This window comes from Streptomyces kronopolitis, from assembly GCF_014646275.1.
Lineage (GTDB): Bacteria > Actinomycetota > Actinomycetes > Streptomycetales > Streptomycetaceae > Streptomyces > Streptomyces kronopolitis.
In genome coordinates, this window is the sequence record NZ_BMND01000003.1 from 115,343 (window position 1) to 171,629 (window position 56,287).

A 56,287-nucleotide genomic window follows, 5' to 3' on the forward strand; every position below is an offset into this window, starting at 1 on the left:
CCAGATGCCGACGCGCTTGCATACAGTGACAGAACTTCCTCGCAAGCGGATCGAAGGGACGTACATGCCCATGGGTCACACGGCCACAGAACAAGCCGGGTCCGGCGGCCTGACAGCGACCGAGCACCGGCTGGCCAACGGCCTGCGCGTGGTGCTCTCCGAAGACCACCTGACGCCGGTCGCAGCGGTCTGCCTGTGGTACGACGTCGGCTCCCGCCACGAGGTCAAGGGCCGTACGGGCCTCGCTCACCTCTTCGAGCACCTGATGTTCCAGGGCTCCGCGCAGGTGTCGGGCAACGGCCACTTCGAGCTGGTGCAGGGCGCCGGCGGTTCGCTCAACGGCACCACCAGCTTCGAGCGCACCAACTACTTCGAGACCATGCCCGCCCATGAGCTGGAGCTCGCGCTCTGGCTGGAGGCGGACCGGATGGGCTCGCTGCTGACCGCGCTCGACGACGAGTGTCTGGAGAACCAGCGCGACGTCGTCAAGAACGAACGCCGCCAGCGCTACGACAACGTCCCCTACGGCACGGCCTTCGAGAAGCTGACGGCCATGGCGTACCCGGAGGGGCACCCGTACCACCACACGCCCATCGGGTCGATGGCCGATCTCGACGCGGCCTCACTGGAGGACGCCCGGGCGTTCTTCCGCACGTATTACGCACCCAACAACGCCGTGCTGTCGGTCGTCGGTGACATCGACCCCGAGCAGACGCTGGCCTGGGTGGAGAAGTACTTCGGCTCGATTCCCTCGCACGACGGCAAGCAGCCGCCGCGCGACGGCACGCTGCCCGACGTCATCGGCGGCCAGCTGCGGGAGGTCGTCGAGGAGGACGTGCCCTCCCGCGCCCTGATGGCGGCCTACCGGCTGCCGCACGACGGCACCCGTGAGGCGGACGCCGCGGATCTCGCGCTGACCGTATTGGGCGGCGGAGAGTCCTCCCGTCTGTACAACCGGCTGGTGCGCCGCGACCGCAGTGCGGTGGCCGCCGGCTTCGGTCTGCTGCGGCTGGCCGGAGCGCCCTCGCTGGGCTGGCTGGACGTGAAGACGTCCGGCGGGGTGGAGGTCCCCGGCATCGAGCGCGCGGTCGACGAGGAGCTGGCCCGCTTCGCCGCCGAGGGGCCGACCCCGGAGGAGATGGAACGCGCGCAGGCCCAGCTGGAGAGGGAATGGCTGGACCGGCTCGCCACGGTCAGCGGCCGCGCCGACGAACTGTGCCGCTTCGCCGTCCTGTTCGGCGACCCGCAGCTCGCGCTGAGCGCCGTGCGGCGCGTCCTGGACATCACCCCCGAGGAGGTGCAGGCGGTCGCCAAGGCCCGGCTGCGCCCCGACAACCGCGCGGTGCTGGTCTACGAGCCGACCGAGTCGAACGACGCCGCCGACACCGAGGAAGGGCAGGCGGACCAGTGAGCGACGCCACCACCCACGCCGACACCCCTGTGAGCACGATGGACTTCCACCCGCAGCCCCGGGGCGGCGCGCCCAAGCCGTGGGCCTTCCCGGCGCCGGACCGCGGCCAACTGCCCAACGGCCTCACCCTCCTGACCAGCCACCGCCCCGGCCAGCAGGTCGTCGCCGTCGAGATCAACCTCGTCGCGCCCCTGGACGCCGAGCCCGAGGGCCTGGACGGCGTCGCCACGATCATGGCGCGGGCGCTGTCCGAGGGCACCGACAAGCACGACGCGGAGGAGTTCGCCGCCGAGCTGGAGCGCTGCGGCGCCACCCTGGACGCGCACGCCGACCACCCCGGCGTACGGGTCTCCCTCGAGGTCCCGGCCTCCCGGTTGCACCGCGCGCTCGGCCTGCTCGCCGACGCGCTGCGCGCCCCCGCCTTCCCGGAGAGCGAGGTCGAGCGGCTGGTCCGCAACCGCCTCGACGAGATCCCGCACGAGCTCGCCAACCCGGCCCGGCGCGCCGCGATGGCCCTGTCCAAGGAGCTGTTCCCGGCCACGGCCCGGATGTCGCGTCCGCGCCAGGGCACCGAGGAGACCGTCGCCCGCATCGACGCCGCGGCCGTCCGCGGCTTCTACGACACCCATGTGCGGCCCGCCACGGCCACCGCCGTCATCGTCGGCGACTTCACCGGCGTCGACCTGGAAGCGGCGCTGGCCGACACCCTCGGGGCCTGGAGCGGCTCGACGGCCGAGCCGCTGAAGGCCTCGCCGATCACGGCCGACGACACCGGCCGCGTGGTGATCGTCGACCGCCCCGGTGCCGTCCAGACGCAGCTGCTCATCGGCCGGGTCGGCGCCGACCGGCACGACCGGGTGTGGCCCGCGCAGGTCCTCGGCACGTACTGCCTGGGCGGGACCCTCACCTCCCGATTGGACCGTGTGCTGCGCGAGGAGAAGGGCTACACCTACGGCGTGCGCGCCTTCGGCCAGGTCCTGCGCTCCACCGCGCCCGGGTCCCCCGAGGGGGCCACGGGGGCCGCGCTGCTCGCCATCAGCGGCTCGGTGGACACCGCCTCCACGGGCCCGGCGCTCGATGACCTGTGGAAGGTGCTGCGCACCCTCGCGGCGGAGGGGCTGACCGACGACGAGCGGGATGTCGCCGTGCAGAACCTCGTCGGGGTCGCGCCGCTGAAGTACGAGACCGCGGCGGCCGTCGCGGGCACGCTCGCCGACCAGGTGGAGCAGCAGCTGCCGGACGACTTCCAGGCGCAGTTGTACGCCCGCCTCGCGGAGACCGGCACGGTCGAGGCGACCGCGGCGGCGGTCAGCGCGTTCCCCGTGGACCGGCTGGTGACGGTCCTCGTGGGTGACGCCGCGCAGATCGCCGAGCCGGTCAAGGAGCTGGGCATCGGCGAGGTGACCGTCGTCGGCGGCTGACCCCGCCCGCATGACGAAAGGTCATATATCGACAAAGCGGCTCCCGTGGCACCCACTCGCCACGGGAGTCGCTGTATGTCCGTTTTCTTACCGCTGGTTGTCCAGGTTCTTGTGGCATCCCGCACAAAAAACGGCATCTGTTTGCCCAACGAAAGTGGCCCCGTTTAGCGTCGTTCCGGCTGTTCGTCACAAGTCCGCCACAACAGTGGCACCGGACAGTCATCGCCGAATCCCCGTACGGTGCGAGCCAGGGGAGCCGGGGACCCACACGTCCCTTGGGGTGAATCGGACTCCTCTCGCGAGGAGCCCGTAGGAGACCTTCCTGCTCCGAACCCGTCAGCTAACCCGGTAGGCGAGAAGGAGGGAAAGGACAAGCCCGTACATGGCGTTCATCCGTGCCACCGGGAAGCACCGCCGCGCCGACCGTCCTACCCGGACGACCCGCAACGTCGCCGGTATAGCCACCCTCGCGGCGGGCGGTGTGGTCGCCTCGGTGGCCTCGCCGGCGCTGGCCGCGACGGACGTGGCACCCGCCCATGACACCGGTCTGCAGCAGGCCGTCGTGATGGGCGACCAGCTCGCCGGCCATGTCGCGGCCCAGGCCGACGCGCAGCGCGCCGCCGCGGAGTCCGCCGCCGCACAGGCGAAGGCCGAGGCCGTCGCGAAGAAGCAGGCCGACGAGGCCAAGCGGCGTGCCGAGGCCGCGCACAAGGCCAAGGTGCGCGCCGCCCGCGATGCCGAGCGCAAGCGGCTGAACACCTTCATCGCGCCGGTCGCCGACTCCTACGTGTCCACCGGCTACAAGGCCTCCAGCAGCCTGTGGTCCTCGGGCAGCCACACCGGCATCGACTTCCACGCCGCCTCGGGCACCAGCGTTCACGCCGTCGGCGAGGGCACCGTCGTCGAGGCGGACTGGGGCGGCTCGTACGGCAACAACATCGTGATCAAGATGAACGACGGCACGTACACCCAGTACGGTCACCTGTCGTCGTTCGCCGTCTCGGTCGGCCAGAAGGTCACCCGCGGACAGCAGATCGCCCTCTCCGGCGCCACCGGCAATGTCACCGGCCCGCACCTGCACTTCGAGGCCCGCACCGGCCCCGACTACGGCTCGGACATCGACCCGATCAGCTACCTGCGCGCGCACGGCGTCAACGTCTGATCCGCCGCTCGCCCGTCCCCACGCCCGGGAGGGGTGCTGAGCACCGCGTCCTCCCGAAGCCCCGGTCCCGCGACCGGGGCTTCGGCGTATACGGCAGGACATTCCGGCGGCACCAACGCGGTACGCGGTGCACGCGCCGGAGGTGGAGCCCGCGTTCCCACGACTTCCGGCCAAAAATTTCCCTGAATATTCGGAGCCCATCGGAAAAGCCGTGCCGGTCCAATAGAGTCACGGAAAAGACGCCGACCGGCGGCGTTTCCAGGGGATTACGGCGGAGGCTCGGAAGATGCGAGGCCATATTTCCGCGCATGCGGTGTGCACGGCGATTCGCGACGACATTGTCTCCGGTGCGCTGGCGCCGGGGAGCCGGCTGATCGAGGAGATCCTCGCGGCGCGTTACGGGGTGTCCAGGGTGCCGGTCCGCGAGGCGCTGCGCACCCTGCAGTCCGAGGGCTTCGTCACCACCCGCCACCACGCCGGGGCCTGCGTCGCCGAGCCCACCGCGCAGGAAGCGGCCGATCTCCTGGACGTCCGTGCCCTGTTGGAGCCGCTGGGCGCCGCCCGCGCGGCCGCCCGCCGCAGCCCGGCCCACCTCAAGGTGCTCCGCGGCCTGGTGCGGCTGGGCCGCGAGCGGGCCCGGCACGGCGATCCGGGGGATCTGCGGCAGCTGGACGACTGGTTCCACGAGACGCTGGCCCAGGCGGTCGGCAGTCCCAGCCTGACGGCGCTGCTGACCCAGCTGCGGCGCAAGATCGAGTGGATGTACGCCGTGGAGCCGCCGGCGCGCACCGCCGAGGCGTGGGACGAGCACGGTGCCGTGCTGGACGCGGTGGCCCGGGGGGACGCGGAGCGGGCCCGCGCCCTGATGGCGGCGCATGTCGAGCACTCGCTCCCGGCGTACCGGCTGCGACGCCCGCTCAAGACCGGAGTGAGGGATACGAAACCGCCCGTCAACACGGTGCGCGTCCGCCCTTAACAACCGTCCCGTAGAAAAGAGGTCCCGCACACGAAGAAATGCGGGACACAGAGAATGGGCTTCGGTGAGCAGGAGTGTGATCCGTCCGCTGTAAATCAGCCCGATATTCGGATGTCATTCTGTCGTGCCGCGAAGGGTGAATGTTGGGCGCTGCATGATGCACGCTTTGCGCGGCTGGAACGCACGTCATCTCTGACTGGGTGCGCTATTTCTCGCCGCCGGATTTCCAGGCGGACGGGAAATTCCCGTGCACCGCGCGACAAAAGCCCGCGCGGCAACCGCGCACACCGTGGCCCCGCCCCGGACTCAGGGAGCAGCGAGAACGGCCCCGTCGCGGCAACCGGTCATAGGTCGCCGCGACGGGGCCGCCGCGTACAGCAGAGAGCCGGTGGGCTCAGACGGTCTCGGGGAGTTCGTCGAGGCCCTCGGCGACGAGCTTGGCCAGGCGGTCGAGCGCGGCCTCGGCGCCCTCGGCGTCGGAGGCCAGCACGATCTCCTCGCCGCCCTGGGCGCCGAGGCCCAGGACCGCGAGCATGGAAGCGGCGTTCACGGGGTTGCCATCGGCCTTGGCGATCGTTATCGGGACGCCGGAGGCGGTGGCGGCACGGACGAAGATCGACGCGGGGCGGGCGTGCAGGCCCTCGGCCCAACCGACATTGACGCGGCGCTCTGCCATGGTGTTGCCCTTCAAAGTCGTGACTGTTGTCTAGACCAGTCTCTCACGCTGCCGGACCTGCTCCAGCGGACGCGCCAGCTGGCCCGCGCCACCCCTGTCCCAAGGGAGGCCCGGCCGACCAGGCCCGCCGCACGGTCCACAGCATCACCGGCCGCCCTGCACCCGAGCGTACGCGCGCCGGGCCCGCTGTCGGTGCCCGGTCGTACGCTGTCCGCATGCAGAAACCGCAGGACCACGCGTACCCGACCCACTGGGAAGCAGACGTGGTGCTGCGTGACGGCGGGACGGCGCGGATCCGCCCCATCACCCCCAACGACGCCGAGCGGCTGGTCTCGTTCTACGAACAGGTCTCGGACGAGTCGAAGTACTACCGCTTCTTCGCGCCCTACCCGCGCCTGTCCGACCGCGATGTGCACCGTTTCACCCACCACGATTACGTCGACCGGGTCGGTCTCGCCGCGACGGTCGGCGGCGAGTTCATCGCCACCGTCCGCTACGACCGGATCAACGACCAGGGGCTGCCCGCCAAGGATCCCGAGGACGACCAGGCGGAGGTCGCCTTCCTCGTCCAGGACGCCCACCAGGGCCGCGGCGTCGCCTCCGCCCTCCTGGAGCACATCGCGGCCGTCGCCCGTGAGCGCGGCATCCGCCGGTTCGCCGCCGAGGTGCTTCCGGCGAACTCCAAGATGATCAAGGTGTTCACCGACGCCGGCTACACCCAGAAGCGCACCTTCGAAGACGGCGTGGTCCGGCTGGAGTTCGATCTGGAGCCGACCGAGCAGTCCATGGCCGTGATGCGCGGCCGCGAGCAGCGGGCCGAGGCCCGCTCCGTCCAGCGGCTGCTCACCCCGCGCTCGGTCGCCGTCATCGGCACCGGCCGCGCCACCGGCGGTGTCGGCCGCACCGCCCTGCGCAGCCTCCTGGACTCCGGCTTCACGGGCCGGGTGCACGCCGTCAACCACGCCTTCCCCGACGGGATGCGGCGGCTGGACCCCGAAGGCGTGCCGGCCGTCCGCGCGCTGCGCGAGATCTCCGAGCCGGTCGATCTCGCCGTCGTCGCCGTGCCCGCGGACCGCGTGCCCGACGTCGTCCGCGACTGCGGCGAACACGGCGTCCAAGGGGTGCTGATCCTGTCCTCCGGTTATGCCGAGGCGGGCCCGGACGGCAGGGAGCGGCAGCGCGCCCTGCTCGGCCAGGCCCGCTCGTACGGCATGCGGCTCATAGGGCCCAACGCCTTCGGCCTGATCAACACCGCCCCCGGTGTCCGGCTGAACGCCTCCCTCGCGCCCCGGATGCCCGGTGCCGGCCACATCGGCCTGTTCACCCAATCCGGTGCCATCGGTATCGCCCTGCTCAGCGGACTGCACGCGCGCGGCCCCGGCGACGGCGGCATCGCCGGCATCTCCGCCTTCGTCTCGGCCGGCAACCGCGCCGACGTCTCCGGGAACGACCTGCTCCAGTACTGGTACGAGGACCCGGACACCGATGTCGTGATCCTGTATCTGGAGTCCATCGGAAACCCCCGCAAGTTCGCCCGGCTCGCCCGCCGCACCGCCGCCGTCAAACCGGTCGTGGTCGCCAAGGGGGCCCGGCACAACGGCACCGCCCCGCCGGGCCACGCCGTGCCCACCGTCCGCGTCCCCGACAGCACCGTCGCCGCCCTGATGCGCCAGGCGGGCGTGATCCGCGTCGACACGGTCACCGAGCTGATCGACGCCGGGCTGCTGCTGGGCTCCCAGCCGCTGCCGGCCGGCTCGCGCATCGCCATCCTGGGCAACTCCGAGTCGCTGGCGCTGCTGGCCTACGACGCCTGCCTGACCGAACGGCTGCGCCCGCAGCGCCCCCATGTCCTCTCCTCGGCCGCGACACCCGACGACTTCCGGGCCGCGCTGGACGAGGCGCTGGCCGGCGATGGCTGCGACGCCGTGGTCGTCACGGCCATCCCCTGGGTGGGGGAGGGGTCCGCGGTCTCCCCGGAGGGCGGTGAGGGCGCCGCGCTCGCCGCCGCCCTGCGTACCGCCGCCGAGGCCCACCCGGAGAAGCCGGTCACCGTCGTCCACCTCGCCATGGACGAACTGGCGGAGACACTCGCGGCCCCGGCACCGGCCCCGGAGCAGACGCAGGAGTCCCGGCCCGACGCCCCTGCCGCCGACCGGGAGGCCCGCCCCGAGGACGCGGCTCCGGCACCCGCCCCGTCGGCCCCGGAGACCCCACCGCCCCCGCGCCACCCGTCGTACCCCGCACGCCCCCTGACCCCTCCGGGACCGCCCCCCGCCCTCACCGCACCGCAGGCCCGCGCCAACGAGGTCACCGCCCCGTCCCCGCGCCGCGCCGCACCCCTGCGCATCCCCGCCTACCCCGCCGCGGAGCGCGCCGTCCGCGCGCTCGCCGAGGCCGTCCGCTATGCCGCGTGGCGCCGGGAGGCCGCCGATCCGGGCCGGGTGCCCGAGTACGACGACATCCAGGAGGCGGCGGCCGGCGCCGACATCGAGCGCCTCCTCGACCGCCTCACCCGCGACGTCCCCACCGGCCGCTCCGTACCCGTGCCGCCCGAGGATGCCGAGGCCCTGCTCGCCCGCTACGGCATCCACACCCGCCCCGTCCTCCCCGCGCCCGACCCGGACACGGCCGTCCGCGCCGCCGCCCGCCTCGGCTACCCGGTGGCCCTCAAGACCACCGCACCCCATCTGCGGCACCGCGCCGACCTCGGCGGCGTGCGCCTCGACCTCGCCGGCGAGCGGGAACTCCGCCGCACCTACGCCGAATTGACCGATTTCCTCGGCTCCCCGGAAGAGCTGCGTCCGGTCGTCCAGTCCATGGTGCCGCGCGGCGTCGACACGGTCATCCGGGCCGCCATCGACCCGGCCGCCGGCGCCGTCCTGTCCTTCGGCCTGGCCGGTGCGCCCTCCCAGCTGCTGGGCGACATCGCTCACCGCCTCATCCCGGCCACCGACCGCGAGGTCGCCGAGCAGATCCGCTCGATCCGCGCCGCCCCGCTGCTCTTCGGCTGGCGCGGGTCCCAGCCCGTGGACACCGCCGCGCTGGCCGAGCTGCTGCTGCGGGTCTCCCGGCTGGTCGACGACCACCCCGAGGTCGTCGGCGTGGACCTCGAACCGGTGGTCGTCGCCGCCCACGGACTCTCCGTTCTGGGCGCCTCCGTCCGCCTGGCCAGGCCCCCTGCCACCACTGACCTCGGCCCCCGCCGGCTGCCCGTCTACTGAGGCTCTCGCGCCCCGGTACGCCCCGTAAGATGGACCCCATGGCTAAGACCGGTACGACGACACAGGGACTGCGTGCGGCGATCGAGCGCAGTGGCTATTACCCGACGCTCGTGGCCGAGGCGGTGCAGGCCGCGGTCGGTGGTGAGCCGGTGGTGTCGTACCTCGTCCACCAGGAGACGACCTTCGACGCCAACGAGGTCCGCCGGCATGTCACGGTCCTCGTCCTGACCGGCACCCGCTTCATCGTCAGCCACACCGACGAGCAGGCCGCCGACGCCACCTCCCCGTCGCCGTACGCGACCACCTCCACCGAGTCCGTCAAGCTCGGCCGGATCTCGTCCGTGGTGCTCAGCCGCGTGGTCGCCAACCCCGAGTCGTACACCCCCGGCCAGCTGCCCCGCGAGGTCGTGCTGACCATCGGCTGGGGCGCGGTCGCCCGCCTGGACCTGGAGCCCGCCGCCTGCGGCGACCCCAACTGCGAGGCGGACCACGGCTACACGGGCTCCTCCACCGCCGACGACCTCTCGCTGCGGGTCAGCGAGGCCGGTGACGGCCCGGACTCGGTGCGCGAGACGCTCACCTTCGCCCAGGCGCTCTCCGAGGCCACCGCGGCCACCACCGCCCGCTGATGGCCCACACCGTCCCCGCCTGGCCGGAGCCCGAACCGCTCGACCCGCTGGCCGCCCCCGCGCCGCGGTACGGCACCGGCTCGCTCGCCGATCTGCTGCCGGCCGTCGCCGCGGGGCTGGGGATACCCGGCGAGCAGACCTCGCTGGAGCTGGCCCCCGCCGACCGCGCCTGCGTCTTCCTGATCGACGGCCTCGGCTGGGAGCTGCTGCGTGCCCACCCGGAGGAGGCGCCGTTCCTGACCTCCCTCCTGGACACGTCGTGCAACGGCACCGGCCGCCCGCTCACCGCGGGCTTCCCCTCCACCACCGCCACCTCCCTCGCCTCGGTCGGGACCGGCCTGCCGCCGGGCGCCCACGGCCTGCCCGGCTACACCTGCGAGGACCCGGCGACCGGCGCCCTGATGAACCAGCTGCGCTGGTACCCGTGGACCGACCCCCATGTCTGGCAGCCGTACCCGACGGTCTTCCAGCGCGCGGCCGCCGCCGGCATCCACACCTGCCAGGTCTCCGCACCGAACTTCCAGCACACCCCGCTCACCAAGGTCGCGCTCAGCGGCGGCACCTTCCACGGCCGGCTCTCCGGCGAGGAACGGATGGACCTCGCCGCCGAGCAGCTCGCCGCCGGTGACCGCTCGCTGGTCTACACGTACTACTCCGAGGTCGACGGCAAGGGGCACCGCTACGGCGTCAACTCCGATGCCTGGCGCGGCCAGGTGATGTACGTCGACCGGCTCGCCCAGCGGCTGGCCGAGCAGCTCCCGCCGCGCAGCGCCCTGTACGTCACCGCCGACCACGGCATGATCGACATCCCCTTCGACCCGGAGTCCCGCATCGACTTCGACGAGGACTGGGAACTGCGCGCCGGCGTACGCCTGTTGGGTGGCGAGGGCCGCGCCCGGCACGTCTACGCCCATCCGGGCGCGGCCGCCGATGTGCTCGCCGTGTGGCGCGAGGTGGTCGGTGAGCAGATGTGGGTCGCGAGCCGCGACGAGGCCATCGCGGCCGGGTGGTTCGGGCCGACGGTCGACGACCGGGTGCGCGCCCGGATCGGCGATGTCGTGGCGGCTGCCCATGCCGACATGGTGATCATCGCCACCGAACGGGAGCCCCGGGAGTCGGAGATGGTGGGGATGCACGGTTCGATGACCCCGGTGGAGCAGCTGGTGCCCCTCCTGGAAGTCCGTACCTGATCCGCACGCCCCCCACGCACACGTCGCCCCCCACGAGCCCGAAAGGCCCGCAACTTCCCATGCCCGAGCTGGTGTTCTTCTCCGGAACCATGGACTGCGGAAAGAGCACCCTCGCTCTGCAGATCGAGCACAACCGCTCCTCCCGCGGTCTGCAAGGAATGATCTACAGCCGCAACGACCGGGCCGGCCGCGGCAAGCTGTCCTCCCGCCTCGGCCTGGTCACCGAGGCCGTCGAGGCGGCCGATGACCTGGACTTCTACGCCCATCTCATCGGACATCTCTCCTCCGGCGGCCGGGTCGACTACGTCATCGTCGACGAGGCGCAGTTCCTGGCCCCCGAACAGATCGACCAGCTCGCCCGCGTCGTCGACGACCTGGAACTGGACGTCTTCGCCTTCGGCATCACCACCGACTTCCGCAGCAAGCTCTTCCCCGGCTCCCAGCGCCTGGTCGAACTGGCCGACCGGATAGAGGTGTTGCAGGTCGAGGCGCTGTGCTGGTGCGGCGCCCGCGCCACCCACAACGCCCGTACCGTCGACGGCCGGATGGTCGTCGAGGGCGCGCAGGTCGTCGTCGGCGACGTCGTGGGAGACGTGGACAGCCCCCAGGCCGAGGTCGGTTACGAGGTGCTGTGCCGACGCCATCACCGCCGCCGCCAGACCTCGGCCACGGCCCGCGCGGCCGCCCTCTCCCCGGACGTCCTGCCCGTCGACGGCGCGAAGTAGCAACGCCCCGCTTGCTTCCGCGCCTTGCACGCCTCACGCACGGTGGGCGCCCGCGCCTTGCGCGCCTGCGTACGGGACGCCCGCACCGGAGCCCCGGTGGACACTCACCGCTCCGCGGGAAGGGAACCACCGGCCCGGAACCGACCACCCCGCCCGGCGCGTCCCCGCGGGCATGACGCACCCTCCGGTCCTGCTGCGCCCCGCCGTCCCCGCCGATCTCGACGCGCTCGTGGAATTGCACACCCGGGCCCGCACCGCGTACTACCGGGCGGGCGGGCTCCCCGCGGCACGGATCGACACCCCCGACGGGCCGTCCCGGCGACGGGAGGGGTGGGAACGCTCGATCCGCTCGGCCACCAGGACGGTGCGGTGCGCGCTGCGGAACGACACCGTGGTGGGCGTGGTGGCCATGGGCCCGCCGCTCGGCGCCGGGAGCGAGCCGCGCGACCCCGGGACCGAGGCCGAGGCCGTGGGCGAGCTGTACCAGATCCATGTGCTGCCCGGGCAGTGGGGACGGGGCATCGGCGGCCAACTGCACGCGGCCTTCGTACGGTTCCTGCGCGAGGCGGCGCTGGCAGCGGGCCGCGTCGAGGCGTGGGAGCGCAACGAGCGTGCGCGGGCCTTCTACGCGCGGCACGGCTGGCGGCCGGACGGACACCGGCGCCCGGGACCGGCGGGCGCGTGCTACCTCCGGATGTGCCTGGACGTGGCCGCCGCCTGAGCCTCACCGCCCCTGGTGCGGCGAGCGGTTCAGCCCTGCTGGATGATCGTGAAGACCGCGCCCTCGCTGTCGGCGACGGTCGCCAGCCGGCCGTGCGCGGAATCCCGGGCGGCGTGCAGCACCTGCCCGCCCAGTTCGGTGACCCGGCGGGCCGCCGCGTCCGTATGGGGAACGGCGAAATACGTCATCCAGTGGGAGCCCCGGTCGCGGGGCAGGCCGGTGCCCACCCCGTGGACACCGGCCACCGGGCGGCCCTTGAGCCGCAGCGTCAGATGGTCGAGGCCCGCCACGCCCGCCGGCTCCGCCTCGAAGCCGAAAACGTGCTCGTAGAACGGACTGACCGAGCCGGTGTCGCGGGTGACCAGCTCGTTCCACACGGGCGTGCCCGGCTCGCCGGTGTGGGCGGTGCCCATCAGCGTCCTGCCCTGCCAGATACCGAAGATCGCGCCCTGCGGGTCGGAGGCGATCGCCATCCGCCCCGTGTCGTCCTCCGCGTCCAGCGGCCCGACGCCCACCGTCCCCCCGCAGGAACGGATCTGCTCGGCCGTCACATCCGCGTCGTCGCTGGCGAGATAGGTGGTCCAGGAGACCGGGAGGTGGCGGTCGGGTGCCAGCTCACCGACCCCGGCGACCTCCCGGCCGTCGAGGAAGGCTCGGGCGTACGGACCGAAGTGCTGCGGCCCCGGGCGGAACTCCCAGCCGAACAGCGCGCCGTAGAACTCCTGCGTCGCGGACATGCTGTGGGCCAGGAGGCTCACCCAGCAGGGCGCGCCGGACATCCGCCGGGTCGCTGCCTCGGTCGTCATGGTCGCTTTCTCCTCGGACTGTCGGGGGTGCCGACCCTGTGCGGTACGGGCACGGGTCCCGAGCAGATGCTCGCACCCGGTGACCTGGAGTGCGCCCCGGCCGCGCCGTCCACGGCGCGTTCGCGGGGGAGAATGCCCGGATTGAGGCCCCCGGCCCGTTTCGGTGACGTGACAACCCGGCGCGACTGCGTCATACGGAGGGTGGGCTACCGCCTTCTGTACGTAGCTGTTGCTACGCAAGGATGAGTCCCATGAACGTCATCATCACCGCTACCGAACTCGCGAGCGAGCTGGCGCAGCCCGCCGCCCCCGTCCTGCTGGACATCCGCTACCAGCTCGGCGGCCCGCCCGGGCGCCCGGAGTACGAGGCCGGCCACGTGCCCGGCGCGGTCTACGTCGACCTCGACGGCGAGCTGGCCGCACCCCCCGGCCCGGCCGGCCGGCACCCGCTGCCCGACCTGGACGTGTTCGCCCAGGCCATGCGCGCCGCGGGCGTGTGCGCGGACCGCCCTGTGGTCGCCTACGACGGAGGCCAGAGCTGGGCGGCCGCCCGCGCCTGGTGGCTGCTGCGCTGGACCGGCCACCCCGACGTGCGCGTCCTGGACGGCGGCCTGGCCGCCTGGCAGGCCGCCGGGGGCGCCCTGAGCACCGATCAGCCGACGCCGCCCGCCGGTGACTTCACGCCGCTGCCCGGCGCGCTCCCGCTGCTGACGGCGGACGACGCGGCCGCGCTGGCCCGCCGCGGAGTCCTGCTGGACGCCCGCGCCGCCGAGCGCTACCGCGGCGAGGTCGAGCCCATCGACCCGGTCGCCGGCCACATCCCGGGCGCCGTGTCCGCGCCGACGACCGAGAACGTCGCCGAGGGCGGCACCGTCTTCCGCGACGCCGCGGAACTCGCCCGGCGGTTCGCCGCGCTGGGCGCCACGGCGGACACCGAGGTCGGTGTCTACTGCGGCTCCGGGGTCTCCGCCGCCCACCAGGTCCTGGCGCTCGCGGTCGCGGGCGTCCCCGCCGCCCTGTACGTCGGCTCCTGGAGCGAGTGGACGGCCGACCCCGCCCGCCCGGTCGCCACCGGCCCGCAGCCCGGCTGAGCCCCGTCACACGCCCGTCCGCCCGCCCCCTGGAAGCAGGGGACGGGCGGACGGGCAACACCGCTCGGGAAGCGCCGCCGCGCTACTCCGGCTTCTTCCGCCGGGTGCCGAAGACGATCTCGTCCCAGCTGGGCACCGCGGCGCGGCGACCGGGCCGGACGCCGTCCGCCTCGGCCTGCCGGTCCGTGGTCCCGGTCAGCCGGTCGCGGTGGCCGGCCACCGCACGCGGCATCAGCACATCGGCGTACGCGGAACCCGCGCCCGCGCTGGCCGCTGGGGCGGGCGGCTCCTCGACCTCGGCCTCGGACTCCTCGTCGCCCGGCGGCGCCTTCGCGCTCTCCGGCACGATCATGTCGCCGCGGAAGCTCGGCACCGCCTCCAGCAGGCTGGTCAGCGAATCCCGCTCGCGCTCCCGCTCGCCGACGGCCTCCTCGGCGCCCCGCGACTCGTCCTCCTCGCCGCCGGACTGCCCCGCACGCTCGGACGACTGCCGGTCCAGGGTGCGGTCCAGCGGCCGGTCGCGCGGCAGCCGCGCGATCCGCGGGACGAACGGGAAGCTCGGCTCGGGCGTGTCGTCGCTCTCGCCGATCAGCGCCCTGGCCTCGTCGTCCACGGCCTGGACGAGCCGCCTGGGCGGGTCGTACGTCCAGCTCGCCGCGTGCGGTTCGGTGGCGACGCGGTAGACGAGCAGTACCTCCCAGGTGCCGTCGTCGCGGCGCCAGGAGTCCCACTGGACGCTCTCCTTGTCGGCGCCGCGCAGCAGCAGCCGCTCCGCGACCGCCTCACCGAGCTGCGGACCGGTGTTCTCGCCGGGGCGCCGGACCGGTGTCTTACGGGCCCGCTCGGCCATGAAGGCACGCTCGGCGAGCACCGGGCCCTCGAAGCGGCGCACCCGGTCGACGGGGATGCCGGCGAGCTGGGCGACCTCCTCGGCGGAGGCACCGGCTCTTATACGGGCCTGGATGTCCCGCGGCCGCAGATGGCTCTCGACCTCGATCTCGATCTGGCCCAGCCGTGCGCGGTCATTGCGGACGGCGGCGCGCAGCCGTTCGTCGATCGGAAGCGTGTACTCGGTGCTGTCCGCAGCTTTGAGCACCAGCCGTGTGCCGTCGTTGGAGACGGCCACGACACGCAGTTCGGGCATGGGGACCTCCCGGGTGGTGCCTGCCGACGTCACGTGCGTCGCTGCTTCCGCTAGTCGAGTGTGGCCTGCCCGGGTGCAGCCTGCCACAACATTGCCGAGTTGCCCGGCGTGTCGAGGCTTGGCCCTGAAACGCCGTTATGACACGGTTACCTGTTCGCAACGCTCAGTGACCGTGCCGCTTGCCCTGTCGCCGTTCACCCGTGCCGGTCGGCGGCGCCCCGGGGCGAGTGCCGCCTTCACAGCCCCTCCCGTGGGTTCCGGGCAGCCGGACGGGAACCGGGGCCAGGGCTCGCCACAGTACTCCATTCGGACCACTGACGTGGACCGCCGCGCCGCCGAACTTCTGGGCGGGCAACGGAGTTGAGTCGCCTTGTCGATCTCTCTACCTGGCACGTAGGTGGCAAGTTTCACAGATTCCCCAAAATCGGAACTATTGGGTACTCCGAATGGTCACTTCTCCATGCAAGGTGGATCGAAGGGGCTACCAAAGGTCGGAGATGGACGTAGAAACCGAAAGCGACACGAAGAAGAAGGAGAAGCGGATAGACCTGAGCGTGGCTCAGGTGTCCGGCAGCGCGCTCGCCGCGGCTGCCGCGGCGTATCTCGCAGGCCAGCTCGGCGTCTACGGAACCATCATCGGCGCGGGCGTGGTCAGTGTCGTGGCCACCACCGGGGGCTCGATCTTCCAGCATCTGTTCCGGCGTACCGGCGAACAGATCAAGGAAGCATCGGTCATCACCCGGCCGAAGCCGCGCCGCTTCTCCGCCGCCCGCGGTCGATCCGGCACCCCCGACGCACCGCCCCCCGCCTCCACGATGGTGCTGCCGACCTTCGACCGGCAGGGGACGGAGGACGAGGTCACCTCCGTCGCCGCCCGGACGCCCGGGCCCGACGCGGCCCGTACCCAGCTGTTCCCGAGGGCGGACGCGTCCGGAACCCGCGACCCGGAGGGCGCCGACGACGCGACGCGGATGCTGCGCGCCGTCGATTCCTCCTCCCCCGGGGAGCACGCGTCGGACCGGGCCGCTCCGGAGCGGCCGGCCGACCGCACGCAGCTGGTGCCGCGCCTCGACGAGCGGACCGCGATGCTCGGTGCGGCCGCCCGCCGGCCCGTACGGCATCCGGCCGGAGCGCCCGAGACGCTCAGCACCGCGACGTACGGCACCCGGCTGCGCGGCTGGAAGCGGCCGGCGCTCGGTGCGCTGGCCGTCTTCGCGCTCGCCATGGGCACGGTCACCGTCACTGAGATGATCACGGGGCAGACGGCGAACGGCGAGCAGGGCACCTCGCTGGGCAACATCGTCCAGACCGGGGGGTCAGGACGGCATCAGCCCAGTACTCCGCAGTCGCCTGAACCCGGCAACTCCCCGGACGACGGCAAGCGGCACGGCAACAGCGGCGAGCCGTCCCCGGACCCGAGCCCCTCGGACAGCACCGGAACCGGCAAGGACAAGGGCAACAACAGCCCGTCCCCGGACCCGAGCCCCTCCGGCGGCGGCCAGCCCTCGTCCGACCCGGGCACCCCCTCGCCGGCCCCGTCCACGAGCGGTTCCTCCGACGGCGGAGCCACCGGAAAGGGTGACGGCTCGACCGGGGGTGACACCTCGGGGGGCTCGCAGCAGCAGCGGGGGTCCGACGGGCGCGACCCCGCCCCTAAGGCGCCCTGACCCCGGACGGCCCCTTGGGGGCGACGGTCCGCAGAGCGGAACCGGAACGGCCGCGGCCCGGTGACCTGTGAAGGCACCGGGCCGCGGCCGTCGTCGTGGCTCAGTCCCCCAGGACCCGCCGCAGGTACGCGTTGGTGAACCGGCGGTCGGGGTCCAGCCGGTCGCGGACCGCGGTGAACTCACCGAACCGCGGATAGGCCTCGGCCAGGTAGGCGGCGTCACGGGTGTGCAGCTTGCCCCAGTGCGGACGGCCCCCGTGCGCCGTCATGATCCGCTCGGCGGCGGCGAAGTACGCCTGGTGCGGTGTCCCCCGGAACATGTGCACGGCGATGTAGACGGTGTCCCGGCCCGAGGCGGTGGACAGCGCGATGTCGTCGGCCGGAGCGGTGCGGACCTCCACCGGGAAGCTGATCCGGAAGTCCGAGCGCTCCACCAGGGCCCGCAGCTCGCCGAGCGCCGCGACGGCGGCCGAGCGCGGCAGCGCGTACTCCATCTCCACGAACCGCACCCGCCGCGGGGAGGTGAACACCCGGTAGGGGATGTCGGTGTAGGTGCGGGCCGACAGGGCGCGGCTGGAGAGCTTGGCGATGCCCGGTATGGCGGCCGGCACCGCCCGCCCCACGCTGCAGACGAGCTGGAACACCCCGTTGGACAGCAGCTCGTCCTCGACCCAGCCGCTGACCCTCCCGTGGGGCGCGGCCGGGCCCTGGCTGCGGTTGTTGCGCTTGGTGTTGCAGCTGCCGGTGTGCGGGAACCAGTAGAACTCGAAGTGCTCGTTCTCGGCGACCAGCTCGTCGAAGCGGTCCGTCACCTCGTCGTAGGGCATCGGCTCCTCGCGGGCGGTCAGCAGGAACTCCGGCTCCACGGCGAAGGTCAGCTCGCTGATCACCCCCAGCGCGCCCAGGCCCAGCCGCGCCGCGGCGAAGACCTCCGGCCGCTCGTCGGCGGAACAGGTCAGGCGCGAGCCGTCGGCGGTGACCAGCTCCAGGGCGGTGACCTGGGCGGCGAGCGACGCCGAGTCGCGGCCGGTGCCGTGGGTGCCGGTGGCGGTCGCCCCGGAGGCGGTCTGCTCCATGATGTCGCCCATGTTGGCCAGCGACAGCCCGTGTGCGGCCAGCGTCTCGTTGAGGTGCCGCAGCGGGGTGCCGGCGGCCACGGTCACCGTGCCGGCCGCGCGGTCGATCCCGCGGATCCCGGTCAGCCGCTCGGGGCGGATCAGCAGCCCGTCGGTGGCGGCGGCCGGGGTGAAGGAGTGGCCGGTGCCGGCCGCCTTGACCGTGAGCCCGTCCGCGGCGGCCGCGCGGATCGCGTCGGCCAGCTCCTCGGTGCTCGCCGGGGCCACGCTCCGGGCGGGCCGGGCGGCGACGTTGCCCGCCCAGTTGCGCCACACACCGCCCGTCGCGCCGCGTCCTTTCGAGCCGCCGACGGCGTTGCTGACTGCCATGGTGACGTCCCCTCCCGCGTCCGGCCCACGTGGCGTGGGCGCATGATGCCGGTCGCCGACGCGCACTGCCACGGCCGGGTGACGCGCCTCACACACGCGGGATCCGGCCGCGGTCGCCCGGCTCCCGGACAAGTCGTACCGACGGTAACTCCCGAACGGGCGGCGCGTGTTCACTTCGCGCGCCCCGGTCGGACCGGCAGGCGGACGCGCGGGCGGGACCGGACCGTGCGGCACCCTCCGGGGCTACGCCACGCTCTCCTCGTCCTGCGGCCGCAGGACCGCGCCGCCGTGGGCGGACGGCGCCCCGGCGGCCGCCGGCTCCGTCACCGGGGAAGCCGTCTGGGGGCGGAGCCTGCGGTGGCCCGCCAGGGCCACCAGCGCGCCGAGCACGCCCGCGGCCGCCGGCACCAGATACCCGCGGCCCGCGCCGGCGGCGTCGACCACCCAGCCGGCCGCCGACGACCCCAGCGCGACGCCCACCGCCAGACCGGTGCCGGTCCAGCTCATGCCCTCGGTCAGCTGGGAGCGCGGCACATGCTCCTCGACCAGCGCCATCGTGGTCACCATCGTCGGGGCGATGGACAGCCCCGCGAGGAACAGCGCGACGGCCAGCAGCGGCAGCGAGTCCACCAGCTGCAGCGGCACCATGCTCACCGCGATCACGCAGACCCCCACCACGAACCGCCGGGACGCATGCCCCCGCAGGTGCAGCAGCCCGAAGACGGCACCGGCCGCACACGAGCCGAGCGCGTAGACCGCCAGCACCAGGCTGGCCGCGGCCTTGTGCCCGGTCTCCTCGGCGAAGGCCACCGTCACCACGTCGATCGCCCCGAAGATCGCACCGGTCGTCACGAACGTCACCACCAGCACCTGCAGCCCCCGCGAGCGCAGCGCCGATCCCTTGACGTGCAGCTCCCGCGGATGCGGCACCGGCTCCGTCGTGCGCTGCGCCGTCAGCCAGAAGACGCCGACGGCCAGGAAGACGGCGGCCAGCAGGGGTCCTGCCTCCGGGAACCACACGGTGGACAGGCCGATGGACAGGATCGGCCCGAAGATGAAGCACGTCTCGTCGACGATCGACTCCCACGCATAGGCGGTGTGCAGCTCGCGCGGGGAGCCCCGGTAGATCTCCGCCCAGCGGGCCCGGATCATCGAGCCGATGCTGGGCACGCACCCGGCCCCCGCCGCGAAGACGAACAGGGTCCAGTCCGGCCAGCCCTGCTGCGCGCTCAGCAGCAGACCGGCGACCGCGGCGATCGACACCAGGGTGGCCGGGCGCAGCACCCGGCTCTGGCCGTGCCGGTCCACCAGCCGGGAGATCTGCGGGCCGAGCACCGCGGCGGACAGCGCGAGGGTCGCGGACAGCGCGCCCGCCAGGCCGTAGCGGCCGGTCAGCTGGGAGACCATCGTGACCACGCCGATGCTCATCATCGACAGCGGCATCCGGCCCAGCAGTCCGGCGGCGGAGAACGACTTGGTACCGGGGCGGCCGAAGATGGCGCGGTAGGGACTGGGCAACGGGGGCGCTCCGCCGGTGAGGACCGAAGATCGGTAAGGAATGTCTGCAGCCGATACAGCTTACGGGCCCGGCGCCGCCGGCCGCCTCCGGATTTCGGGCACGGCTACGACTGGGCCCGCCGGGGCCAGCCCGCCGCCCCCGGAGGAAGGGTGGCAGGATCGACGGCATGCCCGAACAGTGCGATCCCCGTCCTTATGACGCCCTGCTGCTGCTGTCCTTCGGCGGCCCGGAGGGGCCCGATGACGTCGTCCCGTTCCTGGAGAACGTCACCCGCGGCCGCGGCATCCCCCGGGAGCGCCTCAAGGAGGTGGGGCAGCACTACTTCCTGTTCGGCGGCGTCAGCCCCATCAACGCCCAGAACCGCGAGCTGCTGGACGCGCTGCGCGAGGACTTCGCGGAGAACGGACTGGACCTGCCCGTCTACTGGGGTAACCGCAACTGGGCGCCCTACCTGACCGACACCCTGCGCACCATGGTCCACGACGGACACCGCCGGATCGCCGTCCTGGCGACCAGCGCCTACGCCTCGTATTCGGGCTGCCGGCAGTACCGCGAGAACCTCGCCGACGCGCTCACGGCCCTGAAGGCCGAGGGCCTGGAGCCGCCGCGGGTCGACAAGCTGCGGCACTACTTCAACCACCCCGGCCTCCTGCGCCCGATGATCGACGGGGTGCTGGCGTCGCTGGCCGCCCTGCCCGCCCCGGTGCGCGACGGCGCCCACCTCGCCTTCACCACGCACTCCATCCCCACCGCCGCCGCCGACACCTCCGGCACGCCCGCCGAGCACACCCAGGACGGTGCGGGCGGCGCCTACGTCGCCCAGCACCTCGACGCGGCGCGGGTGATCGCGGACGCGGTCCGCGACCGGACCGGTGTGGACCACCCCTGGCGGCTCGTCTACCAGTCCCGCAGCGGCGCCCCGCACATCCCCTGGCTGGAGCCGGACATCTGCGACCACCTGGAAGCGGCGCACGCCGACGGCGTCCCGGCCGTCGTCATGGTCCCCGTCGGGTTCGTCTCGGACCACATGGAGGTCAAGTACGACCTCGACACCGAGGCCGCCGCCAAGGCCGCCGAGCTGGGACTGCCGGTCACCAGGTCGGCCACCGTGGGTGCCGACCCGCGGTTCGCCGCGGCCGTCCGCGACCTCCTCCTGGAGCGCGCGGCCGCGGAACGGGGCGCGACCCCGCAGCGCTGCGCCCTGGGCGCCCTCGGCGCGGGGCACGACCTGTGCCCGGTCGGCTGCTGCCCGGCGCGCAGCCCCCGCCCGGCCGCCGCCGGCGCCGACTGGCCCGGCCCGGTCGCCGAGGCCCGCGCGTAAGCCGTACGCCCGCCCCACCCCCCGCCAAAGCGAGCAAGGAGCACCGTGCCCGACCCGCTGAACCCCGACGCCCCGCGCACCGCCGCCACACCGGCCGACGCACTCCACGACGAACTCCTGGAACTGGCCCTGGAGGCCGCCCGCCGTGCCGGGGACCTGCTGCGCGACGGCCGCCCCGCTGACCTCGGCGTCGCCGCCACCAAGTCCAGCCCCATCGACGTCGTCACCGAGATGGACCTCGCCTCCGAGAAGCTGATCACCGGCTTCCTGGCGGAGCACCGCCCCGGCGACGGCTTCCTGGGGGAGGAGGGCGCCAGCAGCGACGGCACCAGTGGCGTCCGCTGGGTCATCGACCCCATCGACGGCACGGTGAACTACCTCTACGGGCTGCCGTCCTGGTCGGTGTCCATCGCGGCGGAGAAGGACGGCGAGGCGGTCGTCGGCGTGGTGGCCGCCCCGATGCGCGGCGAGACCTACCAGGCTGTCCTGGGCCGCGGCGCGTTCAACAACGGCGAGCGCCTCCACCACCGGCCCGCCCCGCCGCTCTCCGAGGCCCTCCTGGGCACCGGCTTCGCCTACCTCGCCGAGCGCCGGGCCGCCCAGGCCGAGGTGCTGCGCACGCTGCTGCCTCAGGTCCGCGACATCCGGCGCGGCGGCTCGGCCGCGATCGACCTGTGCGACGTGGCCTGCGGACGGCTCGACGCCTACTACGAGCGCGGGCTGAACCCCTGGGACCTGGCGGCGGGCGCCCTGATCGCCCGCGAGGCCGGCGCGCTCACCGGCGGCCGCCCCGGCCGCGCGCCCTCCGACGAGCTGACCCTCGCCGCCTCCCCAGCCCTCTTCGCGCAGCTCCAGCCGCTGCTGGAGGACCTCGGCGCCTGGCACGACTGACCCCGCCCGCACGCGGGCACGACAGCGCCCCGGCACCATCCCCTGGATGCCGGGGCGCTGTCGTCGTGCGCCGGGAAGCGGTCAGGCGTTGCTGACCGCGCCGTAGCGCACGCCGTGCTCGGTCGCCAGTCGTTGCAGGTCCTCGAGCTCTGCCTGCTCGACCTCGGCGAGGAAGTCGTCGCCCGCAGCCCGGGCCCGGTCCAGATCAGCTTCCGTGTTCTGTATGCGCTGCAAAATGCCTGCGGTGAACGCGTCCATGTGCGCCCCCTCGTCGTGGGTCGGTGGCACGGGGTGTGCCGACGGGTGGGTGATCACTGCGTGGTCCCTGCGATGGAACAGTGCGTGGCAAAGGGTGCTTTAAGTTGCCTGATAAACAGGGTGTGATCGCGGGTGTGCAGTCGTCCTCCCCACCCGGTACCCCGGGGAAACCTCAACCCACGCGGGAATCATGGCCGTCGGGCGTCCCGGGCCGCTCTCCACCCCTCCGCACCCCTCTTACCGCCGGTTTATGGCTCTTCGGGGCAGGATGGAAGGGCTTTCGGACAAGTTGTGCCTGCCCGCGAGGGCCCTGAGGAAGGACTAGCGACGTGCGTGTTCTCGTCGTCGAGGACGAGCAGCTGCTCGCCGATGCGGTGGCCACCGGACTACGCCGGGAGGCCATGGCCGTCGACGTGGTCTACGACGGCGCTGCCGCCCTGGAGCGGATAGCGGTCAACGACTATGACGTGGTCGTGCTCGACCGTGACCTCCCGGTCGTCCACGGTGACGACGTCTGCCGCAAGATCGTCGAGCTGGGGATGCCCACCCGCGTGCTGATGCTCACCGCCTCCGGCGACGTCAGCGACCGCGTCGAGGGCCTGGAGATCGGCGCGGACGACTACCTCCCCAAGCCGTTCGCCTTCACCGAGCTGACCGCCCGGGTGCGCGCCCTGGGGCGCCGTACGACCGTCGCGCTGCCGCCCGTGCTGGAGCGGGCCGGCATCAAGCTCGACCCCAATCGCCGCGAGGTCTTCCGCGACGGCAAGGAGGTCCAGCTCGCCCCGAAGGAGTTCGCGGTGCTGGAGGTCCTGATGCGCAGCGAGGGCACGGTCGTCTCGGCCGAGCAGCTCCTGGAGAAGGCCTGGGACGAGAACACCGACCCGTTCACCAACGTCGTACGGGTCACGGTCATGACGCTGCGCCGCAAGCTCGGCGAGCCCGCGGTGATCGTCACCGTCCCCGGCTCGGGATACCGGATCTGACCGGCGATGCCCTCCCTGCCCTCGTTCTCCAAAGCGGCCGCACCGCCGCCGCCCCTGCCCCCCAAGCCCACCTGGGACCCCCGGCCGGTCAGCAGCATCCGGCCGTTCCCGTGGCTGCGCCCCACGATCCGGATCCGCCTGACGCTGCTGTACGGCGGCATGTTCCTGATGGCCGGCATCGTGCTGCTGACGATCATCTACATGCTGGCCGCGGACGCGCTGCACGACGGCAGCACGCTGCCCCTGAAGATCCTCGGCGGCAAGTTCCAGTCGACCAGTGACCAGTGCGACCTGCCGACCAAGACGTCGGGGCCGCTGCTCCAGGCCGCCGTCGACCAGTGCCTCCAGGCCCAGCGCGCGCTGGCCCTCAACGACCTCCTCAACCGCTCGCTGCTGGCCCTGCTGGGGCTGACGGTGGTGGCCTTCGCGTTCGGCTACGCCATGGCCGGCCGCGTGCTGGCGCCGCTGGGCCGGATCACCCGGACCGCGCAGCGGGTGGCGGGCTCGGACCTGCACCGCCGCATCGAGCTGGGCGGACCGGACGACGAGCTCAAGGAGCTCGCGGACACCTTCGACGAGATGCTGGACCGCCTGGACCGGGCCTTCGAGTCGCAGCGGCGCTTCGTGTCCAACGCCTCGCACGAGTTGCGCACCCCATTGGCGATCAACAGGACGCTGCTGGAGGTCCAGCTCGCCGATCCGGACGCGTCCCCCGAGCTGGCGCAGCTCGGCAAGACGCTGCTGGCCACCAACGAGCGCAGCGAGCAGCTCGTGGAGGGCCTGCTGCTGCTCGCCCGCAGCGAGAACAAGGTCGTCGACAAGAAGCCGGTCGATCTGGCCGAGGTCGCAGCCCAGGCCGTCGACCAGACCCGCGAGGAGGCCCACGGCAAGGGCGTGGAGCTGCGCGGGGTCCGCCAGCAGGCCTTCGTCCAGGGCAACGGCGTCCTGCTGGAGCGCATCGCGCTCAACCTCGTCCAGAACGCGGTGCGCTACAACGTGCCCGAGGACGGCTGGGTGGAGGTCACCACCGAGCCGCAGACGGGCTGCGCGGTACTGGTGGTCGCCAATACGGGCCCGGTGGTCCCCGCCTACGAGGTGGAGAACCTCTTCGAGCCGTTCCGGCGGCTGCGGACCGAGCGCACCGGCAGCGACAAGGGCGTGGGGCTGGGCCTGTCCATCGTGCGCTCGGTGGTCCGGGCGCACGACGGCACGATCACCGCCGCACCCCGCGAGGGCGGCGGACTCGTGATGCGGGTCGTCCTGCCGCTCTGACGCAGGCCACAGGGCGGTTGTACGCCTGCTGGAGGCGCTGCGCGCCCCGGTGCGCGGTGCTCGGACATCCGTGCGTACGATCGCCCGTCTCGCGGCCGTACACCGCCTCGCCTCCCGAGTTTGACGCGAAGGGGGGTCGGCGGGGATCCTTCGCCGAGTTCGCTTTGCGCGGAATTGAACCGGTCCGCCCACCGGTCCGTGCGTGTGTGATCCCTCACAGGCGCGAAATTCCAGCCATCTACGCTCCGTGAGCGAAAACGCCGTCGGAATGCCTGGGACGTCCGGGTTTCCGGGGGGTCGGATCACGGGAAGTACAGGTGATGGGCTGCGCGAGGTGCGACATTCGGACCGTGTACGGTCCTGATCGCCATCCAAACCGATCACCTCTTCAGGGGTGCGGTTGGGTGTCGATTGAGTAACAGACCTTGATGTGAGGCAAAATCTCCGCCTCAGGTCGGGCACAAGTCCGGCCTCTCACGCGTTACGAGCGCTGAGACACCGCAGACACCCAGAGGGGGAGAGCGAAAATGGCTACGGATTACGACACCCCACGCAAGACCGACGACGACCTCAACGAGGACAGCATTGAAGAGCTGAAGTCGCGGCGGAACGACAAGTCCGCCTCGGCGGTCGACGTCGACGAGTTCGAGCAGGCCGAGGGCCTGGAGCTGCCCGGCGCGGACCTGTCCAACGAAGAGCTGGCCGTGCGCGTGCTGCCCAAGCAGCAGGACGAGTTCACGTGCATGAGCTGCTTCCTGGTCCACCACCGCAGCCAGCTGGCCGCGGAGGACAAGAACGGACAGCCGATCTGCCGCGACTGCGCGGCCTGAGTTCGGTCTGCCCATGGCAGGCATGAACCCGTTCCGTAAGGGCCCCAAGGGCGGCCACGGTCCAGCGGCAGGCGCACGATCACACCAGGAAAACGCGCCCGTGCCCACGGACCCGACCGCCCTCCCCACGGAGCCGACGGGCAAAGCACCGCAGGAGCGGGGCCACGGGGCCTCGCTCGAGGCCCTGACCGGCCGCGGTGCCGCAGGACGCGGTGGCAGGGTGCGGGCAGCGATCGCCGTGATCGCCGACCGCATCATCGACACCGCCCCGCGGATCCCGGTCCGCGATCTGGCGACGCTGCGCGCCCAGTTCCCCGGACTGACCCCCGAGGAGCTGGCCGACAAGCTCGTCGCGGGCGCATGCGCGGCCACCGCGACCGTCGGAGCGGGCGTCGGCGCGGCGGCGATGCTGCCCGTACCGCCCGCCATGCCGGCCGAGCTGGCCGCCGAGGTCACCGGCGTCGCCTCGGTCGAGATCAAGCTGATCGCCGAGCTGCACGAGGTCTACGGCCTGCGGCCCGCGGGCAATTTCCGGCAGCGCGCGATGGCCTGCCTGACCTCGTGGACCGAGGAACGGGGCATCGACGTCACCAAGCCGGCCTCGCTGAACTTCGCCCTCGGCGGGCAGATGCGGCGGGAGCTGCGCCGGCAGATCATGAAGCGCACCCTGCGCAACCTCCCCAACCTCACCCCGTTCATGATCGGCGCCGCCGTCGGCGCGTTCATGAACCGCCGTGACACCGGAAAGCTCGCGGAACGCATCCGCAAGGACCTGCGCGCCCACCAGGTCCCCTGGGACGCCCTCCCCGGCTCCGCGCCGACCGCCCCGCCGCACGACTGACGCCGCACGGCCGCCGCAGCCGCCCGCCACCCCGCCGTACGGCGGAAGCGGGCCCCCGGCCTCCGGTCAGGTGCGTACCGCCGCCAGCGCCGCCACCAGGCGCTCCGGGTCCCGCGTCGACAGATAGGCGTAGGGCGTCGGGTCCCCGGGATCGGTGATCTCCACCCGCACCGCGGTGCGCACATAGCTGCGCAGCAGCATGAACGCGCGGGCATCGGCCTTGTACGTACGCCAGGCCACCGCCTCGTCCGCGTCCAGCGCCCGTGCCTCGCCCAGCGCCGACGCGGGGATCTTCGCCTCGCCGGCGATCAGCGCGCCGCCCACCACCCGGATCCGTGCCGAGCCGTACGTGCTCACCGCCACCGCGGACAGCGCCGTGCCGCCGATCAGCCCGCCGAGCATCGGGAGGGTCCCCACGGGGAGCAGCATCAGGGCGCAGGCGACGCCGATCAGCGCGGCGATCACCCACCAGGAGCGGGGCGCGGTGAGACGTTCTTCGTACGACTGCATGGCTCCAGCTTGGCACGGCGGCGCGGGCCCGTGACGTGCGCGGGTAGGGTCTGCACTCGTGAGTGGAACTGACGAACCCAGGGCGAGGCTGACGCCACCGAAGGACGCCGTCGCTCCGGTCCGGCACGCCGATGCGCCGGCCCCCGGGGAGCTCCTCGGCGCGCACTACGACCGGTGCTTCGGCTGCGGCACGGGACAGCCGCACGGCCTGCACCTGGAGGCGCGGGCCGGCGAGGGTGTGAGCGTGCGGGCGGAGTTCACCGTCAAGGAGGCCCACCAGGGTGCGCCCGGCCTGGCGCACGGCGGGGTGCTGGCCACCGCGCTGGACGAGACGCTCGGCTCGCTGAACTGGCTGCTGCGGGTGATCGCGGTGACCGGCCGGCTGGAGACCGACTTCGTGCGGCCGGTGCCGCTGGGCACGGTGCTGCATCTGGACGCGCGGGTCACCGCGGTGCACCGGCGGAAGATCTACTCGTCGGCCGTGGGCCGCATAGGCGGTCCGGACGGTCCGGTCGCGGTGCGTGCCGAGGCCGTCTTCATCGAGGTGAAGGTCGACCACTTCATCGACAACGGAAGGGCCGAGGAGATCCAGGCGGCGATGGCCGACCCGGACCAGGCCAAGCGTGCGCGTGCTTTCGAGGTGAACCCGTGAGTCAGGGACGTGATCCCGTGGAGGTGCTGCTGCGGCGGCTGGACCCGGAGGTGCCCGTGCCGTCGTACGGGCACCCCGGCGACGCCGGTGCGGACCTGGTGACCACCGAGGCCGCCGAGCTGGCGCCGGGGGAGCGCACCGTGCTGCCCACCGGGGTCTCGATCGCCCTTCCCGAGGGCTATGCGGCATTCGTGCATCCGCGGTCCGGGCTGGCCGCCCGGTGCGGACTGGCGCTGGTGAATGCCCCCGGGACGGTCGATGCCGGGTACCGTGGAGAGATCAAGGTGATCGTGGTCAATCTGGATCCGCGCGAGAGTGTGCGGTTCGAACGATTCGACCGGATCGCCCAATTGGTCGTCCAGCAGGTCGAGAAGGTGCGCTTCCACGAGGTGGCGGAACTTCCCGGCTCGGCGCGGGCCGAGGGGGGATTCGGTTCCACCGGCGGTCATGCGGCGGTGGACGGCTCCACGGGCGGGAATGAATACGCATCGGTCGGTGCCGACCGGGAAGGACAGTGACGTGTTCGGACGTCGCAAGAAGAACGAGGCTCCTGAGGAGTCGGCCAGGGACACCACGCTCCCCGACGAGCAAGCGGTGGGCGACGCCGACGAGGACGAGGCGGCACAGCAGCGGCTGAGCCTTCCGCCCGCGCCGCGGCCCGACGGCCCCTGGGACGCGGCGGAGGTCTCCGAGCCCGGTGAGGGCCGGGTGGACCTCGGCGGCCTGTTCGTGCCCGGTGTCGAGGGTATGGAGCTTCGGGTGGAGGTCGCCGGTGACGCCATCGTCGCCGCGACCGTGGTGCTGCAGGACAGCGCCGTGCAGCTGCAGGCCTTCGCCGCCCCCAAGAACGAGGGGATCTGGGGCGAGGTCCGCGAGGAGATCGCCTCCGGCATCACCCAGCAGGGCGGCGTCATCGACGAGGTCGAGGGCCCCCTGGGCTGGGAGCTGCGCGCCCAGGTACCCGTGCAGCTGCCGGACGGCACCAACGGTGTGCAGGTCGTGCGCTTCATCGGCGTCGACGGCCCCCGGTGGTTCCTGCGCGGTGTGATCTCCGGCCAGGGTGCGGTGCAGCCGCAGGCCGCGGGCGTGCTGGAGCACATCTTCCGGGACACCGTCGTCATCCGCGGTGAGTCCCCGATGGCGCCGCGTGACCCGATCGTCCTGAAGCTGCCGGACGACGCCCAGATGGTGCCGGACGGCGTGCAGCAGGAGCCGGTCGAGCAGTCGCGCTTCGGCGGCGGTGTGGAGCGTCTGGAACGCGGACCGGAGATCACCGAGATCCGCTGACACAGGCGGCGGCCGGGCGGCGCGTGGGCGCCCCGGCAACGGCTGGATCCTGACGGTCACAAGGGCCCGTACTCCCCGGCAGGGGGTGCGGGCCCTCGTCGTCCGCGCAGGTCAGGCCGCAAGGCGTAGAGATTGCGTCAACGGGGCGCCAATGGCCGTAAGGGAGGCGTCAACGGCGGTCGCGGGCGGCGGGAAGGGCGCTTTGCTCTAGAGGTCCGTACCTCCTCATTCCTCTAGGAGCACCCGATGGCCGACGTGGCCTTCGTCGTCGTCACCCTCGCGGTCTTCGCCCTGGTGGCCCTCGTCGCCAAGGGGGTGGCGAAGCTGTGACCGTCGAGAACATCGTCGGCCTGTTCGTGGCCGTCGCCCTGCTCGGCTACCTGGCCCTCGCCCTCGTCTTCCCGGAGAGGTTCTGAGGTGTCCACTGCTGCTGTTGCGGCGGGCCAGATGAGCCCCGCCCTCGCCGGCGTGCTCCAGCTGACCGCGCTCGCCGCGGCGCTGGTCCTGGCATACCGCCCCCTCGGCGACTACATGGCCGCCGTCTACGGCGCGCCCCGGCACCTGCGCGTCGAGAAGGTCCTCTACCGCTGCATCGGCGCCAACCCGGACGCCGAGATGCGCTGGCCGGCCTATCTGCGCGGCGTCCTGGCCTTCTCCGCGGCGGGCGTGCTCCTGCTGTACCTGCTCCAGCGGGTCCAGGGCGGGCTGCCGCTGTCCCTCGGCTTCGCGTCGATCAGCCCCGACCAGGCGTTCAACACCGCCGCGTCGTTCGTCACCAACACCAACTGGCAGTCCTACAGCGGCGAGCAGGCCATGGGCCACGTCGTGCAGACCGCGGGCCTGGCGGTGCAGAACTTCGTGTCCGCCGCCACCGGCATGGCCGTCGCCGTCGCGCTGGTCCGCGGCTTCGCCCGGTCCCGCACCGGCGAACTCGGCAACTTCTGGGCCGACCTGGTCCGCGGCACGGTGCGGGTCCTCGTCCCGATCGCGGTCCTCGGCGCCCTCGTCCTGGTCGCCTGCGGCGCCGTGCAGAACTTCTCCGGCATCCACGAGGTCGGCCAGTTCATGGGCGGCGTCCAGCAGACCAACGGCGGCGCGGTCGCCTCCCAGGAGGCCATCAAGGAACTGGGCACCAACGGGGGCGGCTACTTCAACGCCAACTCCGCCCACCCCTTCGAGAACCCGAACGCCTTCAGCAACCTCTTCGAGATCTTCCTGATCCTGGTCATCCCGTTCGCGCTGACCCGCACCTTCGGCAAGATGGTCGGGAACGTGAAGCAGGGGTACGCGATCCTCGCCACCATGGCCGCCGTCTGGCTCGGCTTCACCGCGCTGATGATGTGGAGCGAGTTCGCCCACGGCGGCCCGGCCCTGCAGGCCGCGGGCGCCGCCATGGAAGGCAAGGAAACCCGCTTCGGCGTCGGCTCCTCCGCGATCTTCTCGGTGGCCACCACCCTGACCTCCACCGGCGCGGTCGACGCCTTCCACTCCTCGTTCACCGCCTTCGGCGGCGGCCTCCAGCTGCTCGGCATGATGCTGGGCGAGATCGCCCCCGGCGGGGTGGGCTCCGGGCTCTACGGCATGCTCGTGATGGCGGTCATCGCGGTGTTCCTCGCCGGCCTGATGGTGGGCCGCACCCCCGAATACCTCGGCAAGAAGATCGGCACCCGCGAGATCAAGCTCGCCGCCTGCTACCTCCTCATCACCCCGACGCTGGTCCTCGGCTTCACCGCGGCGTCGATGGTGCTGCCCGACGCGCTGGGCTCGATGCTCAACACCAAGGCGCTGGGCGCCGGCCCGCACGGCTTCTCCGAGGTCCTCTACGCGTTCACCTCCGGCGCCAACAACAACGGCTCGGCCTTCGCCGGACTGAACGCCAACACGCCCTGGTACAACACCACGATCGGCCTGGCGATGCTGCTCGGCCGCTTCCTGCCCATGGTGTTCGTGCTCGCCCTCGCCGGCTCGCTCGCCGAACAGCAGCCGGTCCCCGAGACCGCGGGCACCCTGCGTACCGAAAAGCCGCTCTTCGCCGGGCTGCTCGTCGGCACGATCCTGATCGTCACCGGTCTGACCTACTTCCCGGCGCTGGCCCTCGGCCCGCTGGCGGAGGGGCTGTCATGACCGTCCCCGTGAAACCGGAGGAGCCCGGCACCATGGCCTCCCGCTCGACACTCACCCCGGCCCGCGCGCCGCACCAGGACGCCCCCGGCGGGCAGCAGCCCGGCGACGGCCGCGTCGGCGGCGGACTCTTCGACCCCGGGCAGCTGATCCGGTCCCTGCCGGACGCGCTGCGCAAACTCGACCCGCGGGTGATGGTCAAGTCCCCCGTGATGTTCGTGGTCGAGGTCGGCTCCGTGCTGACCACGGTCTTCGCCTGCACCACCCCGACGGACTGGTTCGGTTGGACGATCGCCGCCTGGCTGTGGCTGACCGTGCTCTTCGCCAACCTCGCCGAGGCGGTCGCCGAAGGCCGCGGCAAGGCGCAGGCCGACACCCTGCGCAAGGCCAAGACCGACACCGTGGCGCGCCGGCTCACCGACGGGGCCGCGGAGCGGATACCCGGCACCGAACTGCGCATCGGCGACCTGGTGGTCTGCGAGGCCGGCGACATCATCCCCGGTGACGGCGATGTCGTGGACGGCGTGGCCTCCGTCGACGAGTCGGCCATCACCGGCGAATCGGCCCCGGTCATCCGCGAGTCCGGCGGCGACCGCTGCGCGGTGACCGGCGGGACGAAGGTGCTCTCCGACCGCATCGTCATCAAGATCACGACGCGGCCCGGCGAGACCTTCATCGACCGGATGATCAACCTCGTCGAGGGCGCCGCACGGCAGAAGACCCCCAACGAGATCGCGCTGAACATCCTGCTCGCCTCGCTCACCATCATCTTCCTGCTGGCCGTCGTCACCCTCCAGCCGTTCGCGATCTACGCGGGCGCCGAGCAGCCCATGATCGTGCTGCTCGCCCTGCTGGTCTGCCTGATCCCGACGACGATCGGCGCGCTGCTCTCGGCCATCGGCATCGCCGGCATGGACCGGCTCGTGCAGCGCAACGTCCTGGCCATGTCCGGCCGGGCCGTCGAAGCCGCGGGCGATGTATCGACATTGCTGCTCGACAAGACCGGCACCATCACCCTCGGCAACCGCCAGGCAGCCGAGTTCGTCCCGGTACGCGGCACCACCGAGGCCGAGGTCGCCGACGCGGCCCAGCTGTCGTCACTGGCCGACGAGACCCCCGAGGGCCGCTCCATCGTCGTCCTCGCCAAGGAGAAGTACGGACTGCGCGAGCGCCACCAGGGTGAGTTGACGGGCGCCGAGTGGATCCCGTTCACCGCCCAGACCCGGATGTCGGGCGTGGACATCGACGGGCGCAAGGTCCGCAAGGGCGCGTCCGGTTCGGTCATCGCCTGGGTCCAGGAACGCGGCGGCCCCGTCGCCGAGGACGCCCGCACGCTCACCGACGCCATCTCCGAGGCCGGCGGCACCCCGCTGCTGGTCGCCCTGGAGGACGAGAGCGGTCCGCGGGTCCTGGGCGTCATCCACCTCAAGGACGTCGTCAAGGAGGGCATGCGCGAACGCTTCGTCGAACTGCGGCGGATGGGCATCAAGACCGTCATGATCACGGGCGACAACCCGCTGACGGCCAAGGCCATCGCCGAGGAGGCGGGCGTGGACGACTTCCTCGCGGAGGCCACCCCCGAGGACAAGATGGCGCTCATCAAGCGCGAACAGGCCGGCGGCAAGCTGGTCGCGATGACCGGCGACGGCACCAACGACGCGCCCGCGCTCGCGCAGGCGGATGTCGGCGTGGCCATGAACACCGGCACCTCGGCCGCCAAGGAGGCCGGGAACATGGTGGACCTGGACTCCAACCCGACCAAGCTCATCGAGATCGTCGAGATCGGCAAGCAACTGCTCATCACCCGGGGCGCGCTGACGACCTTCTCGATCGCCAACGACGTCGCGAAGTACTTCGCGATCATCCCGGCGATGTTCGCGGTGGCCTACCCGGGCCTGGACACCCTCAACATCATGCGGCTCTCCAGCCCCGACTCCGCGATCCTCTCGGCGATCATCTTCAACGCGCTGGTCATCGTCGCCCTGGTACCGCTCGCCCTCAAGGGGGTGCGGTACCGGCCGGTCAGCGCCGACCGGATGCTGCGGCGCAACCTCGCCGTCTACGGGCTCGGCGGCCTGATCGCCCCGTTCCTCGGCATCAAACTCATCGATCTGCTCCTCTCCCTCATCCCCGGAATCGGGTGACCGCCGTGAACAACTCCGTACGCAACACCGCCCGCTTGATGGGGGCGGGCCTGCGCGCCCTGCTCGTACTGACCGTGGTCTGCGGGGTCCTCTACCCGCTGGCGGTCACCGGCGTGGCCCAGGCGGCGTTCCCCGGCCGGGCGAACGGCTCCGAGGTGAGCTCCCACGGCAAGGTCGTCGGCTCCTCCCTGATCGGCCAGCGCTACGACAAGGGCAAGGACAAGCAGGGCAACCCCGTCCCGGACCTGAAGTACTTCCAGCCGCGCCCCTCGGCGGGACTGGGCAGCAACCGGGCCAACGGCGTCAACCCCCGGTACGACCTCCAGGTCTCCGGCGCGTCCAACCTGGGCGCGACCAACACCGACCTCGTGAAGGCGGTGAAGGAGCGCAAGCAGTGGGTCGCCGAGACCTACGGGGTGCCCGCGTCGAAGGTCCCGGCCGACGCCGTCACCTCGTCGGGCTCCGGCCTCGACCCGGACATCTCCCCGGCCTACGCCCGGCTCCAGGCCGACCGCGTCGCCAAGGAGAACCACCTCCCCGCCGACCGGGTCCGCCGGCTGGTCGAGGACCACACCGACGGGCGCACCCTGGGCTTCATGGGCGAACCCCGGGTGAATGTACTGGAGTTGAATGTCGCGCTGAGGGACTTGACACGGGGGCAGGGGGGCTGAGGGGGCGCCGGCTCGGTGGCTTGGCTGGGGCGGGGCTGGGGCTTGCGGGCCGGTGGGGCCCAGCGATTGCAGGTGGAGCCTCCCGCCGTTGCGGCTGTTGTGGCTGCGACGGCGGGAGGCCGAAGTGCGTCTGCGTCCCGGGTCGATGCGGGAGTTATCCACAGGCGTTGCCCGCCGCTCCGCGCCGTACGCATACTGACGCCACCGGCAGGCGAGAAGGACCCGGCGACCCGGATCCGGGGAGGAGCCTGAGAAGTGGGGGAGCGGACCATGCACGACGGGGGAAGCACGAACGGAGCCGACGAGGACGGGCGGGCAACAGCCGTCGCGGAGCGCGCACGAGCGATGGTCGTCGTCGAAGAGGTGCACCGGAGCTACGGGAGCGACGCCGGCGCCGTGCACGCGCTGCGCGGGGTGTCCTGCCGCATACCGCACGGCGAACTCGTCGCCCTGCGCGGCCGATCCGGATCCGGCAAGACGACACTCCTCAACCTCATAGGCGGCCTGGACAGTCCGGACTCCGGGCGGATAGTCGTCGACGGCACGCCGCTCGCCGACCTCGGTGAGAGCGGCCTGCTGGAGATGCGCCGGGACCGTATCGGCTTCGTCTTCCAGTCCTTCGGGCTGATACCGATCCTGAGCGCCGCCGAGAACGTGGGAGTGCCGCTGCGGCTGCGCAAGGCGGCGCCACGCGAACGCGAGGAGCGCGTCGCGCTCCTGCTGTCCCTCGTGGGGCTGTCCGGGCATGTCGCGCAGCGCCCCGGTGAGCTCTCCGGCGGTCAGCAGCAGCGCGTCGCGATAGCCCGCGCGCTCGCCAACCGTCCGGCGCTGCTCATCGCCGACGAGCCCACGGGGCAACTGGACGCCGAGACCGGCATGGAGGTGATGGAGCTGCTGCGCGCCGTGGTCCGCAGCGAGGGCGTCACGGCCCTGGTCGCCACGCACGACCCCAACCTCCTCGGCCTCGCCGACCGCGTCCTGCACCTGAACGACGGGCTGATCATGGAGGAGGGGTAGGGGGAAGGGGCAGAGGTGGGGGAGGGGAGGGCGGAGGGCGGGGGGGGGAGGGCCCCAAGAAGGTTGAGTTCGCGTGCAGAAGCTGGCCCTGGCCCACCCCCGCCCCTCGCCCCAGCCCTCCCCCCCGGGACCTACCAGACGTCGCCGTCGCGCCAGTCGCAGGTGAGGTCGGTGTCGAGGTCGAGTGGCGTGGCCGCGGTCGGCAGGACGTAGATGCAGCCGTCCTCGTCGGCGGTGCGCCGGATGCCGTAGGGGGTCAGCGCCCAGGAGTGGCCGCGCCACAGTCGCCAGCCGCGGGCCGCGTAGAAGGAGGCGGCCTCGTCGGAGGCGCCGAGTGCGCCGAGGTCGTAGCCGCTGCGGACCACCCGCTCCAGCGCGTCCATCATGGCCGCGCCGTGCCCGCGTCCGCGCCGGTCCGCACGGACGCCGACGCCCTCCACGTACCCGCAGCGCAGCGCCCGGCCGCCGTGCAGCAGACGCCGCTGGATCACGGAGGCGTGCCCGATCACCTCGCCGTCCTCCTGGACCAGGGCGTGCAGACCGCCGAGCGCGTGCTCCCAGTCCTCGGCGGTCATGTCGTCGAAGACGTCGTACAGGAGGGCGCGGACCGCCTTGAGGGTGGCGGCGTCCAGGTCTGAGGTGTGGGCGATCCGTACGTCGGGGATGCGGGGCGTCGTCAGCTCTGCCTCGGTCATGCCGGTCATCGTCGCAGCCGTCCGGTGGCCGGGCGACGGCTTTTCCCGTCCGTCAGCGGTTCGTCCGCTCCCGGTGCGGCGCGACTGCCCTCCGCCCACCTTCCACGCCCCGTCCCCGCCCGACCCCAGGACCGCCTGACCGGACACCCGTCCCCCACGCCTTCGGGACTGCCCGTCCCCCATCCCTTCCGGACCCCCGCCCCCGCCCCCGTTCCCTGACGGCGCCCGCTCCTCCCACCGCCCGCCCCCTCCAGAGCCTCCTCCATCAGAGTCCCGTCAAGACCGGTCGTGAAGTCGTCCGACGGGGCTTTTGTGGCCTTGTCGGGTCGTAGGGTCGCAGCAGGGTCAGCCCGGTGGGGGCGGCTTTCACGTAAGACAATGGGGCCATGGCACGCGGCAAGCTTCGGATATATCTCGGCGCGGCACCGGGCGTCGGCAAGACGTACGCGATGCTGTCCGAGGCGCACCGGCGCGTGGAGCGGGGCACGGACCTCGTGGTGGCGTTCGTCGAGCACCACGGCCGGCCCCGTACGGAGGTCATGCTCCACGGGCTGGAGCAGATCCGGCGCCGGGAGCTGGAGTACCGCGGCGCGGTTTTCACCGAAATGGACGTGGACGCGGTGCTGGACCGCGGGCCCGCCGTGGCGCTCGTCGACGAGCTGGCGCACACCAACGTCCCCGGGTCGCGCAACGGCAAGCGGTGGCAGGACATCGAGGAGCTGCTGGAGGCCGGGATCGATGTGGTCTCGACGGTGAACATCCAGCATCTGGAGTCGCTCGGGGACGTCGTCGAGGCGATAACGGGTGTGCGGCAGCGCGAGACCGTGCCGGACGAGGTGGTCCGCCGGGCCGACCAGATCGAGCTTGTCGACATGTCGCCCCAGGCAATCCGCCGGCGGATGGCGCACGGCAACATCTACCAGTCCGACAAGGTGGACGCCGCGCTGTCCAACTACTTCCGGCCGGGCAACCTCACGGCGCTGCGCGAGCTGGCGCTGCTGTGGGTCGCCGACCGGGTGGACGAGTATCTGCAGGAGTACCGCGCGGAGCACTCGATCCGCTCCACCTGGCAGGCGCGCGAGCGCATCGTCGTCGGACTCACCGGCGGGCCGGAGGGGCGGACGCTGATCCGCCGCGCGGCCCGGATGGCCGCCAAGGGGTCGGGCAGTGAGGTGCTCGCCGTCTACATCGCCCGCAGTGACGGGCTGACCTCGGCCTCGCCCAAGGAACTCGCCGTCCAGCGCACGCTGGTGGAGGACCTGGGAGGAACGTTCCACCACGTCATCGGCGACGACATCTCCGGTGCCCTGCTGGAGTTCGCGCGGGGGGTCAACGCCACCCAGATCGTGCTGGGGTCCAGTCGCCGTAAGGCCTGGCAGTACATCTTCGGGCCCGGGGTGGGCGCGAGCGTCGCCCGGGACTCCGGGCCCGACCTCGACGTGCACATCGTCACCCACGAGGAGGCCGCGAAGGGCCGGGGGCTCCCGGTGGTGCGCGGGGCGCGGCTGGGGCGGGCCCGGATCATCGCCGGGTGGCTCGTCGGCGTCGCCGGACCCGTGCTGCTCTCGCTGCTGCTGACCGGCATCGCCAACGGGCCCGGGCTGGCCAACGACGTGCTGCTGTTCCTCTTCCTGACCGTGGTGGCCGCGCTGCTCGGCGGGCAGCTGCCGGCGCTGGCGTCGGCCGCGGCCGGTTCGCTGCTGCTGAACTTCTACTTCACCCCGCCGACGCACACCCTCACGGTCAGCGACCCGGAGAACCTCGTCGCGATCGTGATCTTCTTCGCGGTCGCGGTGTCGGTCGCCTCCGTGGTCGATCTCGCCGCCCGGCGCACCCACCAGGCCGCCAGGCTGCGTGCCGAGTCGGAGATCCTGTCCTTCCTGGCGGGCAGCGTGCTGCGCGGTGAGACGACGCTGGACGCGCTGCTGGAGCGGGTGCGCGAGACCTTCGGCATGGAGACGGTGGCGCTGCTGGAGCGGGCCGGCGACGTCGAGCCGTGGACCTGCGCGGGCCGGGCCGGCACCGACCACGGCACGCCGCTGCTGCGCCCCGAGGACGCCGATGTCGACATGCCGGTGGGCGACCACATGGCGCTGGCGCTGCGGGGCCGGGTGCTGCCCGCGGAGGACCGCCGGGTGCTGGCCGCGTTCGCCGCCCAGGCCGCTGTCGTGCTGGACCGGCAGCGGCTGGTGGGCGAGGCGGAGCGGGCCCGGGAGCTGGCTGAGGGCAACCGCATCCGCACGGCGCTGCTGGCCGCGGTCAGCCACGATCTGCGTACCCCCCTGGCGAGCATCAAGGCCTCCGTCACCTCCTTGCGCTCCGACGATGTCGCCTGGTCCCGGGAGGACGAGGCGGAGCTGCTGGCCGGCATCGAGGCGGGCGCCGACCGGCTGGACCATCTCGTCGGCAACCTCCTGGACATGTCCCGGCTGCAGACCGGCACCGTCACCCCGCTGATCCGCGACATCGACCTCGACGAGGTGGTGCCGATGGCGCTGGGCGGCGTCCCGGAGGGCAGCGTCACCCTCGACATCCCCGAGGAGCTGCCGATCGTGGCGGTCGACCCGGGGCTGCTGGAGCGCTCGGTCGCCAACCTCGTCGAGAACGCCGTCAAATACAGCCCGGACGGCAGGGCGGTGCTGGTCTCGGCCAGCGCGCTCGGCGACCGGGTGGAGCTGCGGATCGCCGATCGCGGTCCGGGGGTGCCGGACGGCGCCAAGGACCGGATCTTCGAGCCCTTCCAGCGCTACGGTGACGCGCCGCGCGGCGCCGGCGTGGGGCTCGGGCTGGCCGTGGCGCGCGGCTTCGCGGAGGCGATGGGCGGCACCCTCGCCGCCGAGGACACCCCCGGCGGCGGGATGACCATGGTGCTCACCCTCCGGGCCGCCTCCGGCGGGCCACCCGCCAGGCCCGGTCTCCCGGCGCGGGCCACGACATGACCCGGGCCGCCGGGATCACCCCCACCCCACCTCCCGCGGGTCCGGCCCGCCGGGGGACGACACCGCGAGGAGAACGCCAGTGAACCGGGTGCTTGTGGTCGATGACGAGCCGCAGATCGTCCGCGCCCTCGTGATCAACCTGAAGGCGCGCAAGTACGAGGTCGACGCCGCCCCCGACGGGGCCACCGCGCTGAAGCTCGCGGCCGCCCGCCACCCCGATGTGATCGTCCTCGACCTCGGGCTGCCCGATATGGACGGCGTCGAGGTGATCAAGGGGCTGCGGGGCTGGACGCGGGTGCCGATCCTGGTGCTCTCCGCGCGGCAGACCTCCGACGAGAAGGTGGAGGCGCTGGACGCCGGCGCGGACGACTACGTCACCAAGCCCTTCGGCATGGACGAGCTGCTGGCCCGGCTGCGGGCGGCGGTGCGCCGGGCCGAGCCGACCGGTGCGGCCGACGACGCGGTGGTCGTCGAGACCGCGGGGTTCACCGTCGACCTCGCCGCGAAGAAGGTCAACCGCGGCGGCCGGGACATCCGGCTGACCCCCACCGAGTGGCACCTCCTGGAGGTCCTGGTCCGCAACGCGGGGCGGCTGGTCAGCCAGAAGCAGCTGCTCCAGGAGGTGTGGGGGCCCTCGTACGGCACCGAGACCAACTATCTGCGGGTGTACATGGCCCAGCTCCGCCGCAAGCTGGAGAGCGACCCCTCGCACCCGAAGCACTTCATCACCGAGCCGGGCATGGGATACCGCTTCGAGCAGTAGTGCCGTGGCGCGGGTGGCGGCCCGCCCCGGGCGGGCGCGGCTTTGTGAGGCGGGTACGAAGTCCCTGTGCGGACCGTGATCCGCCGCCCCGGCCACCGGTACGCTTGGGCGCATGAGTGCTGGGACCCGATCCGAGAAGCCGGCCGGTCGCTTCCGCCGGATGCTCGACCGGCTGTCCTCCTCCGAGGAGGAGCTGCAGTCCGCCGAGCTGCAACAGGATGCGCAGAACGCGGGGTGCACCCGTATCTGCGACTGCGACGACCGGCAGATAGTCAAGGTCACCGGCACCCTGCGGCATGTCACGCTGCGGCCGCGCGCCGGGGTGCCCGCGCTCGAGGCGGAGCTGTTCGACGGCTCCGCGGCGCTCGACGTGGTGTGGCTGGGACGCCGCTCCATCGTCGGGATCGAGCCGGGCCGCAAGCTCATCGCCTCGGGCCGGGTCTCGCTGAGCCACGGACGCCGGGTGCTCTTCAATCCGAAGTACGAACTCCGACCGCTCGGACAGGAGTAGCCGGTGACGTCTCACGACCGACCGACCACTGACGCGCATGCCCATCCCGATCCCTCCGCAGGCCCCTCGCCCGCCCCGTCCGGCCAGGGCGCCGAGGACGCCCCCGACGGCAGGCAGCTGACCGAGGCCGCGCTGTTCGAGGCGTTCGGCGGTGTGCGCGGCATGGTGGAGACCGTGGTCCCCGGCCTGCTGTTCGTCACGATCTTCACGATCAACAAGGACCTGCACGCCTCGGCGATCGCCGCGCTGGCCGTCTCGCTGGTGCTGGCGGCCGTGCGCCTGGTCCGCAAGGACACCGTCAAGCACGCGTTCAGCGGTGTCCTCGGGGTGGCCTTCGGCGTGGTCTTCGCGATGATGACCGGCAACGCCAAGGACTTCTACCTGCCGGGCATGCTCTACACCCTCGGGCTGGCCGTCGCCTACCTCGGCACCACGCTCGCCGGCGTCCCGCTGATCGGCCTGATGCTGGGTCCGGTGTTCAAGGAGAACCTCTCCTGGCGCACCCGCAACCCCGGCCGCAAGAAGGCCTACGCGAAGTCCAGCTGGGCCTGGGGGCTGATCCTGCTCGCCAAGTGCGCGATCCTCTTCCCGCTGTACTGGTGGGCCGACACCACCCAGCTCGGCTGGGTGCTGATCGCGCTGAAGATCCCGCCGTTCCTGCTCGCCGTCTACCTCACCTGGATCTTCCTGGCGAAGGCGCCGCCGCCGATCGACGTCTTCGCCGAGATGGAGGCGAAGGAGAAGGCCGAGGAGGAGGCCGCCGAGCGCCGCCGCGGCGAGCGCGCCGCCGCGGCCCCAGTGGCCGAGCCGTACGGGGACATCGCGGCGCCGGCCGCCCCCGAGCGCCCGCAGGGGCCGCGGCACCGCCGCTGACCCGCCGACGCACCGAACGCCGTGGCCCGGGAACCGTACGGTTCCCGGGCCACGGCGTTCATCGGGCCGGGGCGGCCGGTGCTACGCCCCCTCGTGCCGCACCGACAGCAGGTCCTCCAGCTGCTCCTCGCGCGACTGCGCCGCGACGAACAGCAGCTCGTCACCGGCCTCCAGCGCGTCCTCCTTGTTGGGCGTCAGCACCCGCGTGCCGCGGATGATCGTGACCAGGGAGGTGTCCTGGGGCCACTCCACGTCGCCGACCCGGGTGCCGGCCAGCGCGGCCTCCGGCGGCAGCGTCAGCTCGACGAGGTTGGCGTCGCCGTGGCTGAAGCGCAGCAGCCGCACCAGGTCGCCGACGCTGACGGCCTCCTCGACCAGGGCCGACATCAGACGCGGCGTGGAGACCGCGACATCGACGCCCCAGGACTCGTTGAACAGCCACTCGTTCTTGGGGTTGTTGACCCGCGCGACCACCCGCGGCACGCCGTACTCGGTCTTGGCGAGCAGCGAGACGACGAGGTTGACCTTGTCGTCACCGGTCGCCGCGATGACGACGTTGCACCGCTGCAGCGCCGCCTCGTCCAGCGAGGTGATCTCGCAGGCGTCGGCCAGCAGCCATTCGGCCAGCGGCACCCGCTCCACCGAGATGGCGGTCGGCGCCTTGTCGATGAGCAGGATCTCGTGACCGTTCTCCAGGAGCTCGCCGGCGATGGAACGGCCCACCGCGCCCGCGCCCGCAATCGCGACCCTCATGACTGCGCCCCCTCGGGACCCGTGGCGAATGCCGCCTCGACCTTCTCGACCTCGTCGGTGCGCATCATCACGTGCACCAGGTCGCCTTCCTGCAGCACCGTCTGCGAGGTGGGCAGCATCGCCTCACCCAGCCGGGTGAGGAAGGCGACGCGGACGCCGGTCTCCTCCTGCAGCGTGCTGATCTTGTGTCCGACCCAGGACGGGTCGGTGTGGACCTCGGCGAGCTGGACGCCGCCGCTCGGGTCCCGCCACAGCGGTTCGGCGCCCGAGGGCAGCAGCCGGCGCAGCATCTGGTCGGCCGTCCAGCGGACGGTGGCGACGGTGGGGATGCCCAGGCGCTGGTAGACCTCGGCGCGGCGCGGGTCGTAGATGCGGGCCGCGACGTTCTCGACGCCGAACATCTCGCGGGCCACCCGGGCGGCGATGATGTTGGAGTTGTCACCGCTGGAGACGGCGGCGAAGGCGCCCGCCTCCTCGATGCCGGCCTCGCGCAGGGTGTCCTGGTCGAAGCCGACGCCGGTCACCCGGCGGCCGCCGAAGGACGAGCCCAGGCGACGGAACGCGGTCGGGTCCTGGTCGACCACCGCGATGGTGTGACCCTTGCTCTCCAGGGTCTGTGCGAGCGCGGAGCCCACGCGCCCGCACCCCATGATGACGATGTGCATGCTGATTACCCCGTGCCCTGTACTAGCGCGATGACCTGCACAAACACCCTGCTCACTACTTCCTTCTCCCAGTACCGGCGACACGAGGCCACGGCTCGCGACACGGACCCGGCGGGGTCGGCGGGAGCGCCGCGCGCGCCGTGGTCCGGTACAACCGTAGCCGCAATGCCGACCCCGGTAGGGGGCGCGGTGGGCGGCATTCGGATGGGGCACCGCCCGGTGGCGCGCCCGCCTCCCGCACCGGGCTGCGCCGCGCCGCTCCCGTAGGGCACGCTGAGCGATGTGCCCAACCTGCCTCTCCAGCCCCAACAGGGCTCCTACACCTCGCACATGGTGGTCTGCGGCGACGATGCGCTCGCGCACCGGCTCGCCGCCGAGCTCCGGGATGTCTACGGCGAACGGGTGACGCTGGTCGTCCCCTCCGCCCGGGAGCCGCACCGCCCCCGCATCCCGCCGCCGGCCCGCGCGCTCGACCGGGCGACCGCGCTCCTGGGCCGGGTGTCCGCCGCGGTCGCCCGTACCCCGCCGGCGCCGTCCGAGGCGCTCGGGGACGGCACGGAACGCCCGGAGGAGGCCGTACGGATCCTGGAGGCGGCGCAGCCGGACGACCGGGCGCTGGCCGAGGCGGGCGTCGCCGAGGCGGGCGCGCTGGCCCTGGTATACGACGACGACGAGCTCAACATCCACGCCGCGCTGCGCGCCCGCCGGCTCAACCCCCGCCTGCGGCTGGTCATCCGGCTCTACAACCGCAAACTCGGCCAGCACCTGGAGGAGTTGCTCGACCAGGCAGCGGCGGTCGCCGCCCTGGACAGCGACGGCGGCGGGGACACCGGGGCCGCCGACGCCTCCGATGCCTCCACGACTGTGCTGTCCGACGCCGACACCGTGGCCCCCGCGCTGGTGGCCACCGCGGTCGCCGGGACCAGCAAGGTCATCGAGGCGGACGGGCTGCTGCTGCGGGCGGTGGAGCGGATGCCGGTGCCGCCCGGCCGGCCCGGCGGCCCCGGCCTGTGCACCCTGGCGCTGCTGCCCGCCGCCGCCAACGACCCCGGCCAGGAGCCGGGTTCGGGCCACGACGGCGACGAGCGGCCGCTGCTGCTGCCCGACGACGCCGCGGTCGCGGGGGCCGCCGGCTGCGGCACCGTCGTCCTGGAGACCGTCTCCTATACGGGGCGGCCGGTGCGCCCGGCACGGCTGCGCGGCCGGGGCGCCCCCCTCGCCTCGCTCTTCTCCCGGCGGCTGCGCTGGTCCCTGGCCGGCGTCGTCGGCGCGGTGCTGGCGCTGGCCGTCGCCTCCTGGCTCACCACCGGTCTGGCCCCGGTGCACGGCGCCTACCTCACGCTGCTGGACCTCTTCGCGATCAACGACCCGGCGCTCGGCCAGCCGCTGCCCCGCAAGATCCTGCAACTGCTGTCCGGGCTGACCGGGCTGTTGCTGCTGCCGGTGCTGGTCGCGGCGGCGTTCGAGGGGCTGGGCACCTTCCGCAGCGCCTCGGCGCTGCGCCGCCCGCCGCGCGGACTGTCGGGGCACGTGGTGCTGCTGGGCCTCGGCAAGGTCGGCACCCGCGTCCTGGCGCGGCTGCACGAAATGGGCATCCCCGTGGTGTGCATCGAGGCGGACCCCGAGGCGCGCGGCATCGCCCTGGCCCGCCGGCTGCGGGTGCCCACCGTCCTCGGGGACGTCACCCAGGAGGGGGTCCTGGAGGCCGCGATGATCGGCCGGGCGGCCTCCCTGCTCGCCCTCAGCAGCGCGGACACCACGAATCTGGAGGCCGCCCTCTACGCCCGCAGCGTCACCCCGGGACTGCGGGTCACCCTGCGGCTGTTCGACGACCGGTTCGCCACCGCCGTCTACCGCACGCTGCGTGCCGCGCACCCCGGGGCGCTCACCCGCAGCCGCAGCACCTCCTTCCTGGCCGCGCCGGCCTTCGCCGGCGCGATGATGGGGCGCCAGATCCTGGGGGCCATCCCCGTCGAGCGCCGGGTGCTGCTGGTCGCCCGGGTCGGGGTGCGCGGCAATCCCGCGCTGGAGGGCCGCACCGTCGCCGAGGTGCTGCGGCCCGGGCGACTGCGGGTGCTGGCCGTCGACACCTCCGCGCCCGACGAGGCGCAGCCGCCGGCCGCGGCCGCCGCGCCGCCGCCGGACACCGAGCGCGAACCGGCCCGGCTGGTGCACGAACTCGGCGACGACTACGTGCTGCGGCCGCAGGACCGGGTGCTGCTGGCGGCCACCCGCCAGGGGCTGGGCGATCTGCACGTCCGCCGGCCGCGGGCCACCGGAGCCGCAGCCGCGGCCCGGCAGGGCTGACCGGGGCGGGGGAGCGGGCGGAGCCCCGCCCGCTCCCCGTGCGCGGGGCCGCACCGTGACCCCGGCGTCGCACCACGTCACCGGTGTGATCACTGCGTGACGGCGCCACTCGTTCCCGTGACGGACGCCAGGGGTACGTGACGAACGACACAGTCCGGGCCGCCGTGTCCGGCCCGTGCGTGCGACGTGCGGATCCTGTGCGGGCACCGCCCCGTGGAGCGCCCGTCAGCAGGCCGGATGTGCCCCGCGGGACCCACCGCGCTCCCGGGGGCGGTCACCGGTGCGGGGAGCGGGTGGGCGCGGGCCTTGACGAAGGCTTAGCATCCTCTGCGTGTCCAAACTGACCGACGTGCCCAAACGGATCTTGATCGGGCGCGCACTGCGCAGCGACAAGCTCGGGGAGACCCTGCTTCCCAAGCGCATCGCACTCCCCGTCTTCGCCTCCGACCCGCTCTCCTCGGTGGCCTATGCGCCCGGCGAGGTGCTCCTCGTCCTGTCCGTCGCGGGAGTCTCTGCGTACCACTTCAGCCCCTGGATCGCGGTCGCGGTCGTGGTGCTGATGTTCACGGTCGTGGCGTCGTACCGGCAGAACGTGCACGCCTACCCGAGCGGCGGCGGCGACTACGAGGTCGCCACCACCAACCTCGGCCCCAAGGCGGGTCTCACGGTCGCCAGCGCCCTGCTCGTCGACTACGTGCTGACCGTCGCGGTCTCCATCGCCTCCGGCGTGGAGAACCTGGGCTCCGCGATCCCCTTCGTCGTCCAGCACAAGACCCTGTGCGCGATCGCCATCATCGTGCTGCTGACGCTGATGAACCTGCGCGGCGTCAAGGAGTCGGGCAAGCTCTTCGCGATCCCGACGTACGTCTTCGTGGCCGGCGTCTTCATCATGATCGCCTGGGGTGTGATCCGCGCCGTCGTCATGGGCGACACGATGCAGGCCCCCACCGCGGGCTTCACCATCCACGCCGAACAGGGCGGACTGGCCGGCTTCGCGCTGGTCTTCCTCCTGCTGCGCGCCTTCTCCTCCGGCTGTGCCGCGCTCACCGGCGTCGAGGCGATCTCCAACGGCGTCCCGGCCTTCCGCAAGCCGAAGTCCAAGAACGCCGCGACCACCCTGGCCCTCATGGGCGGCCTGGCCGTCACCATGTTCTGCGGCATCATCGGCCTGGCCATGGCCACCCATGTCCGGATGGCCGAGAACCCGGCCACCGACCTGCTCCAGAACGGCAAGCCGATCGGCTCCGGCTACACCCAGAACCCGGTCATCTCGCAGGTGGCCGAGGCGGTCTTCGGCAAGGGCAGCTTCCTCTTCGTCATCCTGGCCGCCGCCACCGCGCTGGTGCTGTTCCTCGCCGCCAACACCGCCTACAACGGCTTCCCGCTGCTCGGCTCGATCCTCGCCCAGGACCGCTACCTGCCGCGCCAGCTGCACACCCGCGGCGACCGCCTGGCGTTCTCCAACGGCATCGTCCTGCTGGCCGGCGCCGCCGCGATCCTCGTCTACCTCTACGGCGCGGACTCCACCCGGCTCATCCAGCTCTACATCGTCGGCGTGTTCGTCTCCTTCACGCTCAGCCAGATCGGCATGGTCCGCCACTGGAACCGCCATCTGCGCTCGGAGACCGACCCGGCCAAGCGCCGCCGGATGCACCGCTCGCGCGCCATCAACGCCTTCGGCGCCTTCTTCACCGGCCTGGTCCTGGTCGTCGTCCTCCTGACGAAGTTCACCCACGGCGCCTGGGTCGCGCTGCTCGGCATGGTCATCTTCTTCGTGACGATGTCCGCGATCCGCCGCCACTACGACCGGGTCGCCGACGAGATCGCCGCCGAGGAGACCCCCGACGATGACGTGGTCCGCCCCTCCCGGGTGCACTCCCTCGTCCTGGTCTCCAAGGTGCACAAGCCCACCCTGCGCGCCCTGAACTACGCCAAGCTGATGCGCTCCGACAGCCTCGAAGCGGTCAGCGTGGACGTGGACCAGGCCGACACCAAGGCCCTGCGCGAGGAGTGGGAGCGGCGCGGCATCGAGGTCCCGCTGAAGGTCCTGGCCTCCCCGTACCGCGAGATCACCCGGCCGATCATCGACTACGTCAAATCGCTCCGCAAGGAGAGCCCGCGCGACGCCGTCTCCGTCTACATCCCCGAGTACGTCGTCGGCCACTGGTACGAGCACCTCCTCCACAACCAGTCCGCGCTGCGCCTCAAGGGCCGCCTCCTGTTCACCCCCGGCGTCATGGTCACGTCCGTGCCCTGGCAGCTGGACTCCTCCGAGGCCGCCAAGCTGCGCGCCCGCAAGCGCGCGGAGTGGAACGCGCCCGGCGCCGTCCGCCGCGGACCGGTCAGCCAGCCGAAGAAGGAGAAGTCGGCCACCAAGAAGTAGCCGCCGGCGCCCGGACCCGTGCCACGGCCGGGTCCGGGCACCGCTCCGCCGGGCCGCTCGGGGCGGACGGGGCACGGGGGCCCGGGCACCGCACGCCGGGCCGTAGACTTGACGGTCGGCGTCCCGCCGTACCGCCCCGGCACCACCCCATCTCAGGAGCCCTCCCGCCATGCAGGCAGAACCGAAGAAGTCGCTGGTCGGCGAGGAGTACGAGGTCGAGGTCGGCCCGGTCGCGCACGGCGGCCACTGTATCGCCCGCACCGGCGAGGGCCAGGTCCTCTTCGTCCGGCACGCCCTCCCCGGTGAGCGCGTCATCGCCCGGGTCACCGACGGCGAGGAAGGCGCCCGCTTCCTGCGCGCCGACGCCGTCACCGTCCTCGACGCCTCCAAGGACCGCGTCGAGGCCCCCTGCCCGTTCTCCGGCCCCGGCCGCTGCGGCGGCTGCGACTGGCAGCACGCCGCGCCCGGCGCCCAGCGCCGCCTGAAGGCCGCGGTGATCACCGAGCAGCTGCAGCGCCTGGCCGGGCTCACCCCCGAGGACGCCGGCTGGGACGGCACCGTCGAACCCGCCCCCGGCGACAAGGTCGCCAAGGGCGAGGTGCCGGCCTGGCGCACCCGCGTCCAGTACGCCGTCGACGCCGAGGGCCGCGCCGGCCTGCGCAAGCACCGCTCCCACGACATCGAGCCGGTCGACCACTGCATGATCGCCGCCCCCGGCGTCTCCGAACTCGGCATCGAGCAGCGCGAGTGGCCGCAGATCGCCACCGTCGAGGCGATCGCCGCCACCGGCTCGCACGACCGCCAGGTCGTCCTCACCCCGCGCCCCGGCGGCCGCCTCCCGATCGTCGAACTCGACAAGCCGGTCTCCGTCCTGCGCGTCCACGAGAAGGACGGCGGCGTGCACCGCGTCCACGGCCGCCCCTTCGTCCGCGAACGCGCCGCCGACCGCACCTGGCGCGTCGGCAACGGCGGCTTCTGGCAGGTCCACCCGAAGGCCGCCGACCTCCTCGTCGAGGCCGTCATGCAGGGCCTGATGCCCAAGAAGGGCGACATGGCCCTCGACCTGTACTGCGGCGTCGGCCTCTTCGCCGGCGCCCTCGCCGAACGCGTCGGCGACAAGGGCGCGGTCCTCGGCATCGAATCCGGCAAGCGCGCCGCCGAGGACGCCCGCCACAACCTCGCCGACCTCGACCGGGTACGCATCGAACACGGCAAGGTCGAGGCGGTCCTGCCCCGCACCGGCATCACCGACGTCGACCTCGTCGTCCTCGACCCGCCCCGCGCCGGCGCCGGCAAGCAGACCGTCACCCACCTCGCCTCCCTCACCCCCCGCCGCCTCGCCTACGTGGCCTGCGACCCCGCCGCCCTCTCCCGCGACCTCAAGTACTTCGCCGAGGCCGGCTATGTGCCCCGGCGGATGCGGGCGTTCGATCTGTTCCCGGTTACGCATCATGTGGAGTGCGTTGTGGTGCTGGAGAAGGCGGATAAGGGCGCCTGACCTGCGAGTTTGTGGGCCGGGTGGTTTCTTCGACCTGTTTACCTACCGGCACCGGGTCGAGTGGACGGTTCCTCCGTGGTGGACACTTTGACCTGCGGTTTTGGGACAAGTACGCGGTCCTGACGGCATGAGTGTCGTGGTGGCGCCGAGAACTCTTGACGCTCGAATGACGCCCGCCCGGGCATGCTGCCGCATCGTCCACGCGTTGTGGCCGACAAGCACCGGCGGAGGCCCGACCTCCCGGTAGCCACGCGGTTACCGGGCCCGGCTGCCGAAGTGCCTGCGTGCCCTGAGTCCGGACGTGGGGAGCTTGCGATCACCGGTTGAGCGGACGATGGCAATGGGCCGGACGTCGGGGATGGCGGCCAACCACGAGAGGTCGCCGGTGTTGCGGAGCGGCGGACCCGCCATCGCGTTACCGGTACGGAGTGGGCTGTCAGAGCCGCCTGTTCGCTGAAGCCCATGCGAGACGCCTCAGGCCGTATCCCGGGTGTCCCAGCAGTGACGGAACCACGTGAGTGTCTCGGCGAGCAGTTCGCGGTTGTGGTCTTCCTCCAAGAGGGAAAGACGGAAGTTGGGACGCAATTCCAGCTTTCCCTCGGGGATGTCGATGCCCTTCAACTCGTTGAGGCGGCCCAGGAGTTCGGCGCGCAGTCCGCGGTCGGTGAAGGGCTCGCGCGCGGCGAGGTGCTGGAACACCACCTCCGCCGTGCCGCCGCGCCCGCCGCCCGGGTAGAGCGTCAGCGGCCAGATGCCGCGGCCTGGTGCCCCGGCCTCTCCGAGCATGAGGAACGCGCTGGTGGTGACCTGCCCGGCGCCGTGGCCGATCCATCCGCCGCCCTCCTCCCAGCGGTGGAGGAGGGCACGGACCGTTGTCACCGTCTCGGGGGAGTCATCTGCCGCGAGTTGGCGGAAGAACCGGTCGGCGCGCGTCTCCCCGCCCTGGCCTTGCGCGGTGCGCTGTGCGGCGTCCTCGCCGTGCGCCTCGGTCTCGTCAGCGCCGGTGAGGAGGAGGGCGAGATCATCGGCAGAGACGCGCTGCGCCGGATCGGCGGCACCGTTGACGGTGAAGCGGATGCCGTCCGCGGTCAACCGGGCGCGGACGTCGCCTCCGTCGCCCGGGGACGTCCAGCGGAACCCGTCGGAGACCTTGCCCTCGGAGGTCAGCACGCGGTGGGCGTTGGCCAGGCCCGGGGTGCCGGCCAGGTGGTTGCCCACAGCCTGGGCGCCCGAACCGAGAAAGGCGGCAAGGTCGCCGTAGGACGTCCAGGTGCCGTGAGGGAGCGCTGCGACTACCTGATGGGCCAGCTGCCAGTCGCGGTTGCGCTCTGCCCGACCGATTCCGCGCAGAGGGGCCGGCCACAGTGCGATCGCGCGCTCGGCAAGATCGTCGGCGCGGGCAAGGATCTCCTGGGCGCCCCACCGCTCGGTGGCGGCGATACGCCGGTTCATCTCCAAGTGGCTGCCTTTCAGCAGGTCCTGCTTGCGCTCGAACGGGTGGTTGGATAGTTCTGAGTTGACCGCTGTGAGTGTCAGGTTTCCGAGCGTGTGCCGCAGCCGCACGTGCAGGTCCTCGGGGGTTTCCGTGGTGGCCGCGTCCTCGTGCAGCATCCGCATCCACTCGTCCCCCGCGGACTGGGGCAGGACGTGCTCGATCGTGAGCTGCGGGGTGGCGAAGTCCACCGGCTCGGGGTGCTCATGGCTCTCCTCCAGCCGCTGGAGCACCATCTTGCGCTGATGCCACCGCCCGTACTGGTAGAAGGGAGCGGCCCGGATCTTCCCGCGCAACTCGTCGTCGTCCGGCCAGAAGCGATTGTCGGCGGAGAGCAACTGATGCAGACCGTCGGCCACGGGCACATCGCGCGGTAGCTGTCCGGGCACGGCTTGGAAGACCCGGTTGAGGTTGTTCGTCGGCACCCGGCAGATCATCCGGCGCACCAAGAAACTCTCGATGTACGACATCGCTCGGGCGGTTTCCGGGGAATCGAGTTCCCCGCGCTCACGCCGGTCCATCAGCAGCATCAGAGCGGGGTAGGTGACCTGGGCCTGCCAGGTGTCCAAACGACGCAGCTGGGCGCGGACGGTGGGGTCCGGCTCTTCCTCGGGGTGGAGCAGCCGACGGAACAGCGCGCCGCGGTGGTGCAATTCCCGGATGTACGCCTCGATCTCGGCCTCGGAAATCTCGCGGCGCTCGAAGTGCTGCTGCTGAGATGCGTAGAGGTCCTGGCGACGCACCCGGTCGTCCCCGCCCAGCACCAACTGAAGCCACATGAGCTGTTCGAGTTCGTCGTTGCTCAGGCTGTTCTGCAGCGGCAGCCAGTAGGTCTCATAGATGTGCTCACCAAGGGTGGGCAGCCGCATGAACAGGTAGTTGCGCAGCAGGTCGGCTTGGCTGAGCTTGAGGCCGGTGTTGTTGAGCGACTCGAAGATGCGGTGGACGTTGTCGCCGCGCTCGGCGGTCACCGCCACCAGCGTGAGCCGGGACGTGAGGGCCTGCTCGATGCGGAACACGTCCTGCGGGGCGGTCGGGTCCTCCGCTTCGACGAGTTTGCGGCGGAAGAAGCTGTAGGCCGTGCCGACGTTTCCGCCGCCGGCCCGTGTTTCGAGCGGGCCACGGATGTGCGCGGCGAACTGTGGCCGGTCGGCCTGCGTCGGCAGCAGCCGGAGATGATCGGTGCCGCTCTTGCGCTTGTTGATCAGGTATTCGTCGTCGATGCGCTCGGCCTCGTCCGGCTGGGTATCCGCGATGTGGTCGCGGATCGCGGCCAGAGCGAGTGACAGCGTCGTCAGTCGCTGCTGGCCGTCGACGACGAGCCATCGGGGGAACGTCGCCTCGTTCTGCGGGGACGGTGCGAGGACGACCGAGCCCAGGAAGTGGGTGCTCGCTCGGTCCCCGGATTCCAGCAGCTCGGCCTGCTCCAGGATGTCGGCCCAGAGCTGTCCCAGCTGCCGCTCGGTCCAGGAATACGTCCGCTGATAAAGCGGCACCTGGAACTGCTGGGCCCTGCCCTGCACGAGATCGGCGAACAGGGTCTCCTTTGCCTGCATGATGCCCCCCTGACGAACGGTGCGTGACGACGTGCGGGAACGACCCTATGGCCGCCGCCGGGAAGGAGGAGGGCCAAGGCGGAAATCTGCCCCGGCCCGGCTGTCACCTGCCGCTGTGCCCGGGCTCCGCCCACGAGTTGCCGAGGAACGGGCTGGGCTTGCCGTGCCAGAAGATGTCCACGCTGTCGCGTGCCCGGGTCGCGGCCACGAAGAGCAGGGACCTGGCCCGCTGCATCTCGTGCCGGTACCGGGCGGGTTCGCGATCATGCAGTCGGCCCACGTCCTCACGCGGAACGAGCCCGTCGGCCACGCCCGCGAGGATCATCCGCTGGTACTCCAGTCCCTTGAACCGGGACATCGTGCCGATGTGTACGCCGGCGGAGCCGTTCGGTCCGTCGGAGCGGATCTCCACCGAGTCGATGCCGTGCTGCTTCAGGGTGTACCCTATCTGCGCCGCCATTTGATTGGTCGGTACACACACCGCGATCTGTTCGTGCGCGATGGCCGAGTCCGCGTCCGTGTCCCACTCCGTGATCAAAGCGGCCACGCCCTCTCGCTCGGCTTCCCGGTCCGGGAAGGCGTGTCCGGCCGGGAGCCCACCGTTGAGCACGGAGCGGTACCCGGCGAGGGTCTCTGTGCCGCCGTCGAGATCGTCGAACGTGTTCTCGCCCAGGACTCCGAGGGCCGAGCGCAGGATCTGTCGTGTGGTGCGGTAGCTAAGGGTCAGCTTCGCGGATCGTCCGCGGATATTGACGCCCAGACTGCCGAGGGTCACCTGGTTCTTGTAGATGCGCTGGTGGGTGTCGCCCACCAGGAACAGGTCGTCCGATGTACGGGGCGCCATGGCGCGCAGCATCTTCCAGTGGGCGGAGCGCAGGTCCTGAGCCTTGTCCACCACGATGTGGCGATACCGGTAGCGCAGCCAACCACCGGAGCCGTCCTGCAGGTGGATGTTGTCGAGTCCGCCCGCTTCCTCCTGCTGCCGGGCGATGTTCCGGATGAGCTGTTCGCGGCCCATCTCGAGACGTGCCGCGCGCTCCGCCACCTGGTCCCAGGTCTGTCGCCCGAGGCGCTCGAGCCGCTGGGTGAAGCGCTCGGCGAGCTGCCAGATCTCGGCCCGCTCGGCGCGGCCGATGCTCTTGCCACGCCCGGCCCGTCGGGCACGGAAGTAGTCGGCGCGGCTGCCGACGGCCTGGCCGAGGATCACCTGGGTCCACTCCTCGTGCAGGAACTCCGGGTCCCAGGTGTCCTCGCCCAGCTCGTCGAGCAGCGCGCGCCATTCGCGTACGGCCTGTCCGTCGTCGATGGCCTGCTTGCCGTTGCCGGGTTCGGCCTCACGGACGATGCGCAGCGCCAGCTGGTCGACGTGACTCACCTCGACCCGGCCGAGCAGTCCCTCACCGCCCAGCTCCAGCAACCGGGAACGCAGGTCGGCGGCCAGGTTCTTGTTGTACGTGGTCAGCAGGACCGGCTTGTCGTGCCCTGGGGGCAGCTGCCGGACGAGGTGGCGTACCCGGTGCAGTGCGACGACGGTCTTGCCCGTGCCCGGTCCGCCTCCGGCCCGGGCCGCTGTAGCGGCGTTCGACGAGTTTGGCCTGAGTGGGGTGCAGGAAACTCTTCCACCGGCCGAAATCGGCGCTCCCCAGTGCTCCGCGGAGGTCCTCGTCCGTGGTGGTGACGACCTACGGGCAGGTTTTTGATGCTCAAATGACGCTCTGGGAGGCGTCTTGACGCTCATTCTGATGGCGCGTCAGGCTGCGCCTTCCCAGCCAGGAGGGGTTTCGAGCTGCTTGGAGGCGCGTGCCGAGCGAGAATTCCACCTCTGGCGGCGGCGCTCGGGTTCTGGCGGAAGTCCTGGGCCTCGTCTTCGAGTTCGGGCGACATTGCGTGCTCGGAGCGTTCCCCCAGCCTGTGCAGTGCGCGCGCCAGGTGACGCAGCAACGTGTGACCGCTGAGGGCCCCCGGCTCAACCGGTCACGTAGCGGCGCCCCTGCCTCGTCGACCAGTCGCTGGTAGAGACGAATACGAGCCTCGCCGTGACGGCGTTCGAGTTCCTCATCGCGCTGGACGTCGGGGTCGTTCAGGGGCAGGTGCCAGCGGTGATCCAGGCTCTCGGCGACCGAGTGACGGGTGCGGATGGACCAGCCATCCCGCGGCGCAGTGAGCACACGCTGCTGGAGGAAGGCATCGTCCAGGTTGCGCTGGGCCTCATCGGCCTCGTCGACCAGCAGCAGGTCCAGATCGTGCTGGAAACGTTCGATGACGCGCATGTTGGCGGCTGACCCGCTTGCTTTGGAGTGCAGCATGCCGGCCGGAGTGGTCACGATGACCTCGGCGTCGGCGAAGTCGTGCAGATCATGGTGGCGCGGGCAGCGGGACGGCATCGGGCAGTCCTGCATGCCGCGCTTGCCAGGGACCAGGAACCTGCCTCGGCACGGCCGGCCCTTCTCCTCCAGAGGCTCGCTGTTGACCAGTTGATCGGGGGGCGCAGGTCCACCGTGTAGCGGGCGGCGCCGTCCGCATAGCGAGGGAGGTGGGTGTCCTGGTCGTGAAGGGTGGTGCCCCAGTAGGCGGCCACGTGCTCCGAGCGGTTGCTCCGGCCGATCTGCGGAACAGCCTTGATTCCCAAGGCGCGCAGGAAGGCAGCCTTCGCGTACACATCGGCGACCGACGCCAGCAGGTAGCCCCCACGGAGGCCGCGGCGCACCGCGAGCACGGTGAGCAGGTCCATAAGCGTGGACTTGCCGGAGTTCATCAGCCCGACCAAGTGCAGGACGCCGTTCAGGGCGAGGGGACGGTCGACGGCGAGGTCGCCCAGGGCGCCGGGGACCGATTCGGGCACGGCGAATTCAGTGGTCGCAACCGTGCTGCCCAATTGCGGTTAGTGACCTGCGGCTGGTCCTCGAGGAGGGTGTCCACAGAGGTTGCGACGGCACGCAACTCGCCACGGGTGAAGCGAAACGGCTCCCGGCGGCGTGAGGCGACTGGATCCGCCAACTTCAACGGTTCGTCCGCAGGCAGTCAGTCGGGCACATGCGCCGATTCCCAGGAGCCATCGGCGCGCGTGAAGGACACGGTCGATCCCACCGGCGCTGGACGGATGCCGGCAGGCTTGTAAGGAACCGTAGCTTTGAGGGCTTGGCGATACGTGTCGTGCCAGCCGATGAGATAGGGCGAAGACTGCGCGGTGAAGACGGTGCCCGGACGGACATGGCGGCCGCTCTGCTCCGCGTCGAAGCCGCGCAAGCGGACGTTGACACGGAGGTAGCGGTCCAGCATGTGGAGGAACTGGGTGGGAAGCGAGCGAGATGAATGCCTCGACAGAGCACAGACTCGGACGGTTCACGGACCGCGACCTGGCCGGGCGATGGTTCAGCCACCGCCAGGAGCACGCCGTGCTCGGCCTGCTGTCAGCGCAGGAGAACCAGCGCCGCCCCCGCAACTGAACCGCTTCGCGACGTGGAAGTGCGCGAACTGGCTCGCGACTGCGCGTTCACCACCACGGCCGAGGACGGCCGTGTCCGCTACAAGCTGCTCGGCAAGTCTTCAAGGACCGCCAACTGATCGGCGACGAGGAGGAATGGGGTGTCCTGTACATCGTGCACCGCGCCGTGCAGGTGCTGCTGCATATCAACGACGACCCCACGCACCTGTTCGGCTACCGCAAAGGCCGCACCGGTCCCCATGCCCTGGTCACGGATATGCCCCAGCGGCTGAACGCCTTCCAACAGCACCTCAACGAGCTGTAGTCCACCGGCGACGGCCGCTACGTCCCCCTCGACGGCGATCAGTCATGGTACGAGGTTGCATCCCGCAGGCGGCTCGGTGAAGCCCGTCAGACATTGTCTGACCAGGGCTATTGTGAGGTCGGCCCGCCCGGGTCGCGGGGGCAACCAGCTGCTTGCCAGTCGTCCTCGGGCGAACGAACACTCAGCCTCCAGAGGCCGTCGAGATTCACCCGGAACAGTTTCCGTGCACGGGAGCTACGGCGTGTTCGGAGGCGTTGTGAGTCTGCGATCAGAAGGCATGGGCCTGGGGGCGCGGAAGGGTGGACGGAGCTCCGGCGTGGTTCGCACCGTGAGTGCGGACCAGCCCGCGGAGGCCGACACCCGGTCCGAGGAGTTGAAGGATGACTGGGACCAGTCCCTCGAGGCCGCCCTCACACCGATCGCCTCCATGGTGGCGTCGATCCTGTCGCTCGCGGCCAGCAACCAGAGGCGGAAGGCCTGAGCCCGGTCAGCTCACGGAGCCGCCCGAGCCCAGCTTGGCCGTCACCTCGTCGAGGAGCCGCGCGCCCTCCCACAGCGCGTTGTCCGGGGTGGATTCGGACTGGAGCAACTTCTGTGCGGCTGTGGTGAGGTCGTCGAGCCTCTGCTGAAAGAACGTTCTGGCAGAAGGCTGCGGGCCAGGGGGGAACGATACGGTCCAGCTGAGTCCGTGGTGTTCGTCCAAGCCGAGTGCCGGCCCTTCCCTCGCGGATCCGAACTGCTTCCGGAAGTCGCCGACGATCTCCTCGACCGCGCTGCGGATGGGGTCGCTCAGGGGTTCCACCGGAGCCACCGAACTCTGCGCGGCAGGCTGTTCGCCCGGTCGGTCGACGGTACCGGGGGAGGAGCTGCCGGCGAGCCGGTGGCGTTCCAGCTCCTGCCGGCCGGCCGGCGTGAGTCGGTAGATCTTGCGGCCGTCGGCCGTCGCATGGCTGAGCAGGCCCTCGGCCTCCAGCTGGCGCAGCCGCGGATAGACGATGCCGGGAGAGGGGCGGTAGGCGCCGGCGAACCGCTCGCTCAGCTTGGTGAGCAACCCGTAACCGTGGCTCGGCTGTTGATCGAGCAGAGCCAGCAGGTGGAGCCGTATCTGGCTGTGGGAGAAGCGGAGATTGCCGCTCATCCGTCCGTCCTCCTGGATGACTGATACCAAGGGCTTCCTGGCGTGCATGAGATGAGGCGAGGAAGCCCCAAGGTCTGTTGTGGCGCCTGACCTGGACTCCCTCGCCACCGCACTCTATGTGAAGACCGATGTCCTGCTGAAGGAATCGCCCCCCATCTGGCCCGTGGCGTCCCGAGATCGGCATCGCGCCCCGGCTCAGTGACGCCGAGGTGGTCACCCTGGCTGTGATGCAGGCCCTGCTTGGGTTCACCTCCGGACGCCGCTGGGCCCGCCACGCCGCCACCCGTCTGCGGCACTTGGTCGCGTACCTGCCCGGACAGTCGGGAAAAACCGGTTTCGGTGTACAAGTGAACGTGCACCATCT

50 protein-coding genes, 2 pseudogenes and 1 riboswitch are annotated in these 56,287 nt (G+C 71.9%); of the genes and pseudogenes, 37 read left to right on the forward strand and 15 right to left on the reverse strand.

Annotated features, from left to right (window positions below; genetic code table 11):
• Positions 1-70: 70 nt before the first annotated feature.
• From IEY78_RS04755 to IEY78_RS04770, 4 genes are all read left to right on the forward strand, one after another.
• Complete coding sequence (locus tag IEY78_RS04755) at positions 71-1,411, forward strand: M16 family metallopeptidase (RefSeq protein WP_189096542.1); 1,341 nt, start codon at positions 71-73, stop codon at positions 1,409-1,411.
• A 38-nt stretch (positions 1,412-1,449) separates the two neighbouring features.
• Complete coding sequence (locus tag IEY78_RS04760) at positions 1,450-2,832, forward strand: M16 family metallopeptidase (RefSeq protein WP_189096543.1); 1,383 nt, start codon at positions 1,450-1,452, stop codon at positions 2,830-2,832.
• Positions 2,833-3,045: 213 nt separating this feature from the next.
• A riboswitch (cyclic di-AMP (ydaO/yuaA leader) is annotated at positions 3,046-3,202 on the forward strand.
• Between the two features lie 12 nt (positions 3,203-3,214).
• Complete coding sequence (locus IEY78_RS04765) at positions 3,215-3,994, forward strand: M23 family metallopeptidase (protein ID WP_189096293.1); 780 nt, start codon at positions 3,215-3,217, stop codon at positions 3,992-3,994.
• A 286-nt stretch (positions 3,995-4,280) separates the two neighbouring features.
• The gene (locus tag IEY78_RS04770) at positions 4,281-4,970 is read left to right on the forward strand and encodes a GntR family transcriptional regulator (protein WP_189096294.1); all 690 of its coding nucleotides are present in this window, start codon (positions 4,281-4,283) and stop codon (positions 4,968-4,970) included.
• Between the two features lie 394 nt (positions 4,971-5,364).
• Here IEY78_RS04770 and IEY78_RS04775 read toward each other — a convergent pair whose 3' ends face one another.
• Positions 5,365-5,646, reverse strand: coding sequence for an HPr family phosphocarrier protein (locus tag IEY78_RS04775; RefSeq protein WP_189096295.1), 282 nt, complete (start codon positions 5,644-5,646; stop codon positions 5,365-5,367).
• A 215-nt stretch (positions 5,647-5,861) separates the two neighbouring features.
• On the opposite strand from IEY78_RS04775, the gene IEY78_RS04780 reads away from it, so the two are divergent.
• The 5 genes from IEY78_RS04780 (at position 5,862) to IEY78_RS04800 (ending at position 12,132) form a co-directional block, all read left to right on the forward strand.
• Positions 5,862-8,867, forward strand: coding sequence for a bifunctional acetate--CoA ligase family protein/GNAT family N-acetyltransferase (locus IEY78_RS04780; protein WP_189096296.1), 3,006 nt, complete (start codon positions 5,862-5,864; stop codon positions 8,865-8,867).
• A 38-nt stretch (positions 8,868-8,905) separates the two neighbouring features.
• A complete protein-coding gene (locus tag IEY78_RS04785; RefSeq protein ID WP_159743002.1) occupies positions 8,906-9,496 on the forward strand; it encodes a DUF5998 family protein in 591 nt (196 codons plus the stop codon).
• Complete coding sequence (locus IEY78_RS04790; protein ID WP_189096297.1) at positions 9,496-10,686, forward strand: alkaline phosphatase family protein; 1,191 nt, start codon at positions 9,496-9,498, stop codon at positions 10,684-10,686. Before IEY78_RS04785 ends, IEY78_RS04790 begins: the two co-directional genes overlap by 1 nt.
• 59 nt (positions 10,687-10,745) lie before the next feature.
• On the forward strand, positions 10,746-11,411 hold the full coding sequence (locus IEY78_RS04795) for a thymidine kinase (protein WP_189096298.1): 666 nt from the start codon (positions 10,746-10,748) through the stop codon (positions 11,409-11,411).
• A gap of 172 nt (positions 11,412-11,583) precedes the next feature.
• Complete coding sequence (locus IEY78_RS04800) at positions 11,584-12,132, forward strand: GNAT family N-acetyltransferase (protein WP_189096299.1); 549 nt, start codon at positions 11,584-11,586, stop codon at positions 12,130-12,132.
• Between the two features lie 29 nt (positions 12,133-12,161).
• Here IEY78_RS04800 and IEY78_RS04805 read toward each other — a convergent pair whose 3' ends face one another.
• On the reverse strand, positions 12,162-12,938 hold the full coding sequence (locus tag IEY78_RS04805; RefSeq protein WP_189096300.1) for a VOC family protein: 777 nt from the start codon (positions 12,936-12,938) through the stop codon (positions 12,162-12,164).
• Positions 12,939-13,189: 251 nt separating this feature from the next.
• On the opposite strand from IEY78_RS04805, the gene IEY78_RS04810 reads away from it, so the two are divergent.
• Complete coding sequence (locus IEY78_RS04810; protein WP_189096301.1) at positions 13,190-14,029, forward strand: sulfurtransferase; 840 nt, start codon at positions 13,190-13,192, stop codon at positions 14,027-14,029.
• 82 nt (positions 14,030-14,111) lie between these two features.
• Here IEY78_RS04810 and sepH read toward each other — a convergent pair whose 3' ends face one another.
• Positions 14,112-15,173 carry a septation protein SepH gene (gene sepH, locus IEY78_RS04815; protein WP_189096302.1) on the reverse strand — a complete coding sequence of 354 codons (1,062 nt, stop codon included), beginning with the start codon at positions 15,171-15,173 and terminating at the stop codon, positions 14,112-14,114.
• A gap of 497 nt (positions 15,174-15,670) precedes the next feature.
• On the opposite strand from sepH, the gene IEY78_RS04820 reads away from it, so the two are divergent.
• Positions 15,671-16,840, forward strand: a complete 1,170-nt coding sequence (locus IEY78_RS04820; protein WP_189096303.1) for a hypothetical protein — start codon at positions 15,671-15,673, stop codon at positions 16,838-16,840.
• A 100-nt stretch (positions 16,841-16,940) separates the two neighbouring features.
• Here IEY78_RS04820 and IEY78_RS04825 read toward each other — a convergent pair whose 3' ends face one another.
• Both IEY78_RS04825 and IEY78_RS04830 read right to left on the reverse strand, forming a co-directional pair.
• A complete protein-coding gene (locus IEY78_RS04825) occupies positions 16,941-18,284 on the reverse strand; it encodes a D-arabinono-1,4-lactone oxidase (protein WP_189096304.1) in 1,344 nt (447 codons plus the stop codon).
• A 243-nt stretch (positions 18,285-18,527) separates the two neighbouring features.
• A complete protein-coding gene (locus IEY78_RS04830; protein WP_189096305.1) occupies positions 18,528-19,802 on the reverse strand; it encodes an MFS transporter in 1,275 nt (424 codons plus the stop codon).
• A gap of 167 nt (positions 19,803-19,969) precedes the next feature.
• On the opposite strand from IEY78_RS04830, the gene IEY78_RS04835 reads away from it, so the two are divergent.
• The gene (locus tag IEY78_RS04835) at positions 19,970-21,124 is read left to right on the forward strand and encodes a ferrochelatase (protein ID WP_189096306.1); all 1,155 of its coding nucleotides are present in this window, start codon (positions 19,970-19,972) and stop codon (positions 21,122-21,124) included.
• Between the two features lie 45 nt (positions 21,125-21,169).
• Positions 21,170-22,015 (forward strand): inositol monophosphatase family protein, encoded by an 846-nt coding sequence (locus tag IEY78_RS04840; protein ID WP_189096307.1) that lies wholly within the window; start codon positions 21,170-21,172, stop codon positions 22,013-22,015.
• 81 nt (positions 22,016-22,096) lie between these two features.
• Here IEY78_RS04840 and IEY78_RS04845 read toward each other — a convergent pair whose 3' ends face one another.
• The gene (locus IEY78_RS04845; RefSeq protein WP_018093452.1) at positions 22,097-22,273 is read right to left on the reverse strand and encodes a hypothetical protein; all 177 of its coding nucleotides are present in this window, start codon (positions 22,271-22,273) and stop codon (positions 22,097-22,099) included.
• A 329-nt stretch (positions 22,274-22,602) separates the two neighbouring features.
• On the opposite strand from IEY78_RS04845, the gene IEY78_RS04850 reads away from it, so the two are divergent.
• The 4 genes from IEY78_RS04850 (at position 22,603) to IEY78_RS04865 (ending at position 26,199) form a co-directional block, all read left to right on the forward strand.
• A complete protein-coding gene (locus IEY78_RS04850) occupies positions 22,603-23,256 on the forward strand; it encodes a response regulator transcription factor (protein ID WP_006602630.1) in 654 nt (217 codons plus the stop codon).
• A gap of 6 nt (positions 23,257-23,262) precedes the next feature.
• Positions 23,263-24,528, forward strand: a complete 1,266-nt coding sequence (locus tag IEY78_RS04855; RefSeq protein ID WP_189096308.1) for a sensor histidine kinase — start codon at positions 23,263-23,265, stop codon at positions 24,526-24,528.
• Positions 24,529-25,055: 527 nt separating this feature from the next.
• Complete coding sequence (locus IEY78_RS04860) at positions 25,056-25,358, forward strand: DUF4193 domain-containing protein (protein WP_003982531.1); 303 nt, start codon at positions 25,056-25,058, stop codon at positions 25,356-25,358.
• Between the two features lie 13 nt (positions 25,359-25,371).
• A complete protein-coding gene (locus IEY78_RS04865; RefSeq protein WP_229699708.1) occupies positions 25,372-26,199 on the forward strand; it encodes an EcsC family protein in 828 nt (275 codons plus the stop codon).
• A 66-nt stretch (positions 26,200-26,265) separates the two neighbouring features.
• Here the strand turns inward: IEY78_RS04865 and IEY78_RS04870 are convergent, their stop codons facing one another.
• A complete protein-coding gene (locus IEY78_RS04870; protein ID WP_189096310.1) occupies positions 26,266-26,709 on the reverse strand; it encodes a DUF3093 domain-containing protein in 444 nt (147 codons plus the stop codon).
• Positions 26,710-26,767: 58 nt separating this feature from the next.
• On the opposite strand from IEY78_RS04870, the gene IEY78_RS04875 reads away from it, so the two are divergent.
• From IEY78_RS04875 to IEY78_RS04910, 8 genes are all read left to right on the forward strand, one after another.
• The gene (locus tag IEY78_RS04875; protein WP_189096311.1) at positions 26,768-27,361 is read left to right on the forward strand and encodes a PaaI family thioesterase; all 594 of its coding nucleotides are present in this window, start codon (positions 26,768-26,770) and stop codon (positions 27,359-27,361) included.
• A complete protein-coding gene (dut, locus tag IEY78_RS04880; RefSeq protein ID WP_189096312.1) occupies positions 27,358-27,879 on the forward strand; it encodes a dUTP diphosphatase in 522 nt (173 codons plus the stop codon). Before IEY78_RS04875 ends, dut begins: the two co-directional genes overlap by 4 nt.
• Before the next feature lies 1 nt (position 27,880).
• A complete protein-coding gene (locus tag IEY78_RS04885) occupies positions 27,881-28,648 on the forward strand; it encodes a DUF3710 domain-containing protein (RefSeq protein ID WP_189096313.1) in 768 nt (255 codons plus the stop codon).
• Positions 28,649-28,974: 326 nt separating this feature from the next.
• Positions 28,975-29,064, forward strand: a complete 90-nt coding sequence (locus IEY78_RS04890; RefSeq protein ID WP_189096314.1) for a potassium-transporting ATPase subunit F — start codon at positions 28,975-28,977, stop codon at positions 29,062-29,064.
• A gap of 31 nt (positions 29,065-29,095) precedes the next feature.
• Positions 29,096-30,772 (forward strand): potassium-transporting ATPase subunit KdpA, encoded by a 1,677-nt coding sequence (gene kdpA / locus IEY78_RS04895; protein WP_189096544.1) that lies wholly within the window; start codon positions 29,096-29,098, stop codon positions 30,770-30,772.
• The gene (gene kdpB / locus IEY78_RS04900) at positions 30,769-32,913 is read left to right on the forward strand and encodes a potassium-transporting ATPase subunit KdpB (RefSeq protein ID WP_189096315.1); all 2,145 of its coding nucleotides are present in this window, start codon (positions 30,769-30,771) and stop codon (positions 32,911-32,913) included. The genes kdpA and kdpB overlap by 4 nt, the downstream gene beginning before the upstream one ends.
• A 5-nt stretch (positions 32,914-32,918) precedes the next feature.
• Positions 32,919-33,584 (forward strand): potassium-transporting ATPase subunit KdpC, encoded by a 666-nt coding sequence (kdpC, locus tag IEY78_RS04905; RefSeq protein WP_189096316.1) that lies wholly within the window; start codon positions 32,919-32,921, stop codon positions 33,582-33,584.
• 345 nt (positions 33,585-33,929) lie between these two features.
• Positions 33,930-34,601, forward strand: a complete 672-nt coding sequence (locus tag IEY78_RS04910) for an ABC transporter ATP-binding protein (protein WP_229699735.1) — start codon at positions 33,930-33,932, stop codon at positions 34,599-34,601.
• 131 nt (positions 34,602-34,732) lie between these two features.
• On the opposite strand, the gene IEY78_RS04915 is transcribed toward IEY78_RS04910, so the two are convergent.
• Positions 34,733-35,305 (reverse strand): GNAT family N-acetyltransferase, encoded by a 573-nt coding sequence (locus IEY78_RS04915; protein WP_189096318.1) that lies wholly within the window; start codon positions 35,303-35,305, stop codon positions 34,733-34,735.
• 377 nt (positions 35,306-35,682) lie between these two features.
• Between IEY78_RS04915 and IEY78_RS04920 the strand changes: the two genes are divergently transcribed.
• The 4 genes from IEY78_RS04920 to IEY78_RS04935 all read left to right on the forward strand — a co-directional run bounded on the left by IEY78_RS04920 (position 35,683) and on the right by IEY78_RS04935 (position 40,382).
• A complete protein-coding gene (locus tag IEY78_RS04920; RefSeq protein WP_189096319.1) occupies positions 35,683-38,235 on the forward strand; it encodes a DUF4118 domain-containing protein in 2,553 nt (850 codons plus the stop codon).
• A gap of 79 nt (positions 38,236-38,314) precedes the next feature.
• On the forward strand, positions 38,315-38,998 hold the full coding sequence (locus tag IEY78_RS04925; RefSeq protein WP_189096320.1) for a response regulator: 684 nt from the start codon (positions 38,315-38,317) through the stop codon (positions 38,996-38,998).
• A 112-nt stretch (positions 38,999-39,110) separates the two neighbouring features.
• Positions 39,111-39,509 carry an OB-fold nucleic acid binding domain-containing protein gene (locus IEY78_RS04930; RefSeq protein WP_189096321.1) on the forward strand — a complete coding sequence of 133 codons (399 nt, stop codon included), beginning with the start codon at positions 39,111-39,113 and terminating at the stop codon, positions 39,507-39,509.
• A gap of 3 nt (positions 39,510-39,512) precedes the next feature.
• Positions 39,513-40,382: a DUF3159 domain-containing protein gene (locus IEY78_RS04935; RefSeq protein ID WP_189096322.1), complete on the forward strand. Its 870-nt coding sequence runs from the start codon at positions 39,513-39,515 to the stop codon at positions 40,380-40,382.
• Between the two features lie 81 nt (positions 40,383-40,463).
• Here IEY78_RS04935 and IEY78_RS04940 read toward each other — a convergent pair whose 3' ends face one another.
• Together IEY78_RS04940 and IEY78_RS04945 are read right to left on the reverse strand one after the other, a co-directional pair.
• Entirely contained in the window at positions 40,464-41,135 is a 672-nt protein-coding gene (locus tag IEY78_RS04940; protein ID WP_189096323.1) for a potassium channel family protein, read from the reverse strand.
• A complete protein-coding gene (locus tag IEY78_RS04945; protein ID WP_189096324.1) occupies positions 41,132-41,800 on the reverse strand; it encodes a potassium channel family protein in 669 nt (222 codons plus the stop codon). The genes IEY78_RS04940 and IEY78_RS04945 overlap by 4 nt, the downstream gene beginning before the upstream one ends.
• Positions 41,801-42,130: 330 nt before the next feature.
• Here IEY78_RS04945 and IEY78_RS04950 point away from each other — a divergent pair, with 330 nt between their 5' ends.
• From IEY78_RS04950 to IEY78_RS04960, 3 genes are all read left to right on the forward strand, one after another.
• Positions 42,131-44,107, forward strand: coding sequence for an NAD-binding protein (locus IEY78_RS04950; protein WP_189096545.1), 1,977 nt, complete (start codon positions 42,131-42,133; stop codon positions 44,105-44,107).
• 331 nt (positions 44,108-44,438) lie between these two features.
• A complete protein-coding gene (locus IEY78_RS04955; RefSeq protein ID WP_189096325.1) occupies positions 44,439-46,490 on the forward strand; it encodes an APC family permease in 2,052 nt (683 codons plus the stop codon).
• A gap of 169 nt (positions 46,491-46,659) precedes the next feature.
• Positions 46,660-47,988: a class I SAM-dependent RNA methyltransferase gene (locus tag IEY78_RS04960; protein ID WP_189096326.1), complete on the forward strand. Its 1,329-nt coding sequence runs from the start codon at positions 46,660-46,662 to the stop codon at positions 47,986-47,988.
• Positions 47,989-48,462: 474 nt separating this feature from the next.
• On the opposite strand, the gene IEY78_RS04965 is transcribed toward IEY78_RS04960, so the two are convergent.
• Both IEY78_RS04965 and IEY78_RS04970 read right to left on the reverse strand, forming a co-directional pair.
• Positions 48,463-51,036: a GmrSD restriction endonuclease domain-containing protein gene (locus tag IEY78_RS04965; RefSeq protein WP_189096327.1), complete on the reverse strand. Its 2,574-nt coding sequence runs from the start codon at positions 51,034-51,036 to the stop codon at positions 48,463-48,465.
• Positions 51,037-51,139: 103 nt separating this feature from the next.
• A pseudogene (locus IEY78_RS04970) lies at positions 51,140-52,718 on the reverse strand (UvrD-helicase domain-containing protein); the annotation flags it as partial.
• A gap of 354 nt (positions 52,719-53,072) precedes the next feature.
• On the opposite strand from IEY78_RS04970, the gene IEY78_RS04975 reads away from it, so the two are divergent.
• Positions 53,073-53,318: a hypothetical protein gene (locus IEY78_RS04975; RefSeq protein WP_189096328.1), complete on the forward strand. Its 246-nt coding sequence runs from the start codon at positions 53,073-53,075 to the stop codon at positions 53,316-53,318.
• A 38-nt stretch (positions 53,319-53,356) separates the two neighbouring features.
• Here the strand turns inward: IEY78_RS04975 and IEY78_RS04980 are convergent, their stop codons facing one another.
• Together IEY78_RS04980 and IEY78_RS04985 are read right to left on the reverse strand one after the other, a co-directional pair.
• Positions 53,357-53,911, reverse strand: coding sequence for a hypothetical protein (locus IEY78_RS04980; RefSeq protein WP_189096329.1), 555 nt, complete (start codon positions 53,909-53,911; stop codon positions 53,357-53,359).
• A gap of 146 nt (positions 53,912-54,057) precedes the next feature.
• Entirely contained in the window at positions 54,058-54,315 is a 258-nt protein-coding gene (locus IEY78_RS04985; protein WP_189096330.1) for a hypothetical protein, read from the reverse strand.
• Between the two features lie 29 nt (positions 54,316-54,344).
• Here IEY78_RS04985 and IEY78_RS04990 point away from each other — a divergent pair, with 29 nt between their 5' ends.
• The 3 genes from IEY78_RS04990 (at position 54,345) to IEY78_RS05000 (ending at position 55,266) form a co-directional block, all read left to right on the forward strand.
• A complete protein-coding gene (locus tag IEY78_RS04990; protein ID WP_189096331.1) occupies positions 54,345-54,482 on the forward strand; it encodes a hypothetical protein in 138 nt (45 codons plus the stop codon).
• 153 nt (positions 54,483-54,635) lie between these two features.
• Positions 54,636-54,785: a hypothetical protein gene (locus IEY78_RS04995; protein ID WP_189096332.1), complete on the forward strand. Its 150-nt coding sequence runs from the start codon at positions 54,636-54,638 to the stop codon at positions 54,783-54,785.
• A gap of 316 nt (positions 54,786-55,101) precedes the next feature.
• Positions 55,102-55,266, forward strand: a complete 165-nt coding sequence (locus IEY78_RS05000) for a hypothetical protein (protein WP_189096333.1) — start codon at positions 55,102-55,104, stop codon at positions 55,264-55,266.
• 6 nt (positions 55,267-55,272) lie between these two features.
• Here IEY78_RS05000 and IEY78_RS05005 read toward each other — a convergent pair whose 3' ends face one another.
• On the reverse strand, positions 55,273-55,923 hold the full coding sequence (locus IEY78_RS05005; RefSeq protein ID WP_189096334.1) for a PadR family transcriptional regulator: 651 nt from the start codon (positions 55,921-55,923) through the stop codon (positions 55,273-55,275).
• Between the two features lie 79 nt (positions 55,924-56,002).
• Here IEY78_RS05005 and IEY78_RS35225 point away from each other — a divergent pair.
• A pseudogene (locus tag IEY78_RS35225) lies at positions 56,003-56,249 on the forward strand (IS982 family transposase); the annotation flags it as partial.
• Positions 56,250-56,287: the final 38 nt, after the last annotated feature.

What these genes read in the sequence shown, in the direction of transcription:
- IEY78_RS04755 (WP_189096542.1), top strand. Translation starts at nt 71, where the DNA reads ATGGGTCACACGGCCACAGAACAAGCCGGGTCCGGCGGCCTGACAGCG.
- IEY78_RS04760 (WP_189096543.1), top strand. Translation starts at nt 1,450, where the DNA reads ATGGACTTCCACCCGCAGCCCCGGGGCGGCGCGCCCAAGCCGTGGGCC.
- IEY78_RS04765 (WP_189096293.1), top strand. Translation starts at nt 3,215, where the DNA reads ATGGCGTTCATCCGTGCCACCGGGAAGCACCGCCGCGCCGACCGTCCT.
- IEY78_RS04770 (WP_189096294.1), top strand. Translation starts at nt 4,281, where the DNA reads ATGCGAGGCCATATTTCCGCGCATGCGGTGTGCACGGCGATTCGCGAC.
- IEY78_RS04775 (WP_189096295.1), bottom strand. Translation starts at nt 5,646, where the DNA reads ATGGCAGAGCGCCGCGTCAATGTCGGTTGGGCCGAGGGCCTGCACGCC.
- IEY78_RS04780 (WP_189096296.1), top strand. Translation starts at nt 5,862, where the DNA reads ATGCAGAAACCGCAGGACCACGCGTACCCGACCCACTGGGAAGCAGAC.
- IEY78_RS04785 (WP_159743002.1), top strand. Translation starts at nt 8,906, where the DNA reads ATGGCTAAGACCGGTACGACGACACAGGGACTGCGTGCGGCGATCGAG.
- IEY78_RS04790 (WP_189096297.1), top strand. Translation starts at nt 9,496, where the DNA reads ATGGCCCACACCGTCCCCGCCTGGCCGGAGCCCGAACCGCTCGACCCG.
- IEY78_RS04795 (WP_189096298.1), top strand. Translation starts at nt 10,746, where the DNA reads ATGCCCGAGCTGGTGTTCTTCTCCGGAACCATGGACTGCGGAAAGAGC.
- IEY78_RS04800 (WP_189096299.1), top strand. Translation starts at nt 11,584, where the DNA reads ATGACGCACCCTCCGGTCCTGCTGCGCCCCGCCGTCCCCGCCGATCTC.
- IEY78_RS04805 (WP_189096300.1), bottom strand. Translation starts at nt 12,938, where the DNA reads ATGACGACCGAGGCAGCGACCCGGCGGATGTCCGGCGCGCCCTGCTGG.
- IEY78_RS04810 (WP_189096301.1), top strand. Translation starts at nt 13,190, where the DNA reads ATGAACGTCATCATCACCGCTACCGAACTCGCGAGCGAGCTGGCGCAG.
- sepH (WP_189096302.1), bottom strand. Translation starts at nt 15,173, where the DNA reads ATGCCCGAACTGCGTGTCGTGGCCGTCTCCAACGACGGCACACGGCTG.
- IEY78_RS04820 (WP_189096303.1), top strand. Translation starts at nt 15,671, where the DNA reads ATGGACGTAGAAACCGAAAGCGACACGAAGAAGAAGGAGAAGCGGATA.
- IEY78_RS04825 (WP_189096304.1), bottom strand. Translation starts at nt 18,284, where the DNA reads ATGGCAGTCAGCAACGCCGTCGGCGGCTCGAAAGGACGCGGCGCGACG.
- IEY78_RS04835 (WP_189096306.1), top strand. Translation starts at nt 19,970, where the DNA reads ATGCCCGAACAGTGCGATCCCCGTCCTTATGACGCCCTGCTGCTGCTG.
- IEY78_RS04845 (WP_018093452.1), bottom strand. Translation starts at nt 22,273, where the DNA reads ATGGACGCGTTCACCGCAGGCATTTTGCAGCGCATACAGAACACGGAA.
- IEY78_RS04855 (WP_189096308.1), top strand. Translation starts at nt 23,263, where the DNA reads ATGCCCTCCCTGCCCTCGTTCTCCAAAGCGGCCGCACCGCCGCCGCCC.
- IEY78_RS04860 (WP_003982531.1), top strand. Translation starts at nt 25,056, where the DNA reads ATGGCTACGGATTACGACACCCCACGCAAGACCGACGACGACCTCAAC.
- IEY78_RS04865 (WP_229699708.1), top strand. Translation starts at nt 25,372, where the DNA reads ATGGCAGGCATGAACCCGTTCCGTAAGGGCCCCAAGGGCGGCCACGGT.
- IEY78_RS04870 (WP_189096310.1), bottom strand. Translation starts at nt 26,709, where the DNA reads ATGCAGTCGTACGAAGAACGTCTCACCGCGCCCCGCTCCTGGTGGGTG.
- kdpA (WP_189096544.1), top strand. Translation starts at nt 29,096, where the DNA reads ATGAGCCCCGCCCTCGCCGGCGTGCTCCAGCTGACCGCGCTCGCCGCG.
- kdpB (WP_189096315.1), top strand. Translation starts at nt 30,769, where the DNA reads ATGACCGTCCCCGTGAAACCGGAGGAGCCCGGCACCATGGCCTCCCGC.
- IEY78_RS04910 (WP_229699735.1), top strand. Translation starts at nt 33,930, where the DNA reads ATGGTCGTCGTCGAAGAGGTGCACCGGAGCTACGGGAGCGACGCCGGC.
- IEY78_RS04915 (WP_189096318.1), bottom strand. Translation starts at nt 35,305, where the DNA reads ATGACCGGCATGACCGAGGCAGAGCTGACGACGCCCCGCATCCCCGAC.
- IEY78_RS04920 (WP_189096319.1), top strand. Translation starts at nt 35,683, where the DNA reads ATGGCACGCGGCAAGCTTCGGATATATCTCGGCGCGGCACCGGGCGTC.
- IEY78_RS04930 (WP_189096321.1), top strand. Translation starts at nt 39,111, where the DNA reads ATGAGTGCTGGGACCCGATCCGAGAAGCCGGCCGGTCGCTTCCGCCGG.
- IEY78_RS04940 (WP_189096323.1), bottom strand. Translation starts at nt 41,135, where the DNA reads ATGAGGGTCGCGATTGCGGGCGCGGGCGCGGTGGGCCGTTCCATCGCC.
- IEY78_RS04945 (WP_189096324.1), bottom strand. Translation starts at nt 41,800, where the DNA reads ATGCACATCGTCATCATGGGGTGCGGGCGCGTGGGCTCCGCGCTCGCA.
- IEY78_RS04950 (WP_189096545.1), top strand. Translation starts at nt 42,131, where the DNA reads ATGGTGGTCTGCGGCGACGATGCGCTCGCGCACCGGCTCGCCGCCGAG.
- IEY78_RS04960 (WP_189096326.1), top strand. Translation starts at nt 46,660, where the DNA reads ATGCAGGCAGAACCGAAGAAGTCGCTGGTCGGCGAGGAGTACGAGGTC.
- IEY78_RS04965 (WP_189096327.1), bottom strand. Translation starts at nt 51,036, where the DNA reads ATGCAGGCAAAGGAGACCCTGTTCGCCGATCTCGTGCAGGGCAGGGCC.
- IEY78_RS04985 (WP_189096330.1), bottom strand. Translation starts at nt 54,315, where the DNA reads ATGCTGGACCGCTACCTCCGTGTCAACGTCCGCTTGCGCGGCTTCGAC.
- IEY78_RS04990 (WP_189096331.1), top strand. Translation starts at nt 54,345, where the DNA reads ATGAATGCCTCGACAGAGCACAGACTCGGACGGTTCACGGACCGCGAC.
- IEY78_RS05005 (WP_189096334.1), bottom strand. Translation starts at nt 55,923, where the DNA reads ATGAGCGGCAATCTCCGCTTCTCCCACAGCCAGATACGGCTCCACCTG.